Below are 55,668 nucleotides of genomic sequence, written 5' to 3' on the forward strand. Positions count from 1 at the left end.
CGCGAGCACGGTCATGCCGACCGACTTGTGCAACTGGTAGAGGGCGAAGCCGCGCGCGCCCAGATCCTCCAGCGCCCAGCCGACGGCGATCTGAAAGGCGAGCAGGGCGGCGATCGCCCAGTGCAGGAAGATGGCGGCCCGGCTATAGCGTTGCATGGTGGTTCCCTGGATCATGGCGGACCCGAAACTATGACGCCCTTGCGGCCAAGTCCATTGGTCGGGGGCGAAACGCTTCGTTGCCGCCGCATCGCCTTATGTGTCCCAAAGGACGCAGTTGCGGCATTTTTATGGGCGCGATTGCATCACCCGCCATCCGGGTTAAGAGACTTATCTGTTGGATTGACGCGATTTCCGGCGTCCGATCGGAAGTCGCTACGGCACGCTCATTATCAGGGAAATAGCAGGACATGGCCAAACCCGAATCCTGGCGTCTGAACCCGGAGGCTTATCGCTTTGTCACCAGCATCGACACGCGGTTCCAGGATCTCGACACCATGGGCCACATCAACAATGTGGCGATTTCCGGCATTTTCGAAACCGCGCGCATCCGGTTCCATCATCATATGGGTCGCCATCCGCAGGAACAGGGCGTGCGCTGGCTGGTCGCGAACGTGAACCTGAACTTCGTCGAGGAATCGCATTTCCCCTATCCGTTCGAGGTGCATTGCGCGATCGGCCATATCGGCCGCACCAGTTGGACGATCAGTTCGGCCGGCTTCCAGAAGGGCGTGTGCGTCGCCACCTGCGACACCACCGTCGTCACCCATGGGGCCGAAGGCCGGCGCGCGATCGACGAAACGCTGCGCGAGGCGATGGAGCTGAACTTCCTGCGCCAGCCGGAGTGATTTAAAGCGCCATTTAAGCGTTGCGTGTTCCCGCCTGCGCGGGAACGCGCAGGGCGTTAGTCAGCAGTCAAGGGACTGAATGTCGATCGGTCCTAGCGAAATCCCGCCATGCGCCGGCTCCATTGCACCGCGATCACCGCGCCCTTGACCGGCTGGATCATCGCCACGGCCAGCAGCACGGCGAGGCTGGGCCAGATCAGCGCCTGCCAGCCCAGCGGGATGGCGAGGGCGCTGTTCACCTCGATCATCAGTGGCACTAATATATGGCCCAACAGCAAGATGACGATATAGGCGGGGAAGTCGTCCGCCTGATGCGCGTCGAGCGCCAGGCCGCAGGACGGGCAATTGGGCGCGGTTTTCAGGAAGCGGGCGAACATGCGCCCCTCGCCGCAGGCCGGGCATCTTCCCCGCAGCCCATGGCCGATGGCGGCGCCTGTCGGGCGGTCGGACGGGGGCGCGGGATCGGTCACGTCCCGGCAGCTAGGGGCTTTGAATGCCGGGCGCAATGGCGCGTCGGTGGCTTACCGCCTTTCGCCGATTGTAAAGCCTGTTAAGAAGCGCCCATGCGTCTGCCCGGTCCCAACGAAGCCTATTGTTTGTTCGACGACGCGCGCGCGCGCAGCGTGGCGCCCGCGCGCCTCTACCGCGACCCGGTGGAGGTCGTCGTCGCCCGCCGCATGGCCGATGTGCAGCCTGCGCTCGACCGCATCGCCGAAGCGCAGGAGAGCGGCCTGCATGTCGCGGGCTATATGGCCTATGAGGCGGGACTGGCGCTGGAGGAGCGGCTGGCGCCGATCGCGCACCGGCAGGACGCGGGCGCTGCGCCTCTGTTGTGGTTCGGCCTGTTCGAAGGGGTGCGGCTGATCCCGCCCGGCACGCTGCCCGACCTGCTGCCCGACCCGGCGGGCGCGACCGTCGGCCCGCTGCGCCCCTTGGTGGACGAGGCCGCTTATGGCGTCGCCTTTGGCCGAGTGCAGGATTATATCCGCGCCGGCGACATTTATCAGGTCAATCTGACCTTCCCCTGCGACGTCGATGTCGCGGGCGATTCGCTCGCCCTCTATGCCGCCGTCCGGCCACGCGCGGCGGCGGGCTATGGCGGGGTGATCCGTACCGGCGATCGATCGATCCTGTCCTTCTCGCCCGAACTCTTCTTCACCCAGGTTCGTGGCCAGCTGACTGCGCGGCCGATGAAGGGCACCGCCACCCGCGCCGCCGACCCCACAGCGGATGCGGCGCAGGCCCGCTGGCTGGAAAGCGATCCCAAGCAACGCGCCGAAAATCTGATGATCGTGGACCTGCTGCGCAACGACCTGTCGCGCGTGTCGCGCGCAGGCAGCGTGACCGTGCCCGATCTGTTCAAGGTCGAAACCTATCCTACCGTGCATCAATTGGTGTCGACGGTGCGCGCGCGCATCCTGCCGGGCCTGTCGCCGGTCGATGTATTGCGCGTATTGTTCCCCTGCGGCTCCATCACCGGCGCGCCCAAGGTGCGGGCGATGGAGATTATCGACGCGGTCGAACCTCATGCGCGCGGCGTCTATACCGGCACGATGGGCTGGATCGACCCGGAGGGCGACGCCGCCTTCAATGTTGCCATCCGCACCATTTCCGTCGAAGAGGGCGCAGGAACGGGGCGGCTTGGCCTGGGGTCCGGCATCGTCGCGGATTCGGATTGCGCATCCGAATGGGCGGAGTGCCTGGCCAAGGGGCGCTTCCTCTCCCGCTCCCTCTCCTAACCTTGGGCTTGATCCTTAAGGGGTGGTTGACTTTTGGCGCGCAAGGGCTTGAAAAGTTTCAATGGCATTGGCTGACGGACGGTTCGACCTCATCGAAACCATGGCCTTCGACCCGCTCGAAGGCATCAGGTTGCTGGAACGGCATCTTGCCCGAATCAAGGCGAGCGCCGACGCGCTCGGCTTTCATATCGATCGCCATGACGTGCGCAACGAATTGCAGGCCGCGACCTTCCGCCTGCGCGACCGCAGCCGGGTGCGGCTGATGCTGTCGCGCGGCGGGGCGATCGCGATCGAGGTGCGCGGTCATCTGGGCTGGCCCGATCCGATCATGAAGGTCGCCGCCGTGCCGCGCCATGCGCCCGCGGATGACCTGCGCCTGCTGCACAAGACCAGCGATCGCAGCCTCTACAAGGACGCGCTGAAACGTGGCGGCACCTATGAAGTGCTGCTGATCGATGCGCAGGGCTATCTGACCGAAGGCTGCTTCTCCTCCATCTTCGTCGAACGGGGCGACAAGCTGGTGACGCCGCCTTTGTCGCGCGGCATCTTGCCCGGCATCTTGCGCCAGAGCCTGATCGACATGGGGGAGGCGATCGAAGGCGATCTGCGCCCCTACGACCTGGAGCGCGGTTTTTTCATCGGCAATGCGGCGCGGGGCATGGCCGCCGCGACATGGTCGCGATGACGGGGCGGCGATAGCCGGTCTATTCTGCCGTAAATTCAATAAGCGGCATCTGGCGGTTGCCCCTGTCCCAGTTGCGCATTAAGGGACGCCGCGTCCGCTTTATTGCGGACCTTGGGGATTTTTCAGAAAGATTGTTGCCATGAGCCAGACTTCCGCCGCCTTGGGCCGTATCCAGCCGTCCGCCACGCTCGCCATGAGCGCTCGTGTGAACGCGCTCAAAGCGCAAGGCGTGGACGTGATTGGCCTGTCGGCCGGCGAGCCGGATTTCGACACGCCCGATTTCGTCAAGGAAGCGGGCATTGCGGCGATCCGCAACAACCTGACCCGCTATACCGACGTGGACGGCACCGCCGACGTCAAGGAAGCGGTGATGTTCAAGTTCAAGCGCGACAACGGCCTGGATTACAAGCGCAGCCAGATCAGCGTCAATTCGGGCGGCAAGCACACGCTGTTCAACGCGCTGGTCGCCACGGTCGATGTGGGAGATGAAGTCATCATCCCGGCGCCTTACTGGGTCAGCTATCCCGATATCGTGAATTTCGCGGGCGGCACCCCGGTCTTCATCGAAGGCCCGGCGTCGCAGGGTTACAAGATCACCGCCGACCAGTTGGACGCCGCGATCACGCCGCGCACCAAATGGGTGATGCTGAACTCGCCGTCCAACCCGTCAGGCGCGGCCTATTCGGCCGATGAACTGAAGGCCTTGGCCGACGTGCTGCTGCGCCATCCCCATGTGCTGGTGATGACCGACGATATGTACGAGCATGTCTGGTACGCATCGACCCCCTTCGCCACCATCGCGCAGGTGTGCCCGGAGCTGTACGACCGCACGCTGACGGTCAATGGCTGCTCCAAGGCCTTTTCCATGACCGGATGGCGCATCGGTTTTGCCGGCGGTCCCGAATGGATCATCAAGGCGATGGGCAAGTTGCAGTCGCAATCGACCAGCAATCCCTGCTCGATCAGCCAGGCGGCCGCCGTTGCCGCGCTCACCGGCCCGCAGGATTTTCTGGAGGAGCGCAACGGTGTGTTCCGCAAGCGCCGGGACATGGTCGTCGCGATGCTGAACGACGCGCCGGGGCTGGATTGCCCGACGCCCGAAGGCGCCTTCTACGTCTATCCCGATGCCAGCGGCGTGATCGGCAAGGTGACGCCCAAGGGCGTGACCATCGACAGCGACGAAACGCTGATCGCCTATTTCCTGGACGAAGCGAAGGTCGCCGCCGTCCATGGCGCCGCCTTCGGCCTCTCGCCCGCCTTCCGCATCAGCTATGCGACGTCGGACGACGTGCTGAAAAAAGCCTGCACGCGGATTCAGGAAGCCTGCGCCGCGTTGAAATAAGGATGAGTTTGGTGCTCCCGCGAAGGCGGGAGCCCAGACCAGCCGTCTGAACTGGGCTCCCGATTTCGCGGGAGTACGGCGCGGGCTTTCCTCCCCGCGCGCTTTTTGTCACAAAATGGAAACGGTCCTTTTCCCGCCGTGCCGTCTTGCGATTGACGCGGCATGGCTTATATGCCCGTTGCATAGAGAAACTGATTTAAGGGCTGCCGCCTTTCGTCGTTCTATCCCTGGCACTGGTCGAAACCCGCTCCCGCGCGGCCGACCGTTCAGTCAGGGGCAAGGCGCATGGAGGTAGTCGACAGGTCGAGACGGCCTGAACCATATGTTAGAAAGGCGTTGGCCATGGTGGCATTCCTGAAATCCGATCTGTTCCTGCGCTTCCTGGGCGGGTTCGCGATTGGCGCGGTGGGCATGTTCATGCTCCAGCCGGAGGAGGCTCCGGTATTCGGATCGCCCGCGATCGCGGCGACCTCGACCAATGCGACGCTCTGACCGCCTCGCCCTGATGTTTCTGGCGGCGCTTGCCGTCGCCACCCCCCTGCGCGCCGAGCGCACCGTCCTCGCCCCCGTTCCGACCGTCGACGCCTCGCCCACGCGCAAGCTGGAGACAGCGGTGTTTGCGGGCGGCTGTTATTGGGGTGTGGAGGGCGTTTTCTCCCACGTCAAAGGTGTCCAACTCGTCGTCTCCGGCTTTGCCGGCGGGCCGCGCGGTCGCCGCGTCGATTATGACATGGTGAGCGGCGGCGACACCGGCTTTGCCGAGGCGGTGCGCGTCACCTACGATCCCGCCCAGGTCAGCTACGGCACCTTGCTGCGCATCTTCTTCTCGGTGATCGCCGATCCCACCACGCTCAACTATCAGGGGCCGGACCATGGCACCCAATATCGCAGCGCACTGTTCCCGCTGAACGGCGAGCAGGGCAAGGCGGCGACCGCCTATCTGGCGCAGATCGGCAAGGCCGGCCTGTGGCGCGATCCCATAGCGACGAAGGTCGAGCGCTTCACCGGCTTCCAGAACGCCGGGCAAGACCATCAGGATTTCATGCGCAAAAATCCGCGCCACCCCTATATCCTGCGCTGGGACGCGCCCAAGCTGGCCGCGTTCAAGGCGATGTTCCCGACGCTGTACCGGAATACGCCATCGGCTTGAACGGTTATTGACAGCAGGTTGCCATGACGTGACCATTCTCCCGCTCTAGTGGGGGATGGAGATGTGCGACATTCAAGATAATTCGCAGAAGAAGCCATCGATATCTGACATGCGCGAAGATGCCTGGCGCGAGTATGAGGCCGCTCGCGCAGGCATCGAAAAATATGACGAGCATCTATATCGTATTAGGCAGTGGAACATCGCGCTTACTGCGGCATCAATCGTTGCGATATTAGGGTTGGCGCAAACGGGGAATTTTAGGCCGTCGATGGCTTTGTTCGGTTACACTGCCATATGCTTCGTGTTCTGGTTGCTTGATGCGATGAACAAATCTCTACAAAATGTTCATATTCATGTGTCGCGCGACATTGAACGCTATCTGAGGAGAGAAACAAATATATATATTGGTCCAGCCATATCACTCCGTTTTAATAGGAAAACAAAAAGGCATCTTATTGAGACGATAAAGAATCTGACAGATCAGTCAGTGTTACTTTTCTATGTAATGCCGCTCGCGGTATTTTGGGGGGTGACGATATTTTCTAAATGGGAAAATTTGTGTTTCAGGATAGCATGTGATTTTCCGCTATACCGACTTATACCTTTGGTATCTTTATTGTTTGTCTTATTCACCATTAGCCTTTCCAGATTGTGGAAAAACGGGAAGCGACATGGCAATCCGATCGCGCCATTGAGCAGATATTTTCTCAGATCCCATGCTGCGGCACGCTGTCGATTGCGGGCGTCTGTGGCAAAACGGATAGATGAAGCAAAAAAGGAGGATCAATCGCTCTTTATTCAGCAGGATGTGCGAATTTGCCCGTTCAATATCGATTTCTTGAATCTCAAAACCGGCCGGGTTTTGCTGATCGATCGTTACCCTTTGTCTAAGAATATCGAATATATTGAAGAGCGGCGTCGCAGCCTCGATCGATTGAATTTACAAGTTTTGAGTTTCGAGTGGTCGCCTCCGAAATGGCATATGATGTTTTATTTCAGGACGCATCGCATAAAAAGACAAGCTCTTCGTAATATGCGATTTTTCTATCAGGATGATAATCCAATTAGCGGATATTGTGCTCAATCTTTGGGATTGTCCGCTAGTCCTCCGATAGCACGGAATGGTGAGAATGGCATTTCTACTGCCATCGCCGATCAATCTACTGCAACCAAAAAGGGCGGAGCCTGCATCCAGACTCCGCCCCTTTGAGGTTTATAAACGGCGCGGCATCGCTTATTTAGGCGAAAGAACCATCAGCATCTGGCGGCCTTCCATGCGCGGATAGGCTTCGACCTTCGCGACTTCCTGCACATTTTCGGCCACGCGCTGGAGCAGGGCCATGCCGAGCTGCTGGTGGCTGAGTTCGCGGCCGCGGAAGCGCAGGGTGATCTTCACCTTGTCGCCGTCGCCGATGAAATCATGGACCTTCTTCATCTTCGTATCATAGTCATGATCGTCGATGTTGGGACGCATCTTGATCTCTTTGAGTTCCTGCGTCTTCTGGGTCTTGCGGGCGATATTCGCCTTTTTCTGGGCTTCGTACTTGAACTTGCCGATGTCCAGAAATTTGCAGACCGGCGGGTCGGCATTGGGGGATACTTCGACCAGGTCGAGGCCGACATCGGCGGCCTGCTCGATGGCTTCCTGCGTAAACATCACGCCCAGATTTTCGCCTTCGTCGTCGATCACGCGCACCTTGGGCACGGTGATGAACTCGTTATACCGGGGGCCGGACTTCGGCGGCGGCGCCAGCGGGCGGCGCATCATCGGGGGACGTATAGCAGTATCTCCTATGGTCGTTTCAAAAACGAGTGGCTCTTAGCGGCTTTTTGGCAAAGCCGAAAGGGGTCCGTGTCCCCGCCGTAACGGAATCACGAACCCTTGTGGCATTGCCGCCTCACTGCATATCGGGTGCGCGGGCCTCGATTGCAAGACGCGAAATGACATCGTCCAGCGACAGGACGCTTTGTCCTTCCTTGCCCAGTTCGCGCAGCGCGACGGTACCTTCATCCGCTTCGCGCCGTCCGACGACCAGCAAATTGGGCACTTTGGCGAGGCTATGTTCGCGCACCTTGTAGTTGATCTTCTCGTTACGGACATCGATTTCTGCCCGGATTCCCGCAGCGCGCAGCTTCTCGACTGCCGCCTTCGCATAATCGTCCGCGTCCGACACGATGGTCGCGACCACGGCCTGCACCGGGGCCAGCCAGAGCGGGAAGCGGCCCGCATAATGTTCGATCAGGATGCCGATGAAGCGTTCATAGCTGCCGAAAATGGCGCGATGGAGCATGACCGGGCGGTGCCGCTCGCCATCCTCGCCGACATAACTGGCGTCGAGTCGGTCGGGCAGCACGCGGTCCGACTGGATCGTGCCGACCTGCCAGGTGCGGCCGATCGCGTCGGTCAGATGCCATTCCAGCTTGGGTGCGTAGAAGGCCCCTTCGCCGGGTAATTCCTCCCAGCCGAACTCCGGCGTGTTCAGGCCAGCGGCGGCGACTGCGTTGCGCAGTTCCTCTTCCGCCTTGTCCCACATCTCCTCGCTGCCGAAGCGCTTTTCGGGGCGCAGCGCCAGCTTGATCGAGTAGGTGAAACCGAAATCCTTGTAGATGCGGTCGGCCAGCGCGCAAAAGGCGCGGACCTCCTCCACGATCTGGTCCTCGCGGCAGAAGATATGCGCGTCGTCCTGCGTGAACTGGCGCACGCGCATCAGGCCGTGCAGCGCGCCATGCGGCTCGTTGCGGTGGCAGCAGCCATTTTCGTAGAAACGCAGCGGCAGGTCGCGATAGCTTTTGATCCCCTGCTTGAAGATCAGGATGTGCGCCGGGCAGTTCATCGGCTTGAGCGCCATCCAGTTGGCGTCGTCCGACACCAGCGGGCCTTCGTCCTCGACATTGGGCACTTCGTCGGGGATGACGAACATATTCTCGCGATATTTGCCCCAATGGCCCGACTGTTCCCACTGGCGCGCGTCCATCACCTGGGGCGTCTTCACCTCGCGATATCCGGTTTCATCGATCGCGCGGCGCATATAGGCTTCCAGTTGACGCCAGATCAGATAACCCTTGGGGTGCCAGAAGACGCTGCCATGCGCTTCCTGTTGCAGATGGAACAGGTCCATCTCCGCGCCCAGCTTGCGGTGGTCGCGCTTGCCCGCTTCTTCGAGGCGCGTGAGGTGCTCGGCCAACTGCTTCTTGTTGAGCCAGCCGGTGCCGTAGATGCGGGACAGCATCGCATTCTTCTGGTCGCCGCGCCAATAGGCGCCAGACACGCGCGTCAGCTTGAACGCGGCGGGGTCCAGACGCCCGGTGGAAGCCAGATGCGGGCCGCGGCACATGTCGTACCAGTCGCCTGAGCGATAGACGGTCAGTTCCTCGTCTTCGGGCAATTCGGCGGCCCATTGCGCCTTGAACGTCTCGCCGGCGGCTTCCCACTGGGCGATCAGTGTGTCGCGGGCGACAACCTCACGCACCAGCGGCTTGTTGGCGGCGATGATTTTGCGCATCTCCGCTTCGATCGCCGGCAGGTCTTCCTCGGTAAAGGGGCGGTCCTTGGGCGCGAAGTCATAATAAAAACCATCGTCGGTCGACGGGCCGAAGGTGATCTGCGTGCCGGGGAACAGCGCCTGCACCGCTTCGGCCAGCACATGGGCGAAGTCGTGCCGCGCCAGTTCCAGCGCATCGGACTCGTCCTTCGCCGTCACCAGTGCAAGGTGGGCGTCCTGCTCCAGCGGGCGCGTGATATCGCGCAACTCGCCATCCACGCGGGCGGCGATGGCGGCCTTGGCCAGCCCCGGCCCAATCGCCGCTGCAATGTCCGCCGGGGTAGTGCCGGGCGCGACGTCACGCACGGAACCATCGGGCAGGGTAATCTTGAGCATGGCGGACACGGACATGGCTTTCTGTGAAATGGGCGGGTTGCGCGGCCCCAATTGCCGCGCCTTCCCCTTAAATGGGCGGCCCGCACTGTCAATAGAAGGGTTCGGAGGCGGACTGGCGCCGCCGGCGGCTCGCGGAACGCGGCATCGCGAAAGCGCTCTTGCCAACGCCCGTCGCAAAGCGCATGTCTCATGTGTTGTTATAACATATTTCAACAGGAGGGTTTATGGCCTTGCACCTTGCACGCCCGGAGTGCGCAGACGCACCGATGGGCGAGATGAACACGACGCCGCTGATCGACGTCATGCTGGTCCTGCTCATCATGTTCATCATCACCATTCCGATGCAGACCCACAGCGTGGGCATCGACCTGCCGCAGGCGCCGGTTCAGCCGGCCCAATGCACGCCCGACCCGGTCAAGAACAAGGTGACGATCGACGCCGCCGGCGTGATCCGCTGGAACGGGGCGGCGATCGATCGGCTGACGCTGCGCCGCTATCTGGCGCGGTCGCTGGCGTTGCCGGTGGAGCCGGAACTGCAATTCCAACCGGATGCCGCGGCGCGCTACGTCACGGTGGATGAAGTGCTGGCCGACATCCGCCGGTCGGGCGTGACCAAGCTCGGCTTCGTCGGCAACGAACGCTATCGGGATTTCTGAAAAACGGCCTGCGCCTTGCCCCCGGCCTGCATCGCCGATAGCATCGGCGGGCGGAAGGGCAGGGCGCATGAAGACGGTTCGCTATGGTCTGATCGCCTGCTTCTGTCTCGGAGCGGCCTGGGGCGTTGCCCATCTCGCCACCTTGCCGAACGCGGATGCGCTGGCGACGCCGGGCCTGTCGATCGTTCCCGCAGCGCATGACCGGTCGCAGGAGCGATGGCGCTACCTGCCGATCCTGCGATAGCATCAGGCGAAGAGCAGCCGGGCCTGATCGTCGGTCGCTTGCAGGAAGCCGACCGGTCCGCCCGTTTCGACCCCTTCGGGAAGGTCCGTCGCCGTCATGCCGTACAGGGCAAGGCCGCTCTGGCAGGCGATCAGCGTCACGCCCAGCGCTCGTGCGTCGTCGAGCAATAGGGCAAGGTCGGGCAGGCCGGCGAGGCGATGGGCCGCATCGCGGGGCGCGACGATCGGCCCGCGTAGAAGCGCTACCGCATCCGTTTGCAGGAAGAGGGTCGCCGCGCCGCCCAAGGCGGCCTGCGCCGCCGCGAGCATCAGCGCGCCGCGCAGCCGCTCCGCATCGGCCGTCGCGACCAGGATGTTCAGGGCGCGCATAGCGCCACCGCGCAGGCCGGGCAGGCGGAGTCTTTCGGCACATCCAGCGTGCGGAAACGCATGGAGAGCAGATCGGCGATCAGCAATCGCCCGGCCATGTCCGTGCCGAACGGCACCAGCGCGCGAATGACTTCCAGCGCGGCCAGGCTGCCCATCGCGCCGGTCAGTGCGCCGATGACGCCGGTTTCGGCGCAATTGCGTTCCGGCGCATCCTGCGGCGCGCCGACCAAGCAGCGATAGCAGGGCTTGTCCGCTTCCCAGCCGCGATAGGTGGCGATCTGCCCCTCGAACGGGCCGACCGCCGCGGATACCAGCGGGATGCGCAGGCGCTGCGCGCTGTCCGCCACCGCCAGCCGGGTGTCGAAATTGTCGCAGCCGTCCAGAATTACGTCGGCGTCGCGCAGCATGATCGCGGCATTGTCCGCATCGATCCGGGCGTTGATAGGGATCAGCTTCACATCGGGGTTGAGCCGCGCGACGGCCGCCATCGCGGCCTCCGCCTTGGGCGCGCCGATATCGGCGGCGCCGAACAAAATCTGCCGCTGCAGGTTGGACAGGGCGACCGCGTCATCGTCGATTACCCGGATCGTGCCGACTCCGGCGGCGGCAAGGTAAAGGATCGCGGGGCTGCCGATGCCGCCCGCGCCGATCACCGCCACGTCCGCCGATAGCAGCCGGGCCTGCCCCGCGCCGCCAATTTCCTTCAGCACGATATGCCGGGCGTAGCGGTCCAGCTGCGCGTCGGTCAGGGTCATGGCGCGTCGGACCAGAGGAAGCGGACCTGCGAGCGCATCCAGACGGGCTGCGCTGCGCCGCTTTTGGGGAAGGAGCCGCTGAGTGTGCCCAGGATACGCTTGCTGACGAACGTCTCCACGTCCGGGCAGCGCGCATTGACCGGGGCGATCTTCATCGGCTTGCCGTCGCCTGACAACAGGAACAGCATGTCGATCTCCAGCAACCGCGACCCTTCATGATTGACCGCGCCGCTGCAGTCGCCGTGGCGATAGAGTTTCGCGACCGTTTCCGACCAGCGCGGCGATATCTTGCGCCCCAGCCAGCCGTCGATGACCGGCACGGCGGCCAGATCCTGCGGCATCGGCGGGGCGTCGCCCGGCATCGGGATGGCCGCCAGCATCAGCGAAAGCAGCATCGTCATCGCGTCACACTCCTGTCGAACCGAACCCGCCCTGTCCCCGAACGGTATCGTCCAGATTATCGACTTCTGTAAAGCTGGCAAGCTGCACCGGCGCCGCGACCAACTGTGCGATCCGGTCGCCACGCGCGATGGGGAAGGGGGCGTCGCCCAGATTGATGAGGATCACCTTCAATTCGCCGCGATAGTCCGCGTCGATCGTGCCGGGCGTGTTGAGCAGGCTGATGCCATGTTTCAGCGCCAGGCCGGATCGGGGGCGGACCTGCACTTCATAACCCTCAGGAATCGCCATGGCGAAACCGGTCGCCACCGCATGGCGGCCGCCGGGCGCGAGTATGAGGTCTTCGGCGGACACCACGTCCATGCCGGCGGCGTGGGCGGTGGCATAGGCGGGGACGGGCAGTCCCGCCCCATGGGGCAGGCGTTTGAGCTGTATGTCAATCGACGAGAGCGGCGAGGGCATGGGCGACCTTTTCGATGAGTTTGTCGGCGACCTTGCTTTTGGGCAGGGTCGACCAGGATTCGATGCCGGCGGCGGTGACGATCTGCACGGCGTTGGCGTCGCCGCCCATCACGTCGCCCGATACGTCGTTGGCGACGATCCAGTCCGCGCCCTTCTTCGCCAGCTTGGCCTGGGCATGGTCGGCGATATGCTGCGTTTCGGCCGCGAAGCCGACCAGCAGCGTGGGGCGGTTGGCGTGGTGGCCCAGCGTTGCGAGAATGTCGGGATTTTCGACCAAAGCGAGCGGGGCGGGCTGGCCCGTTCCGTCCTTCTTGATCTTCTGGTCGGGCGCGTCGGCGGTGCGCCAGTCGGCGACGGCCGCGACCATGATCGCGGCGTCGGCGGGCAAAGCGGCCTCGACGGCGGCGAGCATCTGCCGCGCGGTTTCGACATCGACACGGGTCACGCCAGGCGGCGTAGGCAGGTGCACCGGCCCTGCCACCAGCGTCACCCGCGCACCCGCCTGCGCCGCGGCGGCGGCGATGGCGAAGCCCTGCTTACCCGACGATCGGTTGGCGATATAGCGCACCGGATCGATCGGCTCATGCGTGGGGCCGGCGGTGATAAGGATATGCTTGCCCACCAACGCGCCGTCCGTTTCGAGCGAAGTCGAGAAAAGCCGCGCCTCACGCGCGAAATCGGGCTGGTCCGCCAGCGGATCGGGGGCCTTGGGCAAGGCCAGCAGCCGTTCGATCTCCGCCGCGATCGCCTCCGGTTCGGGCAGTCGTCCCTTGCCAAATTCGCCGCACGCCATCGCGCCATCGTCCGGCGTCATGATGTGGACGCCGTCGGCATGGAGGCGCTCCAGATTGCGCTGGGTCGCCTTGTGATGCCACATCCGCACGTTCATCGCGGGCACCGCCAGCACCGGCTTGTCAGTCGCGAGCAGCAGCGTGGTGGCGAGGTCGTCCGCGATGCCATTCGCCATCTTGGCCAGGATATTGGCGGTCGCGGGCGCCACTATGACCAGGTCGGCCTGGCGGCTCAACTGGATATGGCCGATCTCCTGCTCATCCTTCAGGTCGAATAATTGCGTAAACACATGATCCTCGGTCAGCACGCCCAGGGACAGCGGGGTCACGAATTGCTGCGCGCTCTGCGTCAATACCGCCCGCACCGCGATCCCGCGCTTGCGCAGCAGGCGGACCAGTTCGAGCGCCTTATAGGCGGCGATACCGCCCGAGATGATGAGGAGGACACGCTGCGTCATAGATGCAGATGTAGGAGGGCGGAGCCCAGCACGCCAGCCGCCGCCGCGATCGCGGCCACCAGCGCATAGCGCCAGCCGCCGCCCACGCGGATCAGCTTGATCTCGCTCAAGGGGGGCGGGGGCGGGGCGCCGCCCTTTTCGGGGAAGGCGTCCTCGATCCGCTTCACCAGCCCCGGCAGCCGTTGCAGCGTGCGCCAATTTTCGATCAGCGTGTCGGCGGCCTTCGCCTCCGGCCCCAGTTCGTCGCGCAGCCAGCCCTTCACGAAGGGGCCGCTGGTTTCCCACATGTTGATGTCGGGGTCGAGGCTGTGCGCCACGCCCTCCACCATCACCATCGTCTTTTGCAGCAGCAGCAGATGCGGCTGGGTTTGCATGTCGAAATCGCGGGTGATGGCGAACAGGCCGTCGAGCATCCCGCCGACCGACAATTCGCTGGCCGCCTTGCCGCGCATCGGTTCGCCCACGGCGCGCAGGGCGGTGGCGAATTCGTCGACATTATGATGGCCGGGCACATATTGCGCCTCGAAATGGATTTCCGCGACGCGCTTATAATTGCCGGTGATCAGGCCGTAGAGAATCTCCGCCAGCCACATGCGCGCGCGTCGGTCGATCCGGCCCATGATGCCGAAATCGATCGCGACGATGTCGCCATTGGCCCGGACGAACAGGTTTCCCTGATGCATGTCGGCGTGGAAGAAACCTTCGGAAATCGCCTGCCGCAGGAAGGCGTTGACCAGCCGCGCGGCCAAATCCTTGACGTTATGCCCCGCCGCGATCAGCGCATCGCGGTCGGAAATCTTGATGCCGTCGATCCACTCCATCGTCATGACCTTGCCGGTCGTGCGATCCCAGTCGATCGCGGGGATGCGATAGCCGGGCATCGCCTCCATGGCTTCGCTGAGTTCGGAGGCGGAGGCGGCTTCGCGGCGCAGATCCAGTTCGCGCACGGTCCAGCGCTTGAAGTTCGCGATGACCAGGCGCGGGCGCAGGCGCGCGATCTCGCCGCCCAGCATCTCGACATGGGCGGCGGCCCATTCATAGGTCGCGATGTCGCGATTGAACTTGTCGATCACGCCGGGGCGGATCACCTTGACCGCGACGTCGCGGCCGTCGGTCGTGACCGCGCGATGCACCTGCGCGATCGACGCGGCACCGACCGGCACCTCATCGAAGCTCTTGTAGACGGCGTCCAGCGGACGGCCGAAACTCTGCTCGATCTGTGCCCGGATCGTGTCGAACGGCACGGGGGGCAAGGCGTCCTGCAAGCGCAGAAGATCGTTCGCCGCATGATCGCCGACCAGATCGGGCCGAGTGGCGAGCGTCTGGCCCAGCTTGATCGCGGCCGGGCCGATCGACTGGAAGGCGTCGGCATAGCGCGGCTGCCTGGGCACGCGCGCGCCGAGCCGGGCGATGCGGACCAGCCGCCGGACGGGGCCGGGGGTCAGCGGATCGCGCTCGATGCCGGTCAGCGCGCCATGCCGCGCCAGGGTGCGGCCCCATTTCAGGAGGCGCCAGATGTGGGTGATGTGGGACGTCATGCGGGCTTCAAATCTTCCAGCCCGAATGGATCGCGACCAGCCCGCCCAATATCGGCTCGACCTTGGTGTTCACGAAACCGGCCTCGCGGATCATCCCTTCGAACTGGGGCATGGGCGGGAAACGGCGGATCGATTCGATCAGGTAGCGATAGCTGTCGGCGTCGTTGGCGAACAGCTTGCCGAGGTGCGGCACCAGCTTGTGCGAATAGACGTCATAAACGTCCGAAAAGCCCGGCCAGGTAGTGGTCGAAAATTCCAGGCAGAAGAAGCGTCCGCCGAACTTGAGAACACGGTGCGTCTCGGCCAGCGCCCGGTCGATATGGGTGACGTTGCGGATGCCGAAGGCGATCGTATAGGCGTCGAACGACCGGTCGTCGAATGTCAACTCTTCGGCATTTTGTTCGGACCAAATGAGGCCTTCATAGCCTTTTTTCTGCGCCCGCTCGACGCCCACGGCCAGCATTTCAGGATTGATGTCGGATACCGTGACCTGCGCGCCACGCTTATGCATCCGAAACGCGATGTCGCCGGTGCCGCCCGCCATGTCGAGTATCTGCTCGCCGGGCCGCGGCTTGACCCGGCGCACGAACTGGTCCTTCCACAGCCGATGCGCGCCGCCCGACATGGCGTCGTTCATCAGGTCATATTTCGCCGCGACGTTGGAAAAGACGTCGCGGACCATGCCCTGTTTGTCAGCGGCATCGACGTCGCGATAACCGAAGGATGCTGTGTCGTTCATGGGCCTCGCTCTAGACATTCTTGCGCCGTCATTCCAGCGCCAAGGCATGTCCTTTGGAACGCTTCGCGGCAATCATCCATTCCGTTGCATGATCGCCTGTTGAAAGGGGGGGAGTGATGACCGCGCACCGTTCCGTATTTTGCGCCTTCGCCGCGCTGTTGTGCAGCGCCCAGGGGGTCGCGTCGCCGCCCCCGCCGCCCAGCCCGCAGCAAATTTATGGCCCGTTGTTCGAAGCGGTGCAGCGCGAGAAGGTTTTCCCCGACGGCAAGACCTTCGTGGATGCGGTGCCCAGGGGCGATCCCGCTACAATCCTCGACCGCTATTCGCAGGAGAAGCCGCAAGGCCCGGCGCTTCGCAGCTTCGTGCTTCAATATTTCGATATGCCGGGCGAACCGGCGGCGATGGCGGCGCAGAGCCTGCGCGGCCATATCAAGGCGCTCTGGCCGCAATTGACGCGCCCGGCGCTCAGCCCGCCGGTCGGCTCCTCCGCACTGGCCCTGCCCGCGCGCTATGTTGTGCCGGGCGGGCGCTTTCGCGAGATTTATTATTGGGACAGCTATTTCACGATGCTGGGACTCAAGGCCGACGGGCAACAGCCTTTGATCGATTCGATGCTGGTCGATTTCGAAAGTCTGATCGACCGCTACGGCTTCATCCCCAACGGCACGCGGACCTATTATCTGGGCCGCTCGCAGCCGCCCTTCCTGGCGTTGATGGTGGATCTGGCGAGCAATCCCGACAATCCCCGGCACCTCAAAGCCCTCCGCGCCGAGCATGATTTCTGGATGCGCGGCGCGGAGGGGCTGGCGACGGGCGCGACCCACCGGCGCGTCGTGCGGATGCCCGATGGCGCGCTGCTCAACCGCTATTGGGACGACAGACCGGGGCCGCGCGACGAGAGCTGGGCGGAAGATGTCGCCACCGCCGGGGAAAGCAACCGTCCGGCAGCCGCCATCTATCGCCACCTGCGCGCGGGCGCGGAAAGCGGCTGGGACTTTTCCTCGCGCTGGCTGGACGACCCCAGGCGGCTGTCCACGATCCGCACGACCGACATCGTGCCGGTGGACCTTAACAGCCTGCTCTGGTCGCTGGAGCGGGCCATCGCTCGCCGCTGCGCCGCGGCGGGGGACGCCGCCTGCGCCCGGCAGTTCGAATCGCTGGCCACCGCGCGCGCCAAGGCGATCACCCGCTGGCTATGGCAGGCGCGTGATGGGCGTTATGCCGACTGGGACATGCTGAGCCGCAAGCCGACCGCCGTCGTCTCCGCCGCAACGCTCTTCCCGCTCTTCGTGGGCCTGGCCGATCGGCGTCAGGCGGACGCCCTCGCTCGCCTGACGCGCGACCAGTTGCTGGGGCAGGGCGGGCTGCGCACAACCCGCATCGCCAGCGGCCAGCAATGGGACAGCCCCAATGGCTGGGCGCCGCTCCAATGGGTGGCGGTGGAAGGACTGGCTCGCACGGGTCATGAAGCGTTGGCGAGGGATATCGCCCGTCGCTGGATCGGCACGGTCGATGCGGCCTGGCGCGAAACCGGCAAGATGCTGGAAAAATATGATGTCGAGGCGCGCAAGCCCGGCGGCGGCGGGGAATATGCATTGCAGGACGGGTTCGGCTGGACCAACGGCGTCACGAGCGCGCTGATCGAACGCTGGCCTGATCTCGATCCCGATACCCCTGTTGCCGCAGCCCGCTAACGCCTACATGCATCGCCATGCCTGAGCTTCCCGAAGTCGAAACAACCGTCGCTGGCCTGCGCGCCGTCCTTCAGGGGGCTGTGCTGACGCGGGTGGAGGCACGCCGCGCCGACCTGCGCTGGCCGATCCCGGTCGACCTGCGTCAGCGGATGACCGGGGCGACAGTGACGGGGCTGTCACGCCGCGCCAAATATGGCCTGATCGAAACCGATCGCGGCGACATGATGATCTTCCACCTCGGCATGTCGGGTCGCTGGCGAATCGATCCGACGGAGATCGGCGCGCACGACCATCTGCTGATTGAGACAGGGCATGGCCATGTGCTGTCGCTCAACGACCCGCGGCGATTCGGTTCGCTGGACCTGGTGCGATCGGACGCATGGCAGGCCTACACGCCCTTCACCCGCATGGGGCCGGAACCGCTGGGACCGGACTTCGACACCACCCGCCTGGCCGCCGCGCTCAAGGGCAAGGCGACCTCGATCAAGGCGGCCTTGCTCGACCAACGAATCGTCGCCGGGCTGGGCAATATCTATGTGTGCGAAGCGCTGAACATGGCGGGCATCGCCCCGACTCGCGCGGCGGGCAAGATCGGGCGCGTGCGCCTCGGCCTGCTGGTGGAGGCGATTCGCGACGTGCTGTCCGCCGCCATCGTCGCGGGCGGCTCGACCCTGCGCGATTATGCGCGGCCCGACGGGGAATTGGGCTATTTCTCCAAACAATGGCGCGTCTATGGGCGGGAAGGCGAATCCTGCCTGTGCGGCGGCACGGTACAGCGCCGGGTGGATGGCGGCCGATCGACCTTCTTCTGCCCCAAATGTCAGAAATAGCATGGCCGAATCCGTTGACGCCTACCCCGATATTCTGTAAGGGGCGCTCCTTCACGAGGCATGTCGGACATTCGGCGGGCCTCTTCCCGAGATTTGATGAGAACCGAGGAATAGAATGGCCAATACGCCGCAAGCCAAGAAGCGCATCCGTCGCAACGAGCGTCGCGCCGCAATCAATGGCGCCCGCATCAGCCGGATCCGCACCCTGGTGAAGAAGGTGGAAGCCGCCCTCGCCACTGGTGACAAGGATGTTGCTGCGACCGCCCTGCAGGCCGTCCAGCCTGAGCTGGCCCGTGGCGTCGCTCGCGGCGTGCTGCACAAGAACACCGCCGCGCGCAAGTTCGGCCGTCTGACCAAGGCGGTCAGCGCGCTCGCCTAAACCCCTTCGGGTTTTCGATGGATTATAAGGCCCGCCCCAGCGATGGGGCGGGCCTTTCGTCGTTCATTCATATATGAGTCATTTTTGACGATTGGCCAATTTCCCGCGATTCGACGCGATGCAGCATAAAACGATCTACTTAACTCACTAAAATTAAACGATAATTTCTTTGCTGCGCGATTTCCGGGACTTTGCCAAGTCAACGGCTTTATTTCACTTTTTTGAACCATGCCGCCCTTGATCCGGCGGTGCGCCCCTGTCTATTTTTGAAATCCGGCCGCTGTCGAATCACCTTGATGCGGCCGTCATGTGAGATTGCATGTCGTAAGGAACTCGGGATGGCGGGGGCTTTTCCGATCGAGAATCCTTGCGTCTTTTTTCCTGCCCGAACCAGGGGGCACAGTTGGTGGGGTCGTTGAAGTCTATGAAGGATGTTGTGGGCGTGGTTGGTTGGCAGGACGGACAGATTAGCCAGGCCGATGCGGGCCTGGAATCCGCCTGGACCAGCATCCGCGCCGGTATGCGCCGCGATGTCGGCGCACGGATGTTCGACCAGTGGCTGAAACCCGTCCGTCTTGGCGACTATTGCGCCGAATCGCAGACGCTCGACCTGCTGGTCGCCAGCGACTTTAGCGCCAATTTCGTGTCCGGCCAGTTTGGCGACCGGCTGCGTATGGCTTGGCGCGGCGCAGGGGCCGGCGTGCGCGAGGTGCGGTTGCGCCGCGCCCCTGACGCCACCGGCCCGCGCCTGCTGGAAGCGGCGCCTGTCGAACAAGCCATGCCGACCGAAGACGCCGCGCCCGTCGCCATCGCCTCCAATTTTCTGCCGCGCCACGGTTTTGCCGATTTCGTGGTGGGCGACACCAACCGTCTGGCCAATTCGGCGGCCCAGGCGATGGCCGCCGAAGCCACGCCGCGTTTCAGCCCGTTGTTCATCCATGGCGGCACTGGCCAGGGTAAGACCCACCTGCTCCACGCCATCGCCCGCGCCTTTTCCGCCCATTCCCCCGCGGCGCCGGTGCTCTACATGTCGGCGGAACGCTTCATGATGGAGTTCGTGAACGCGATGCGCGCCAATGAGACGATGGCGTTCAAAGGCCGGCTGCGCGCCGCCCACCTGCTGCTGATCGACGATATCCAGTTCATCGCCGGCAAGGGATCGACGCAGGAGGAGTTTCTCCACACGATCAACGACCTGATCGACAGCGGCGCGCGCATCGTCGTGACCGCCGACCGGCCGCCGCAGATGCTCGAATCGATCGATCCGCGCATCCTGTCGCGCCTCGCCGGTGGTCTGGTCGCCGACATCCAGCCGGCCGGGCTCGACCTGCGCCTCGCCATCCTCGAATCGAAGCGTGCGGTGGCGGGCGATCCGCCGGTCCCCGACGCGGTGATCGATTTCCTCGCCCGCGCGATCCGGTCGAACGTGCGCGAACTGGAGGGGGCGTTCAACAAGCTGGTCGCTTATGGCCAACTGACCGGCCGCTCGATTGACCTCGATTTCGCGCAGGGCATGTTGGCCGACGCGGTGCGCGCCAATGCCCGGCGGATCACGGTGGACGAAATCCAGAAGGCATGTGCCGCCCATTTCAAAATCGATCCGTCGGAAATGCGGTCCAAGCGCCGCGCTCGCGCCGTCGCCCGGCCGCGCCAGGTGGCGATGTATCTGGCCAAGAAGATGACGCCGCGCTCGCTGCCCGAAATTGGCCGCATCTTCGGCGGGCGCGATCACAGCACGGTGATCCACGCCGTGCGCACGATCGAAGCGCTGCGCGAAAGCAACCCGGATATGGACGCCGACGTCCGCGCGCTCCAGCGCCTGCTGGAAGGCTGACGCAGCCCTCTGGCGTCCAGCAGCGGAGGAGTTAGGGTGGGCGCATGATTCGCACGCTTCTGCTTCTCCTCGCCGCCCTGCTGGGCTTCTCGCCTGCGATGGCGCAGACTCCGCCACCTGCATCGGCCGACATTCGCGTCGCGCTCGACACCGATGCCGGGCGGATCGTCGTCGCCGTCCATCCCGACAAGGCACCGGTCACAGCCGCCAATTTCCTGAAATATGTCGACCAGCAGCGGTTCGACGGCGCGTTTTTCTATCGCGGCGTGGGCGCGGCCGACTATGGCTTCGTCCAGGGTGGGGCGCAAAATGATCCGAAGCGGATATTGCCGCCGATCAAGCATGAACCCACGACCCAGACCGGCCTCACCCATGACGATGGCGCGCTGTCGATGGCGCGCTATGCGCCGGGCAGCGCGACCGGGGACTTCTTCATCGTGCTGGGCAAGATGCCCGCCATGGACGCCCATCCCGATGCACCAGGCGACAATCAGGGCTTCGCCGTCTTCGCCCATGTGGTCGAGGGGATGGAGGTGGTGAAGGCGATCCTGGTCGCGCCCAAATCCGCCACGGCCGGGGAGGGCGTGATGAAGGGCCAGATGCTAGCCGCACCGGTGAAAATCCTTACGGCGCGGCGGGCGCCGTAAGGCTGGGAACGGCCTTGTCCTCCGTGCGCCCTGAGCCTGTCGAAGGGCGTTGCGCGCGCCCTTCGACAGGCTCAGGGCGAACGGGATTTAGGCTGCGAGCGTTTCCCGCCGATCCAACATCCGCGCCGCCGCCATATCCGCGGTGACATTGCCCACCGTGCGGAAAATATCCGGCACCGTCTCCACCGCCAGCAACAGCGGCAGCGCCTCCACCGGCGCGCCCATGGCCAGGCAAATGGGACCGGTGGTGGTGAAGAAGGTGATCTGGCTGGGCAGGCCGACCGCTGCCAGGCTGACGATCGCGGCCACCAGCACGCCCATCACGAGTTGCGCCGGGCCGAGCGGCACGCCATTCATCGCCGCCACATAGAGGGCGACGCCCAGATTGGCGGGCGGGCTGGTGATGCGGAACAGCGATATGGCAAGCGGCAGGACGATGCTGCGCGTGGTTTCGCGCACGTCCAGCGGCCCGTCGCTCGCCTGGATCATCGCAGGCAGGGAGGCGATCGAGCTTTGCGTCGAAAAGGCGATGGCCTGGGCGGGCAGGGCGGCGCGCGCGAAGCGGCCCAGCCCGATTCGCCCGGCGACCACCACCATTGGATAGACGAGCAGCGTCACCGCGACGCAGATCAGCACGATGAAGCCAATATAATGGAGCAGCGCGCCCGCCGTCGCCAGCCCCGACCGCGCGCCCGCGACCAGCGCCAGCGCGAACACGCCGATCGGCGCCAGCCACAGCACCCAGCCGACCACGACCAGCAGCGCGTCTGCCAGCGCCTGGAAGAAGCCGGTCAGTTGCGCACGCCGATCCGGTGCGATGCGCGCGACGGCGAACCCGAAGATAAGCGCGAACAGCACCACGGCCACGACCTGTCCTTCGCTCGCGGACTTGATCGGATTGATCGGGATGAAGCCCAGCAGCCATTCGGCCGACGGGCGCACGTCCGGCACCTCCGATAGGCCGTCCGCGCCCGCCAGCGCCCCGACCGCACCAGGCGGCACCGGCCACAGATGCAGCATCAGCGGCCCAATCAGTGCGGCGACCGCGGCCGCCACCGTCAGCAGGATCGCGAACAGCGCGATCGCGCGACCCGCCATGAAGTTGGTCCGCGCGCTGGTCGCCGCCTGCGCGATACCCGTCACCAGCAGAGCGAAGATCAGGGGGATCAGCGGCATCTGCAACCCGCCCAGCCACGCCTTCCCGATCGGCTGCGCCACCGCGACGATGTCACCAGCCCAGCCGCCCGCCACGCCGCCACCCCATTCGGCCAGCGCAATGCCGCTGCCCAGGCCCAGCACGAGCGCGATCAGGATGCGGACGGTCAAGGACATAGGCGTGGTTTCCCCGGTGGCGATGCCGATGGCAACGGAACGGGGCACGCTATCCGCTATGCCGGGGCAGGGGACAGCGGAAAATGGCGCAACGCGGGTTTGTGCGCGTGGTCAGGGGTGGATCAACGCGAAAAGCCCGGCGCTTCGTCGAAAGCGCCGGGCTTTTCAAAACCGTTATGCCTGATGTCAGCCCTTCTTTTCGGGCGGCAGGGTGATCTTCACATCTTCCCCATTCTGACCGGGGAAGTTGGTGAACATCGCGTCGATCAGGTTGGGCACCAGATAGGTCAGCTTGTTCGACAGCGACTGGGCGCTCGCCTTGCCTTCGAACAGGCGGCGATTGTCGGCCGCGCGGTCAATCTTCATGCTCAGGTCGCTGGTGTAGACGGTATAGCTCGACACGTCGTTGAAACCGCCGCCGCCAAACAGCCACGGATCATAGAAGCCATAGCCCCATGGGCGACCCCAGCGGCCACCGAAACCACCGCCCCAGGGGCCAAAGCCGCCATAGCCGCCGCCAAAGCCGGTCGAGCGCACCTTTTCGCGGCCATTGTCGACATCATAGGCGACGCGCACGATCAGGTCGGCGCGGGCGGGGTCGTTGGCTTGGACATAGCCGGTCTGCGCCAGCCGCTGCCCGACCATGTCGGCATAATGGGCGAATTCCAGTCCGCCGGCGAGCTGAGGATTGTCGGCGACGACGACATAGCTTTGCCCGGCGGGGGCGGGGAGCTGCTGGAAACGCGCGACATCGGCCTTGAAGCCAGTGGTGCAGCCCGACAGCGCCACCAGCGCCAGAGCGGGCGCCGCAATCAGGCCGAACTTCTTGAAACGGGTCATTTTTCTGCGTCCTGTATCAGGCGTGAGCCTTTGAGCATCATTGCGCGTTGCTCTAGCAAAACGCAACTGAACATCGTTTGAACGCGCGAACCGACCGAACGGGCGCAAACCATGTCCCTGTCAAAGCAGGGACGACGCCCGCCCCGACGTCCCGTAACAGCTATGCCCAGCGGCAGGCCATTTAAGCCGACCCTGTGACATTATCGCATCAGCGCATTAAACCCCCAGCGCGTCAGCGCATCAATCCCATCGCGTCATAGGCAGCGCGCAACGTCGGCTCCGCCGCCGCCGCCGCCTTCGCCGCGCCCTTGTCGAGGATCGCGTCGAGCGCGTCGTCGTCGGTGCGCAATTGCAGGAAGCGCTCGCGAATCGGGCGCAGCGCCTCGACCAGCACCTCGCCCAGCGCCGGCTTGAAGGCGCCGAATCCCTTGCCGGCAAAGTCCGCGCAGACCGCATCGGTCGTCGTGCCCGACAGGGTGGCGTAGATGCCGATCAGATTGTTGGCTTCGGGGCGTCCCACCAGCCCGGCGGCCGTTTCGGGCAGCGGTTCGGGATCGGTTTTGGCCTTCTTCACTTTGTTCATGATGGCGTCGTCATTGTCGGTCAGGTTGATGCGGCTCATGTCCGAAGGATCGGACTTGGACATTTTCGCACTGCCATCGCGCAGAGACATGATCCGCGCCGATTCCTTGGGGATGATCGGATCGGGCAGAGTGAATAGCTCCAGGCCGAAATCGCTGTTGAATTTCGCCGCAATGTCGCGCGCCAGCTCCAGATGCTGTTTCTGGTCCTCGCCCACCGGCACATGGGTGGCGTTGTAGAGCAATATGTCGGCGGCCTGGAGCACCGGATAGACGAAAAGGCCGATTGATGCGCCCTCTCGGTCCTTGCCGACCTTGTCCTTGAACTGGGTCATGCGGTTGAGCCAGCCGATGCGCGCGGTGCCGTTCAGCAACCAGGCGAGTTCGGCATGGGCGGGCACCCGCGCCTGATTGAACAACACGCTGCGGTCCGGGTCGATTCCGGCGGCGACCAGTGCGGCCGCCATGTCGCGCACGTTGCGGATACGCTGCTCGCGCCCTTCATGCACGGTGATCGAATGCATATCGGCCAGGAAGAAGAAACACTGACTCTGGCTGTCCATCTCATCCTGCATCCGCACCCAGTTGCGGATCGCGCCAAGGTAATTGCCAAGGTGCAGATTGCCGGTCGGCTGGATGCCGGAAAGGACGCGCATGTCTGAATCCGTTCTTACTTAGGTTGCACTTTTGCGGCGCATCAGCGCCTTGATGTCGGAGAGCCGATAGGCCCCCGTGACGAAGGAGGCCAGCCCGTACAGCGCCACGCCCGCGCCCACAAGCAGGGCCAGCGCGACATAGCGCTGCACCATCGCGCCAGTCAGCCAGGGATCGAGCAGATCCTCGCCCGCCCAGAGCGCGACGCCCATGATGAGCGCGGCGAGCGCCAGGCGGGGCAGGCGACGGCGCAGCCCCGCATCGGCGGCGAAATGGCCGCGCCTGACCAATGTCCGATAGAGCATCGCGACATTGACGGTGGAGGACAGGGCAGTCGCCAGCGGCGGCCCGATATGGCCCAGGGTCGGGATCATCGCCAGATTGCCGATGATGTTGATCAGGATCGACAGCATCGCATAGCGCACCGGCGTCTTCGTGTCGCCGCGCGCATAATAGCCAGGCGTCAGCACCTTGACGAGAACATAGGAGGGCAGGCCGATCGAGAAGGCCGACAACGCCCAGCCGCACCGCATCGCATCGTCCGCGGTGAAGCGGCCATATTGGAACAGCCCGCGCACGATCGGTTCCGCCACGATCAGGAAGGCGACGGTGGCGGGCAGGGTCAGGAACAGGGCAAGCTCTATGCCCCTGTTCTGCGTCTCCATCGCAGCAGCGTCCTCCCCTTTGGACAACATGCGCGAAATGGTGGGCAGCAGGATAGTGCCCAGGCCAATGCCGATCAGGCCCAGCGGCAACTGGTTCAGCCGGTCGGCATAATAGATATAGGTGATAGACCCCGACGCGAGCAGCCAGCCTGACAAAGCGGTGGAGATCAGCAGGTTGATCTGCGACGCGCCCGCGCCCGCCGCTGCCGGAACGATCAGGCGCAGCAGTTCGCGCACATCCTTGTCGAGGCGGGGGCGTTTCAGCGTCATCGACACGCCGGCGCGCCTGCACGCCCAGATCAGCCAGAGCAGTTGCAGCGCGCCGCCGATCGTGACCGACATGGCCTGCACCCGCGCCGTCTGATATTCGTCGGCGCCATGGAAGAACCACAGGCCCGCGATCATCGCGACGTTCAGCAGGATCGGCGCGGCCGCGTTGACCCAGAATCTGTCGAGCGAATTGAGGATGCCGCCCAGCAGCGAGGCAAGGCTGATCAGCGCCAGATAGGGAATGGTGATGCGCGAGAGCGTGACGGCGAAGGCGAATTGCTCCGCGCTCGGATTCTGCCGGGCAAAGCCGCCCGACAGCGCCCAGGTGACGGGCCAGGCGGCGGCGATCAGGATGAGTGTGAAGAGAATGAGGACCGGGAGCAGCACCGCCAGCGCGCGCTCGGCAAAATCATAACCGGCCGGTAATCCGCCCTCGCCCGCCGCCTTTTTATTGAACAGCGGAATGAAGGCTGCGGAAAAGGCGCCCTCGGCAAACAGCGCGCGAAACATGTTGGGCAGGCGGAAGGCGACGCCGTTGAACGCGTCCGACGCGAAACCCGCGCCGACATAACGCGCGGCGAGCGAATCGCGCACCAGCGCCAGCACCCGGCTGACCAGCGTAAGCCCGCCCACCGAGCCAAGGGCTTTGACCAGCTTCATGGTCCAATCCCTCCAACGAGCAAAAGCCGTTCGTCCTGAGTAGCCACTGAGCGAAGTCGAAGTGGCATATCGAAGGATGGTTGCGCGGATGCTTCGATACGGGCCTTCGACAAGCTCAGTCCCTACTCAGCACGAACGGTTGTCTAAATGAATCAGGCGTGACCGGCCGGTTCGCCGCTCGTCACTTCCATCTGCTGCGCCTGTTGCAGGTACAGCGCGCCGAAATCGATCGGGTCGAGCAGCAGCGGTGGGAAACCGCCGTCGCGGATAGCGTCGGCCAGCACGCGCCGGGCGAAGGGGAAGATCAGGCGCGGCGCTTCGGCCAGCATGAAGGGCTGAATCTGGTCTTCGGGCACGTTGCGCATTCCGAAAATGGCGGCGTAGAGCAGTTCGACGGCAAAGGCGGTGCCCTGCGGCGCGACCGCCTTCACTTCGATTTTCAGCGCGATTTCGAGCACTTCATCGCCGACCTTTTCGGCGCCGATGTTGAACTGGACGTCGATCTGCGGCTGGTCCTGCCACTGATAGACCGCAGGCGCGTTCGGATTTTCGAACGACAGATCCTTCACATATTGGCTGATCAGCGCAATCTGCGGCGCGGTGTCGGCGCCATTGCCCAGATTTGTGGTGATGTGATCCGTTTCGTCGGCCATGCTCTTCCCTAGACTTTCGCTGTTGGCGGCGGCCTCAGGCCCCCGGACAATGATGACCCGCGCGCTTAGCAGGGGCTTGGGATCAGGGCAATGGCGCACCCTGGCGAAACGCCGTGCGATGCGCCATTTGAAGTTGGGTGCAAACATGCCTATGTTGGCTGGAACATTGTCCCACGCAAAAGGGTATAGCCTTCCGTGTATGTGATCGTCATCCTCGCCATGATCGCCGGTTTTCTGGCGCTGCGGCTCTATTCGGTGCTCGGCAAGCGTACGGGCCACGAACAGGAGCCCGCGCTGCGTCCTGCCGATGAACGCGCCAAGGTGACTGTGCTGCAACCCGGTCCGGTCGCGCAGAATAGCGGCGACTCAATCCGCCTGGCCGAAGGTCTGATCGCCCCTGGCGCGGAAAATGGCGTTCGCGCCCTGATCGCCGCCGACCGCAGCTTCGATGTTCCCCAGTTCGTGGATGGCGCCAAGAGCGCCTACAGGATGGTGCTGGAAGCGTTTTGGCGCGGTGACCGCGATGAACTGGCCTGGCTGTGCGACGATGACGTCCGCGCCTCTTTCGAGGAAGCGATCGCCGCGCGCGAGGCTGACGGCCATGTCCTCGACAACCGTCTGGTCCGCATAGAAAAGGCGCAGATCGTCGAAGCGTCGCTCAACGGCCGCATCGCCGAAGTCGCGCTGCGGTTCGAGGGCGACATCGCCGCCGTCACCCGTGACAAGGACGGCCATGTCGTCGCTGGGTCGATGACCGACGCGGTCGGCACCAAGGATGTGTGGACCTTCACCCGCGATATTCGTAGCGCGGACCCCAATTGGAAGCTCAGCGAAACCGACGACGTCGCATGATCGCGCGCCATTCGGGGGGGGCGCTGCTTGCGGCGCTGATGCTGTCCGCCTGCGCGGGCGGTATGATTCCGCCCTCTGCCGATGGTCCCGCACCTGTGCGCCCGATCCCGTCGGGCGAAGCCGCGACCCGTCCCGTTCCCGCCACGCCGCGTCCGACGCTGCCGGTTGAACTGCCGACTAACCCTGCGCTGGACAGGGCAACGGCAGCAGGGCTGGGCGTCACCCGCGGTCCCGACATCGCCAGCCTGATACCGTCGGGCGAACGCGCCCGTCTCGCGCTTCAGGCGTTCCGCATTTCCTGTCCGACGCTGATGAAGCGCACCGACGCCAGCGGCCTGACCAAGGGGTCCGACTGGAACAATGCCTGCGCCGCCGCATCCAGTTGGCCCGAAGCCTCGGCCAGCGAATTTTTCTCCCGCTATTTCGAAGCGGTGCAGGTCGGCGACGGCGCGGCCTTCGTCACCGGCTATTATGAACCCGAAATCGCCGGATCACGCACCCGCCAGCCTGGCTATGAGGTGCCGATCTACCGTCGCCCGACCGACCTGATCGACGTCGATCTCGGCCAGTTCAGCGACAGCCTGAAAGAGCGGACGATCCGGGGCAAGGTGAACGGGACGAAATTCGTTCCCTATGACGATCGTAGCCAGATCGTATCCGGCGTGCTTGCCGGGCGCGGGCTGGAACTGGCCTATGCCGCCGATCCGGTGGAATTCTTTTTCCTTCAGGTGCAGGGCAGCGGCCGGCTGAACCTGCCCGACGGCGGTGTCATGCGCATCGGCTATGACGGGCAGAACGGCCGCGACTATACCGGTATCGGCAAGCTGATGAAGGATCGCGGCCTGATCCAGGCCGGGTCGATGCAGGACATCATGCAATATTTGCGCGCCCATCCGGCCGAAGGCGCGGCTATCATGAACGAGAATAAGAGCTTCGTCTTCTTCCGCGAACTGACCGGGGCGGGGCCGATCGGCGCGCTCGGCGTGCCGGTGACGGAGGAAGCCACGGTGGCGGCCGATCCCAAATTCATCCCGTTGGGCGCGCCGGTGCTGCTCTCGCTCGACCGGGCCGAACCGGCCGGCGTGTGGATCGCGCAGGATACCGGCGGCGCGATCAAGGGCGCCAACCGGTTCGACAGTTTCTGGGGCGCAGGCGCGCGGGCGCGGGGCATAGCGGGCGGCATGTCGGCGCGGGGCAGCGCGCTGGTGCTGCTGCCGATCGGGTCGGCGGCGCGTCTCGTCCGACCCTGATCCGCGCCATGGCCCGGCGTCGCCTGTCCAGCGAGGAGGAAGCGCTCTGGTCGGCGCTCGCGCGCACCGTCCGCCCGATCCGACACAGCCCCCGCGCGCTCCCCGTCACCCCGACGACGGCGCCGCTGCCGATCGAACCGTCGATCAAGACAAGGTTAACGTCGCCACCGGCCCGGACCCTGAAAACGCCCCCTGTCGCCCCGCCCGCACGGTCCCCCGCAGCGGTGCTCGACACTGGCTGGGAGCGCCGAATCCGTAGCGGCAATGTCACCCCCGACACCAGCATCGACTTGCACGGACACACGCTGTCTTCTGCACATGCGCGCCTTAACCAGGCGATCGCCGCCGCCCTGTCGCGCGACGCTCGCGTGCTGCTGGTCGTCACCGGCAAACCCCCGAAAAGCGCGGAGAGCGAGGGAAAGGGGCGCAGGGGCGCGATCCGTGGCGAAATCGGCCATTGGCTCGAAACCAGCCCCTATGCCGATCGTATCGCCAGCGTGCGTGTCGCCCATCCGCGCCACGGCGGCGACGGCGCGCTCTACCTGATATTGCGCCGCAAAAAGTGACGTTTTCAGGACGTTTTGCTGACCCTTTCTTAACCACTGTCCTTCATATCCGACTGATCGGGGGCCTCGCGTCGGGGCCGGTATCGGGCTGGGAGGCACATGCAGGGCGTGACGTTGAAAAGCCGCGCTGCCGCCTTCGCTTGTGCCGCGGGGGCGCTGGTGTTCATCCTCTCGCTGGTGCTGGGCTATACGCCGGGCCAGGCAGATGACCTGATCCAGATCGGCCGTTCGCTCATCATCGCCATATTGTGCGGCACGATGAGCTGGGCGTCGGCCCGGCGCACCATCGCCACCGCCGCCACCGCCATCGATGCCGCCACCGAACGCCTGCTGTCCGCCGCCCATGGCGACCTGCAATCGCGGGTGCCGGCCGAAATCGGGCAGGAATTGCCCGATCTGTCGGTCGCGATGGAAAGCCTGTTCAGCCAGGTCCGCACCAATCTCGACCATGTCCAGACACTGGCGCTGTTCGACCAGATCACCGGCCTCGCCAACCGCACCAGCTTCTGCCGCCAGGTGGAGCGGCTGTTGGCCGAGCGCGACGATAACGGCCTCGCCACCCTCTTCTTCATCGATCTTGACGGGTTCAAGGCGGTCAACGACACGCTAGGCCATGCGGCCGGCGACCAGTTGCTCGCGCGCGTCGCGGGCCGCCTGCGCGAAGTTGTGATGGCGCAGGTCAGCGCGGGGGGCGGCGACGCCGTCATCGGGCGCCTGGCCGGCGACGAATTCGTGATGTTCTTCCCCCATCTGTCCGGCCCGGCCGCGGCGCAGCGGATCGCGCGCGCCATCCAGTTCGCGCTGGGCGAGCGGTTCGACCTTGGCAGCCAGCATGTGGACCTTGGCGCATCGATCGGCATCGCCTGCTATCCCGATCATGGCGCGACGCTGGCGGACCTTTTGCGCGCCGCCGACATCGCCATGTATCACGCCAAGCATCAGGGGCGCGGCAGGGCGGAAATCTACACCGACGCGCTCGCGCTGGAGGCGGAGGACCGGGCCGAGTTGGAGCGCGACCTGCTGCGCGGGCTGGAACGGGACGAATTTCTGCTGGAATTCCAGCCGCAGATCGACGTCGCCAGCGGCCGCGCGGTGTCGGCCGAAGCGCTGGTGCGCTGGGCGCATCCGCAGCGCGCGCTCGTCATGCCCGGCGCCTTCGTGCCGGTGGCGGAGGAAAGCGGCGCCATCGTCGCGCTGGGCGACTGGGTGATGAGCCGGGTGTGCCAGACCGCCGCGCGCTGGGCGCAAACCGGCGTGCATCAGCGGATCGCGGTCAACATCTCCACCCGCGAACTGGCGCAGGCCGACTTCTTCCTGCGCCTGCGCCACGCCATCGCCACCCACGGCACCCCGCCGGCCATGCTGGAGCTGGAGATCACCGAATCGCTGGCGATGGAGATGGACCCGCGCGTGCTGGACCAGTTGCGGGCGTTGCGCCGCGACGGCGTGCGCGTCGCCATCGACGATTTCGGCACCGGCTACTCCAACCTGTCGCGCCTGAAGGAACTGCCGGTCGACCGGGTCAAGATCGACCGCAGCCTGGTCCGCGACATCGCCACTTCCGCCGAAGCCCGCACCATCTGCTCCGCCGTCGTCGGCCTCATTCAGGGGTTGGGCATGGAAGTGGTGGTCGAGGGGATCGAAAGCGAAGCGCAAATGGACGTGCTGCGCGTCATCGGCTGCACCCTGTTCCAGGGCTATCACCTCGCGCGCCCGACCGGCGAGCAGGATTATCTCGCGCAATTCGGTGCGCAGCCGAGGGGCCAGGTCCGCGACGCGGGGTAATGTTTTTATCCCTCTCCCCATCGGGGGAGAGGGCTGCGCAGACTTGGCAGCTTGCTGCCTAGTCGATGCTGGGAGAGGGGACAGCGACCGGGCGTGGACGCGCCAGCCTCGCGCCAATCCCGCTCATCCAACTGCCTGTTCTCACCCCAGCGCCCGCTCCACCACCAGCGCATAAATTCGCACCAAATCGCGCAAATCCTGCACCGCGACCGCCTCGTCCAGCTTGTGCATGGTCGCATTGTTCAGGCCGAACTCCACCACCGGGCAAATCCGTGACAGGAATCGCGCGTCGGACGTGCCGCCGGTCGTGGACAGTTCCGTCTCCACCCCCGTCACGTCGCGGATCGCGCCGCTGACCAGATCGCTGAACGCGCCCGGCGCGGTCAGGAAGGATTCGCCGCTGATCTTGGCCTCCACAGTGCCGCCCTCGACGGCCGCGATACCCTTGATCCGTTCGATCAGCGCCGCCCCGCTATGCTGGTCGTTGAAGCGGATGGAGATGCGCGCGGTCGCGGCAGCAGGGATCACATTATGCGCGACATTGCCGACCTCCAGGTCGGTGATCTCGATATTGCTGGGCTGGAACCAGTCGGTCCCCTCGTCCAGTACCTCCGCTTCGATCGCCGTCAGGATACGCACCAGCTTGGGGATCGGATTGTCGGCCAGATGCGGATAGGCGACATGGCCCTGGCTACCGGTCACGCGAATCCACATATTCACCGACCCGCGCCGGCCGATCTTCACCACGTCGCCCAGCCGCTTAGCCGATGTCGGCTCCCCCACCAGGCACAGGTTCGGGCGCAGGTCGCGCGCCTGCATCCGGTCCATCAGCGCCATCGTGCCATAGGTGGCCGGCCCTTCCTCGTCCCCGGTGATGATCAGGCTGATCGTGCCGGGCAAATCGTCGGGCAGCGCGTCCAGCGCCGCGACGAAGGCGGCGATCGACCCCTTCATGTCCACCGCGCCCCGGCCGTAGAGCAGGTCGCCGCGAATCTCCGGCGCGAACGGGTCGCTGGTCCAGCCTGCGCCGGGCGGCACCACGTCCAGATGGCCGGCAAAGGCGAAATGCGGTCCCGGCCCGGTGGTGCGCCAGGCAAGGAGATTTTCCACCGGCCCGTCGGGCGCCTCGCCCACGGTGAACCGATCCACGGTAAAGCCGCGCGGGACCAGCATCGCCTCCAATGCGGCGAAGACTTCGCCGGTGGCGGGGGTTACGGACGGGCAGGCCAGCAGGCGCCGGGCCAGTGCCACCACATCGTCATTGGTGCTGGTCATGCTCATCCTGCCGCGTTAGCGAAAGCCATGCGGGTTGGCCAGCTTTTGGGGGCCAGCCCCAAGAGGACAGGCCACAGGAGGACCGGCCATGCCACGGATCGACCTGGACAGCATCGCGCAGACGAACAGCACCGGCTATCCCGCCGGCCATGCGGCTATCGTCGATGGGCGATGGGTGCGACGGCTCGGCCCCGCCCACGGCCTCAGCGATTTCGGCGTCAGCCATGTCGTGCTGAAACCCGGCGCTGCCTCTTCCCAGCGCCACTGGCATGAGGATGAGGACGAATTCGTGCTGATGCTGGCGGGAGAGGCCGTGCTGGTGGAGGAGGGCAAGCGCACGCCGATAACGGCCGGCGACATGGCGGCTTTTCCGAAAGGCGATCCGAACGGCCATCATCTGGTCAATGAAAGCGCGGCCGATTGCGTGTTCGTCGCGTTCGGCCGGGTGCCGACGGGGGATTGCCATTATCCCGATATCGATCTTCTCTGGTCGGGCGGGGCCTACCGCCACAAGGATGGGAGCAGCTATTGACGATGCGGATGGACCGGCGCGGCGCGCTGACCGGAATGGGCGCGATGCTCGCGGCGATGAGTATATCGGCGCGCGCCGCGCCTGCTCCCCTGGTGAAGCCGCCGCGGCTGCGCGCGGGCGACATGGTGGGCCTGATCGAGCCGGCGGGGTTCAGCGACGACGCGTTCGACCTCGATCTGGTCAAGGACACGATCCTAGCCATGGGCCTGAAGCCCAAGGCCGCGCCGCATCTGGCGGGCCGCTATGGCTATCTGGCCGGGACAGACGCGGATCGCGCGGCGGACGTCAATGCGATGTTCGCCGACCCGCAAGTGCGTGCGGTCTTCGCCGTGCGTGGCGGCTGGGGCTGCGCGCGCATCCTGCCCCGGCTCGATTTCGCGACGATCCGCAAAAATCCCAAGCTGCTGGTCGGCTTTTCGGACATCACCGCGCTCCATCTGGCCTTCGCCGCCAAGGCGGGTTTCACCACCATTCACGGCCCCAATGCCGCGAGCAGCTGGGGCGCATTTAGCTGGGACGCCTTCCGCGCCGTCGCGTTCGACGCGGCGACGCCGACCTTCACCACCCCGGTCGGGCAGGAGGATCGGCTGGCGCAGCGCAGCGGCCGCATCCGCACCTTCCGCCCCGGCGTGGCGCGCGGGCGGCTGCTGGGCGGCAACCTCACCGTTCTGGCCGCGCTGATGGGGACGGCTTATCTGCCCGATTTCACCGGCGCGATCCTGTTTATCGAGGATATTGGAGAGCAGCCCTATCGCATCGACCGGATGCTGACGCAGCTGTCGCTGGCGGGCGTGCTGGGCAAGCTGGCGGGCGTCGCCTTCGGCCAATGCACCGACTGCGGGCCGGGCGGTACAAGCTATGGCGGCTTCACCTTGTCGGAGGTGCTGCAACAGCATCTCGAACCGCTCGCTATCCCCGCCTTCCAGGGCGGCCAGTTCGGCCATGTCGCCAACCAATATAGCCTGCCGCTGGGCGTGGAGGCGGAAATGGACGCGAGTGCGGGCACGATCCGACTGTTAGAGCCGGCGGTCAGTTAAGGGGAACACTCTCAGCGTGGTGCGAACCATAGGCCCCTCCTTTGAAAGGGAGAGGATTAGAATTCACCCCTTGCCATCCAACCCGGCCACGGTCCCGCTCCCCGCTGGCTCCCCCTGCATCCCGGCCGCGACTTTCTCCGCCGCCGCCATCACCCGCAGCACATTCTCGCCGGCGAGCTTCGCGATATCCTTGTCGCTCCAGCCCCGCCGCATCAGTTCGGCCAGCAACGCCGGATAGGTCTGCACGCCGCTCAACCCCTGCGGCAGCGACCCCACGCCATCGAAATCGCTGCCGATGCCGACATGGTCGACCCCGGCCACCTTGGCGATATGGTCGATATGGTCCGCGACCTGCGACAAGGTCACCACCGGCTCTGGATTGGCCTTTTCCCACCCCGCCAGCGCCCTCTTCGCGCCTTCCGGATCGCCGATATAGAGGCCGCCAAAGGGCGGCGCATTATAGCGCGCCACTTCGGCGCTGCGGGCCGCGCCCCAGATGCGGCGCGCCTCCGACACATATTGCGGCGCATAATTCACCATCACCACGCCGCCATTGGCCGCGACCTTCTGCAACAGCGAGTCAGACACGTTGCGCGGCGTGTTGCAGATCGCCCGCGCGCTGGAATGGGAGAAGATCACCGGCGCTTTGCTGACCCGCAGCGCGTCCAGCATCGTGCCCTCGCTGACATGGCTCAAATCCACCAGCATTCCCAGCCGGTTCAATTCATGCACCACCGCTTCGCCGAACGGGGTCAGCCCGTCATGCTGGGGATTGTCGGTCGCGCTGTCGGCCCAGGCGATGGTGCGGGCGTGCGTCAGCGTCAGATAGGATGCGCCAAGCTGACGATAATTGCGCAGCACGGCCAGGCTGCCGTCGATCTGGCCGCCGCCCTCCACGCCCAGGAGGGACGCGACCCGTCCCGCCTTGTGCGCCGCGCGCAATTCCGCCGCGGTGTTCACGAAGGCGAAGTCCCGCGGATAACGGCGCGCGAAACTGTGGGCCAGATCGATCTGCTCCAGCGTATCCTTCACCTGCTGCAATTCGGGCAGGTCGGCCGATACCCAGACCGACCAGAATTGCCCGCCCACGCCGCCGGCCCGCAGCCGCGCGATGTCAGTGTGGAAGGTCGCCGGGTCCAGCCGGTCCAGCGCCATCGTCCAGCGCTGATCCTTCGCCTTGTCGGCCAGCGCTTCGGGCCAGTCATTATGCCCGTCGATCAGCGGCGTCGCCTTCAGCACCCGCGCCACGCGGGCGGCATAGGGATCGGCGGCGGCATGAACGGCGGGGGCGGCGAGGAGGAGGGGCAACAAGGCCAGAGCCAGGGAAAGAGATGGCGTTTTCATGGGGCGCGAAGCTAGGGCCGCGCGGTATCAAGTCAATAAGGGGCAATCACAGAACGGGGCTTCCCCCCTTCGCCTGGTCTGCTACGCCTTGGCCAGAATGATGATCGATCCGCTCGTCCTGCTTCAGGCCTATTCCATCGGCGTCTTTCCCATGGCCGACGACCGTGATGCGAAGGAGGTTTATTGGGTCGAACCCAAGCGGCGGGCGATCCTGCCGCTCGACGGCTTTCACCTGTCGCACTCGCTGTCCAAGCGGATCCGCCGAGACCGTTTCCGCGTCACCGCGAACCGCGCCTTTGCGCAGATTTTGGCGCTCTGCGCCCAGGCTGCGCCCGATCGCCCATCGACCTGGATCAACCATCAGATCGAAGCCGCCTATCGCGACCTGCACGCAGCCGGCTTCGCTCATTCGGTCGAGATATGGGAGGGCGACGAGCTGGTCGGCGGCCTCTACGGCGTCGCGATCGGCCGCGCCTTTTTCGGCGAATCCATGGTGTCGCGCCGCACCGATGCGTCGAAAGTGGCGCTGGCCTGGCTGGTCGCGCGGCTACGCTTTGGCGGCTTCACCCTGCTCGACTGCCAGTTCATGACCGATCATCTGCGCACCATGGGCGCCGTCGAAATCAGCCAGCGTGATTATCTTCAGTTGCTGGGCGCGGCGACCGGCGGCGTGGCGCTGGGGGCCGGGGCGGGCGCACTGGCGGCGGGTTCAGGCGCGGCGGCGGAACTGGCGTTCGCGCCGCTGGCGGGCGACGCCGCGGCGATGGGTTCGCCTTTGGCGCCCAGCTTGACCGTCTCCGGCCCGGTTTCGGGCCAGGCCATCGCACAGCTTCTGACCCACACGTCATAGATCGGATGCTGCACGACATTGCGGTCGGGCCGTTCGCGGAACAGCCAGCCGGAAAAAGTGCGTCGCCACTTGCCATCGGCGCTACTGCGCACGTCCAACTGGATGAAAGCGCCGGTTTCCTGCACATTTTCCCATGGCGCGCTGGTTTCGCACGCTTGCAACCGCACGATCGCATCGCCCACGCGCAACGCTTCGCCCGGCTTCATGGTGAGGTCGCGGGTCAGGCCGTTGCGCTTGTTGAGCAAGCCGATGACGGCGTTGCGCTCCGCCATCGGCGTGGTGCCGGGCAACGCGCCGCCGGCGGCCGACCGGATCGGCGATCCTTCGACCTTGACCGGTCCGGTCTGGTTACCCGCGGGCACGTCATTCTTGCCGCACGCGGCCAGCGCCAGCGCACAGGATAGCAGAGGCAAGTGCAACAGGATCGGCGGGATGCCCCCCGCCGCACGCCGGGTCATGCCGCGTCGGGGCTCCACGCCTCATAATCGCCGGTCGCCTTCTGGCGCTGGCCGCCCTTTTCGAGCGCGCCGGACGGGCGATAGGCGTTGATCGTGCCGGTGGCGTTGGGGGTCGATTCCCGTTCCCATATGCGCGGCGGCGGCAGGAAGCTTTCTGGCGCGCCCTCGATCGAATGATGCAGCCAGCCATGCCATTCGGCCGGCACGCGGCTGGCATCGTTGGCGCCATTATAAATGACCCAGCGGCGCGTCAGGCCATTGGGGTCGACGCCGCCCTGATAATAGATATTGCCCTGATGGTCTTCACCGACCTTGCTGCCCTTGCGGGAGGTGAAGAGCGCGGTGCCGATGGTCGCGCCATCCCACCAGGTGAAGATCTTGCCGAGGATTCCCATGGGCCAAGCGCTTAGCCGCTGCGACGGGCGTGGGCAAGGAGGATATGGGCTATCGCGGCGCGGCCGGACAGAAATTGCGGTCGGTCGTCACCTTCCCGCCCGGCACCGCGCAACCGCCCCAGTTGACGACATCGCCTTCCGCGATGCCCAACGCCGCCGCGCGCCCGCCGGCCAGTTCCAGCACGGCGGCGACGGGCACGCCGGCGGACACCGGGATGCGCGAATAGGGCTGTGCGTTGCTCTTGAGGAAAGCGATTGTCCCGTCGGTATGGATGAACAGCATGTCGAGCGGGATCAGCGTGTCCTTCATCCAGAAACTTGCCGTGCGCGGCGGGTCCATCGGGAAGAGCATTCCGCCGTCAGGGGCGAGTTCCTTGCGGAACATCAGCCCCTTTTCCTGCGCCTGCGGCGTTGCGGCCACTTCGACGTCGAACCGATGTCCGCCCTTGGCGGTGCGGATCACCACCGGCAGCATGGCATCGGCGGCTTGCGCCTGCGCGCTGTTGTCGGGCGCGGGCTGGCGGCTGGAACAGGCGGCCAGCAGGCAAAGGGCGAGAAGGGCGGGAAAGCGGATCATGCCGACTGCCTAATGCGATTCGCGGCCGATGGGGAGGGGAATGGCAGTTCACCAGCCCTTTTCGCCATTCCGCGACCCAAAGGGCGACCGCGGGGCGAGCGCTGGAACCTATGTCCTGATCTCAACCGCGCCCGCCTGTGCGGGGATGAGGGGTTTGATGTCAGGCGATTGGCCTTTCGAACAATCCCTTCAACCAATCCCGCACACCGTCCAAATCGCCATCCAGCTTGACCGCCGCGCCCAGGTCCGGTTGTCCCGGCCAGCCTGCATCCGCCACCGTCACGCCGCCGCCGGTCCGCTCGCCTTCATAGCGGGGGATGACGTGGAAATGGACGTTGGGGTCGATCATCATCAGCATCAGATAGTTGATCTTCGCATAGTCCACCGCGCCGCGCAGCGCCGTCTCGATCGTGGCGGTGACGTTTTTCAGCTCCGCATGGGCCTCTGCCGGCAGGTCGCCGAAGGCGGTCGCGTCGCTCTTTGCCGCCAATATCAGCGATCCCAGCGTCGGCTGGGCGGGACGCAGGAGGACCAGCCAATGATCGAACTCCGCGATCAGGGTCGTGGGGTAGCCGAATTTTGCGATGGTGGCGTTCACAGGGCTGCCTCCGCTTCATCCATCCAGCTGACGATCGGCCGGCCGTTGCGCTTGATGCCATAGGCTTGGCCCAGGCGGATGGCGTGGACGACCAGCGAGATGACGATCCACCAGGCCAGCGCGATCAGGCCGATGTCGGGGCGGGCGAAGAGCAGCGAGACGAACAGGATGACCATGTTCGGGTTGCGGCGCGCGGTGACCAGGCGGAACTGGCTGTCGAAGGGGCGCCAGACATGGATGTCCATCTTGAAATCCTTGAGGAACATCCCCTCGATCAGCCGTTGCAGGATATAGCCCGCAATCACTGCGGCCATCACCAGCGCAAAGGCCTGGGTCGAGAGCGAGAGGCCCCAATAGGCGAGGCCCGTGCCCCAGAAATACCACCAGAAGGGCGGGTGGACGAGGTCGACGCCATGGTCGATCACATTGCCCCATTTGGACGATGTGATGGTGCAGCGGGCGAGTTTGCCGTCCACCGTATCCAGCACCATGAAGATGAAGCCGGAGAGGAACCCGGTCCAGAACATGCCCTGCGCGAACAGATAGGTCGCGACGAGGCAGAGGGTGACGCCGATCACCGACACCATATTGGGCGTCATCTTCAACTGCGCGGCGATGCGGGTCAGGACCAGCGCCAGTTCGGGCCAGAGATATTTGGTGAGGATGTCGGTGACGCCCTTATAGGCGCCGAAATAGCTTTGCCGCTCGATTGCGCGCCGGGTCGCGGGGGTCAGTTCGCGCACCATCGGCTGCTCCAGCTTGCGCAACTGGCGGTTGTAGAGCTTGCGGCCGTCCGACAGGTCTATGACGTTGGGCGCGGCCAGCGGATCGCTGCCCTGCGGTATCTGGCCCACGATCGGCGTGTTGCGCCAGGCGAAGAGCGTGCCCGGCGTTTCGAGCGCCAGCCGCAGCAGCAGCGGGTCGAAGGCATAGGTCAGGTTGAAGACCAGTTCATGCCTCGGCGCGAGGGTGCTGCCGTTCTTGGCTGCGCTTTCCGCCATGCGGCGATTGCGTTCGGCATTGGTCATGCCCCAGATCGGCGTAGCGTTGTCGCCCAGAAGGCGCACGGGGCCGAGGGTGGTGGTGAGGGTCTGGGTCATGCTCTAGCTCTTCGCGGGATGAGAGGTTTGGGCGAAATTCAGGATGAGGTCGGCCTGGCGTTGCGAGGCGGGGACCGGGGACAGATTGATCGATTCCTGCATCGCTGCTTCCTGCGCAGCAACGAAGCCGGGTTGCAAGCCGGTTGCGCGGGCGAGGGCTTGCGGAAGGGCGTCGGCGCTGTCGATCACCTGGCCCAAGCGCCAATGGGCGAAGGCGTCGCCCGCGCCGTCGCGATGGTCGAGGTTGAGGAAGATGCAGGGCCGGGGGTGGAGCAGGAACTCGTATACCTGGCTCGATACGTCGCCCAGATAGACGTCCGCGCTCATCGTATAGCTCATGTCGATCGAGTGGCGGCTGCCCATATCGACGCGGATATGGGGCGCGTGGCTGACGATCGGGGCGGCGGCGCGCGCCAGCTTGGTATGCGGCGCGATGATGACGTTCCAGCCAGTGAGCGACTCCAGTGACGCCAGTATCGCCGGCCCGTGATTGACCCAGGAAGACAGCGCCGGGTCGAAATGCGGATTATAGAGCAGCACCGGATCGTCATTGTAGAAATAGCGTTGGCGCGGCGCCTTCAGTTCGAATTTGGCATAGCCGCCGACCGCGATCGCTTCGGGCGTGCACAGGCCCCGGTCGATCATGCGGCGGCGGTCCTTTTCGCCCGCGACCAGGGTCAGGTCGAAATCGGCGTGGCGCTTCTTGTAGCCGCCTTCCCGGTCGCCCGCGCCATGTTTGATAAGGATCAGATGCGATGTGAAACCCGGCACGCGCCGCAGCCAGGCGCTGCTGATCTCCGTCGTCACCAGAGTCGGGAAGCGGGCGATGGTGGCATAGTTGAGGAGCAGCGTCGCGAGCCGGGAAGGCTGGCGGAACAGCGAGTCGGCGCGCGAGGGTGGACGGCGCAGGCGGACGGGGCGCAAAATCCCTTGCGGATCATAGCTGGCGACGAGCGCCAATAGCTGGTCCGAGGGCGACAGCACACTGACCCGCACGCCGGGCCGCCGCGCCAGTTCCAGCGCGGCGGGCAGCCAGTGATAGAGCTGTTGCGCTTCGGCGATGGCGAGAAAGGCGATGTCGGTCGGCAAGACTATATCCTTGGAGATGTGCCGCCCTAACGTGGATGGTGGAGGAAGCAAGCGGCCGTCCGACCCGTTGCAATCCGTTTGCAACAAGTGGCCTGGGACAGAAACATGGTCCGCGGCGCTGGACCTTTGCTTATTTTTTGTTATGCGGACCCCCAACTGATAGACATCTTTCGAAGAGGCTCGACGAGCGATGGCCGAATTTGCGTTGCCCAAGAACAGCAAGATCAGCGGCAAGGGCGTGACCCACCCCGCGCCCGCCGGCGCGTCCAATGTGCGCAGCTTCAAAGTCTATCGCTACGATCCTGACTCCGGGCAGAACCCGCGTTACGATACGTTCGAGATCGACCTCGACACCTGCGGGCCGATGGTTCTGGACGCGCTGCTGAAGATCAAGAATGAATATGATCCCACACTGACCTTCCGCCGGTCGTGTCGCGAGGGTATTTGCGGCAGCTGTTCGATGAACATGAACGGCAAGAACGGCCTGGCCTGCACCACCGCGATCGACGAGTGCAGCGGCAAGGATGTGCGCATTACGCCGTTGCCGCATATGGACGTGATCAAGGATCTGGTGCCCGACTTCACTCATTTCTACGCGCAATATAACTCGATCCAGCCCTGGCTGAAGACCGTGTCGCCGCCGCCGTCGGGCAAGGAGCGGCTCCAGTCGCCCGCCGACCGCGAGAAGCTGGACGGCCTGTACGAGTGCATCCTGTGCGCCTGCTGCTCGACCAGCTGCCCGTCCTACTGGTGGAATAGCGACAAGTTTCTTGGCCCGGCGATCCTGCTCCAGGCCTATCGCTGGCTGGCCGACAGCCGCGACGAATATACCGGCGAGCGGCTGGACGAACTGGAAGATCCCTTCCGCCTCTATCGCTGCCACACCATCATGAACTGCGCCAATGTCTGCCCCAAGGGGCTTTCGCCGGCCAAGGCGATCGCCGAAACCAAGAAGATGATGGTCGAACGGCAGCTCTGATCACCGTGGAGGCGGGTGAAAAGGCGATAGCGCGGCGCGTCACCGACGGGCCGCGTGCCGGCTGGCTGCAATGGATGGAGCCGGTGCCGGACACGTTCCTCACCCTGCTCGGTCCGATCTATTCGCAGCCCGATGGCGCCGTGCGCGCGATCGTCGAGCTGGAACCGCGCGTCCATCATCGCAACCGCCTGGGCTCGCTGCATGGCGGCTTTCTCGCGGCTTTTGCCGATCATGCCTATTTTTCCGCGATGGTGGCCGTCGGCCGTCCGGCGCAGGCCAGCGCGGTCACGGTCGAACTCTCGATGCAATATATGGCGGCGGGCCGGGCCGATCATATTCTGCGCGCGCAGGTCGAACTGCTGGGGGAAACCGGGCGGCTGCTGTTCCTGCGCCTGACATTGGCGCAGGATGGGCGGACGATCGCCGCGTCCACCGCCACATTGCGCAAGGCGCCGGAAGCATGACGAGCCATGTGATGGACCGTTACCGCGCGCTGGTGGCGGCGGGCGAGTTGCGCGCTGACCCCGACCAGCAAGCCGGGGCGGAACGGCTCGATGCCCTGCAACGCGAATTGGAGGCGGCCCCCGCGCGCGGATCGACGCTGTGGAAGCTGCTGCGCAAGGCGCCGGAGCCGCCCCGCGGCCTCTATATGTGGGGCGGCGTCGGGCGCGGCAAATCCATGCTGATGGACCTGTTTTTCGACACGGTGCAGATCGCGCGCAAGAAACGCGCGCATTTCCATGAGTTCATGCTCGACGTTCATGCGCGGCTGGCCGAAGCGCGCAAGTCGGAAACGGGTGATCCGATCCCGCCGGTGGTCGAGTCGCTGGCCGACGAGGCGCGCCTGCTCTGCTTCGACGAGATGGTCGTCAACAATATGGCCGATGCGGCGATCATGTCGCGGCTGTTCACCGGCCTGCTGGAAAAGCGGGTGACGATCGTCACTACGTCCAACCGCGAGCCGGACGAACTCTACAAGAACGGCCTCAACCGCCAGCTCTTCCTGCCCTTCATCGACCTGATCAAGGTGAAGCTGGATGTGATGACGCTGAACGGGCCGGTCGATTATCGACGCGACCGGCTGGGTGACGCGACGCTGTGGCATTGCCCCAATGGCGACGAAGCCACACAGGCGTTGAGCACCGCTTTCTTCCGTCTGACAGACTATCCGCCGTCAGACCGCGCCCATGTGCCCTCGGAAGATATCGTCGTGCAGGGCGGCCGGACGCTGCATGTGCCCAAAAGCCTCAAAGGCGTCGCGGTCTTCTCGTTCAAGCGGCTGTGCGCCGAAGCGCGTGGCGCGCCCGACTATCTGGCGATCGCGCGTAAATATCATACGGTCATCATCGTCGGCATTCCCGTGCTGGGGCCGGAAAACCGGAACGAAGCCGCGCGCTTCGTGACTCTGATCGACTCGCTCTACGAATATAAGGTGAAATTGCTGGCGTCGGCCGATGCCGAGCCGGCGCGCCTGTATCCACAAGGGGACGGCGCGTTCGAGTTCGAACGCACCGTGTCGCGGCTGATGGAAATGCAGTCGGACGATTATCTCGAATTGGGCCACGGGCCTAAATAGTCTTCCTGACGGTTGGTCTGTTCATCGCCGGGCGAAATCCGTCCGTCCGATGGCGCGCGCCCCGTTCATCAGGCCGCAATCTTAAGGTGGGAAACAGGCCGGGCGCCTCCGAGGAGAAAGGCGCCCGGCAGGATACCGCTGCAGGGAAGGCTGAGGACCAGGGTAGAAGTCCGCAGCGACAGGGTGTGAATCGCATTTAATGCAATTGCGAATGAATTGCAAAGATAATTTGCCTTCCTGAGATTTCGGCGGTTGAAACCCCTGTTCGAAGGGCGTAGGCGGGCCAGCAATTCCAGTAGTCAAGACTTGGAGGATGATTGCATATGGCCCGGAACAAGATCGCGCTCATCGGCGCAGGCAATATCGGCGGCACATTGGCGCACCTGGCGGCGCTCAAGAGTCTGGGCGATATCGTTCTGTTCGACGTCGTCGAAGGCGTGCCGCAGGGCAAAGCGCTTGATCTCTCGCAGTGCGCATCAGTCGAAGGTTTCGACGCGAAGATCACCGGTTCGAACGATTATGCCGACATCGCGGGCGCGGACGTCATCATCGTCACCGCCGGCGTGGCGCGCAAGCCGGGCATGAGCCGCGATGACCTGCTGGGCATCAACCTCAAGGTCATGAAGGCCGTGGGCGAAGGCATCGCCGCCAACGCACCCGACGCCTTCGTCATCTGCATCACCAACCCGCTTGATGCGATGGTGTGGGCGCTGCGCGAATTTTCGGGCCTGCCCCACAACAAGGTCGTCGGCATGGCCGGCGTGCTCGACTCGTCGCGCTTCAACCATTTCCTCGCCGAGGAATTCCAGGTTTCGGCCAAGGACGTCACCAGCTTCGTGCTGGGCGGCCATGGCGACACGATGGTCCCGGTGATCGAATATTCGACCGTCGCCGGCATCCCTGTCCCTGACCTCATCAAGCAGGGCCGTTCGACGCAGGAGCGCATCGACGCCATCGTCGCGCGCACCCGTTCGGGCGGCGGCGAAATCGTCGCGCTGCTCAAGACCGGTTCGGCCTTCTATGCGCCCGCCACCAGCGCGATCGCCATGGCCGAAGCCTATCTGGGCGACAAGAAGCGCCTGCTGCCCTGCGCCGCGAACCTGACCGGCCAATATGGCGTCGACAATCTCTATGTCGGCGTGCCGGTCATCATCGGCAAGGATGGCGTGGAGCAGATCATCGAGATCGAACTGAACGAGGAAGCCAAGGCGAACCTTCAGGTGTCGGTCGATGCCGTCAAGGAATTGCTGGAAGCGTGCAAGGGCATCGACCCCTCGCTCGCCTGACTTTAGAGCTGCACCGTCCCGTTCCAGGTAAGTGCGCAGCCTGGGACGGGGCGCTTTAGATCCCAAGTGCCACTTCCACAGAAGAAAAGGGACACGCATGTCCATTCTGGTGAACAAGAACACCAAGGTCATCACCCAGGGTATGACCGGTGCCACCGGCACATTCCACACCGAACAGGCCCTGGCCTACGGCACCCAGATGGTTGCCGGCGTGACCCCCGGCAAGGGCGGCTCCAGCCATATCGGCCTGCCCATGTACGACACCGTTGCGGAAGCCAAGAGCAAGACCGGCGCCGACGCATCGGTCATCTATGTGCCGCCGCCATTCGCGGCCGATTCTATCCTGGAAGCGATCGACGCGGAAATCCCGCTGATCGTCGCGATCACCGAAGGCATCCCGGTCCTCGACATGGTCCGCGTGAAGCGCGCTTTGTCGGGCAGCAAATCGCGCCTGATCGGTCCGAATTGCCCCGGCGTTCTGACGCCGGGCGAATGCAAGATCGGCATCATGCCCGGTTCGATCTTCTCCAAGGGTTCGGTCGGCGTCGTGTCGCGCTCCGGCACGCTGACCTATGAAGCCGTGTTCCAGACCACCAATGCGGGCCTGGGCCAGACCACGGCCGTCGGCATCGGCGGCGATCCGGTCAACGGCACCAACTTCATCGACGTTCTGGAACTGTTCCTGGCCGACGACGCCACCGAATCGATCATCATGATCGGTGAAATCGGCGGCGACGCAGAGGAGCAGGCCGCCCAGTTCCTGATCGACGAAGCCAAGCGTGGCCGCAAGAAGCCGATGGCTGGCTTTATCGCCGGTCGTACCGCCCCTCCGGGCCGTCGCATGGGCCATGCCGGCGCGATCGTGTCGGGCGGCAAGGGCGACGCGGAAAGCAAGATCGCGGCGATGGAAGCGGCCGGTATCAAGGTCGCCGCCAGCCCGTCCGAGCTTGGCTCGACGCTGGTCGAAGTGCTCAAGGGCTGATCAGCCGATAGAAAAAGCGGCCGGGCTGCACCTTGGCCGCTATTTTCCCGCATCCGCGACTGCACGCGGCTGGGATGGGACGTAGGAACATGGGTTACGAGAACCAGGAATTCGAGTTTGAGCGCGGGCCAAGCTGGCAGCGCGACAACTGGCCGCTGAGCGATACCGACGATCTGACCGGGGCGATGGACCCCACGCAGATGCAGGTCGCCGTGAAGGTCGCCGCCAAGTCCGCCGGCAAGGCCGTGTCGGATGCCGACGCCGTCGCCGCCGCCGATGACGCCATTCGCGCGCAGATGCTGATTCGCACCTATCGGGTGCGCGGGCATCTGGCCGCCAATCTCGATCCGCTGGGCCTGACCAAGCGTGATCTGCCAGCTGATTTGACGCCGGAATATCACGGCCTGACCGACCCCGCGAAAAAAATCTATCTGGGCGGCACGCTGGGCCTGCAATATGCGACCGTGGCGGAGATCGTCGCGATCCTGCGCGCCAATTATTGCGGCAATGTCGGCCTGGAATATATGCACATCGCGGATGTGGAGGAGCGCCGCTTCCTGCAGGACCGGCTGGAGGGCAAGGACAAGGAAATCCAGTTCACGCCCGAAGGCAAGAAAGCGATCCTGGCGAAGGTCATCCAGGGCGAGCAATATGAGAAGTTCCTGGGCCGCAAATATGTCGGCACCAAGCGTTTCGGCCTGGACGGCGGCGAATCCATGATCCCTGCGCTGGAAGCGGTCATTAAATATGGTGGCCAGTCCGGGGTTCGCGAGATCGTGTTCGGCATGGCCCATCGCGGCCGACTCAACGTGCTGGCCAATGTGATGGCCAAGGGCTTCCGCGTCATCTTCCACGAATTTTCGGGTGGCACCGCCAATCCCGAAGATGTCGGCGGTTCGGGCGACGTGAAATATCACCTCGGCACCTCGACCGATCGCGAGTTCGATGGCGTCAAGGTCCATATGTCGCTGGTGCCGAACCCCTCGCACCTCGAAACCGTCGACCCGGTGGTGTTGGGCAAGGTGCGCGCGCAGCAGACCTTCCGCGATGACCTGGGCAAGCATGAGCAGGTATTGCCCGTGCTGATACACGGCGACGCGGCGTTCGCGGGTCAGGGCATCGTGTGGGAATGCCTCGGCTTCTCCGGCGTGCATGGTTACAATACCGGCGGCTGCGTCCACTTCATCATCAACAACCAGATCGGCTTCACCACCAGCCCGCAATTCTCGCGCGGCTCGCCCTATCCGTCCGACGTGGCGAAGGGGGTTCAGGCGCCGATCCTGCACGTCAATGGCGACGATCCCGAAGCCGTGACCTTCGCGTGCAAGCTGGCGATGGAATATCGCCAGACCTTCCACCGCGACATCGTGATCGACATGTGGTGCTATCGCCGCTTCGGTCATAATGAAGGCGACGAGCCGGGCTTCACTCAGCCCCTGATGTACAAGGAAATCCGCCAGCATCCGCCGGTCAGCGACGTCTATTCGGCGCGGTTGAAGAGCGAAGGCGTGGTCGATGACGACTATGTCAGCAAGGTGACGGGCGATTTCGTCAATCATCTGGAGGAAGAGTTCGAGGCGGCCAAGAGCTACAAGGCCAACAAGGCCGACTGGTTCGCCGGCCGCTGGTCGGGGCTGCACAAGCCGGCCGACGCCGAAACATCGCGCCAAAGCGTGGATTCGGCGATCAGCACCAAGCTGTTCGACAGCCTGGGCAAGACGCTGACCACCGTTCCCGAAGGGCTGAACGTCCACAAGACGCTGACCCGCGTGCTCGCGGCCAAGGCGGAGATGTTCAAGTCCGGCGAGAATTTCGACTGGGCGACTGGCGAGGCTTTGGCTTTCGGCTCGCTCCTGTCCGAAGGCTATGGCGTCCGCCTGTCGGGTCAGGATTCTGGACGCGGCACGTTCAGCCAGCGTCACGCGGTCTGGACCGATCAGGACAGCGAGAATAAATATATCCCGCTGTCGACCGTGCCGCATGGCCGGTTCGAGGTGCTGGATTCGCCGCTGTCCGAATATGGCGTGCTGGGCTTCGAATATGGTTTCGCGCTGGCCGACCCGAAGAGCCTGGTGCTGTGGGAAGCGCAGTTCGGCGATTTCGCCAATGGCGCGCAGATCATCTTCGACCAGTATATCGCTTCGTCCGAAACCAAGTGGCTGCGCTCCAACGGCCTCGTCTGCCTGTTGCCGCACGGCTATGAAGGGCAGGGGCCGGAACATAGTTCGGCGCGTCTGGAACGCTTCCTGCAACTATGTGCGGAAGGCAATATCCAGGTCGCCAACATCACGACCCCGGCGAACTATTTCCACGCGCTGCGTCGCCAGATGCTGCGGCCCTTCCGCAAGCCGCTCATCATCATGGCGCCCAAGTCGCTGCTCCGGCACAAGCTGGCGGTCAGCAAGGCGGAGGATTTCCTGGGCGAAACCCAGTTCAAGCGCATCCTGTCCGATCCCAATGGGTCGGCGGACAAGGATACCAAGCGCCTGGTCCTGTGTTCCGGCAAGGTGTTCTACGACCTGATGGAAGCGCGCGACGCCGCCGGGGACAAAGATGTGCAGATCGTTCGCATCGAACAAATCTATCCGTTCGCGACCGACGCATTGGCCACGCGCATCGAGCGTATGACCAATTTGGAAGATATCGTGTGGTGTCAGGAGGAGCCGCGCAACAATGGCGCATGGTTCTTCGTCGAACCCTATATCGAGGAAGCCCTGGTCAAGGCTGGCAAGGCGCCCAAGCGCGCCCGTTATGCCGGCCGCAAGGCGTCCGCCTCGCCCGCGACGGGTCTGGCGTCGCGTCATGTGTCCGAACAGGGCGCACTCGTCGCCGATGCGCTGGGTCACAGCGTCCGCACCGAAATCCGTCGCCAGAAGAAAGGCTGATCAAGCTCATGGCTACCGAAGTCAAAGTCCCCACTCTGGGCGAATCCGTTACCGAAGCAACCGTGGGCCAGTGGCTCAAGAAGCCCGGTGAAGCCGTCAAGGTCGACGAGCCGATCGTGTCCCTCGAAACCGACAAGGTCGCGGTCGATGTGCCCTCGACCGTGGCCGGCGTCATGGGCGACATCATCGCCAAGGAAGGCGACACGGTTGAGGTCGGCGCGCTGCTGGCCTATGTGAACGAAGGCGGTTCGGTTGCCGCTGCTCCGGCGCCTGCCGCCGCTGCGCCCGCCGCGAAGGCGGAAGCCGCCGCCCCGGCCCCGGCCGCTTCTGCGCCGGCGCCCGCTGCTTCGGATGATGAAGAGGGTGGCAACCTGACCCTGTCGCCGGCGGTCCGCCGCCTTGTGCTGGAACATGGCCTTGACCCCAGCAAGATCAAGGGCACCGGCAAGGACGGTCGCCTGACCAAGGACGACGTCACCGCCGCCGCCGCCGCCGGCACCGCCAAGGCCGCCGCCGGTGCGGCTGCTGCCGCTGCTTCCGCCGCCGAAGCGCCTGCCGCTGGTCCCAGCCGCGCACAGGAACGGGTGAAGATGACCCGCCTGCGCCAGACGGTCGCCAAGCGGCTGAAGGAAGCGCAGAACACCGCCGCGCTGCTGACCACCTACAACGACGTCGACATGACCAACATCATCGAGGCGCGGGCCAAGTATAAGGATCTGTTCGAGAAGAAGCATGGCGTCCGTCTGGGCTTCATGGGCTTTTTCACCAAGGCCGTCTGCATGGCGCTGCGCGACATTCCGGGCGTCAATGCGCAGATCGAGGGCGACGAGATCGTCTATAATAATTTCTGCGACATCTCGGTCGCGGTGTCGGCGCCCACCGGCCTGGTGGTTCCGGTCATCCGCAACGCCGAATCGCTGAGCGTCGCGGACATCGAAAAGACCATCGGCGGCTTTGGCAAGAAGGCCAAGGAAGGCAAGCTGACGATGGAAGATATGAAGGGCGGCACCTTCACCATCTCCAATGGCGGCGTGTTCGGCTCGCTGCTGTCCAGCCCGATCATCAACCCGCCCCAGTCGGGGGTTCTTGGCCTGCACCGCATCGAGGACCGCCCGGTCGTTCGTGACGGTCAGATTGTGATCCGTCCAATGATGTATCTGGCGCTCAGCTACGACCATCGCATGGTCGATGGTCGCGAAGCGGTCACCTTCCTCGTCGCGGTCAAGAACGCGATCGAAGACCCAACCCGCCTGCTGATCGACCTGTAAAGGTCGCGACCAGACATCCTATCCGTTCGGGCTGAGCCTGTCGAAGCCCCGTCCTTCCCGAAGGACAAAAGAAGAAGTAATGCCCTTCGACAGGCTCAGGGCGAACGGAGATTGTTATGGCTGACTTCGACTACGACGTCCTGGTAATCGGCGCTGGCCCCGGCGGCTATGTCGCGGCGATCCGCGCGGCGCAGCTGGGCCTCAAGACCGCCTGCGCCGAAAGCCGCGAGACGCTGGGCGGCACCTGCCTCAATGTGGGCTGTATCCCGTCCAAGGCGATGCTGCACGCATCGGAACTCTATGACGAGGCGGCCAATGGCGCGCTCGCCAAACTGGGCGTCAAGATCGACAAGATGAGCCTGGACCTGCCCACCCTGCAGGGCCAGCGCATCGACGCGGTCAAGGGCCTGACCGGCGGCATCGAATTTCTGTTCAAGAAGAACAAGGTGACCTGGCTCAAGGGTCTGGCCAGCTTCACTGGCGCGAACAGCGTCGAGATCAACGGCGAGAAGGTGACGGCGAAGAATATCGTCATCGCCACCGGATCGTCGGTCACGCCGCTGCCCGGCGTTGAAGTTGATAACGCAGGCGGCAAGATCGTGGATTCCACCGGCGCGCTGGAACTGGACAAGGTGCCGGGTCATCTGGTCGTGGTTGGCGGCGGCGTCATCGGCCTGGAACTGGGTTCGGTCTGGAAGCGCCTGGGCGCCAAGGTGACCGTGGTCGAATATCTCGACCAGATCCTGCCCGGCATGGACGGCGAAATCCGCAAGGAAGCTAACAAGATCTTCAAGAAGCAGGGCTTCGAGTACAAGCTCGGTACGAAGGTGACGGGCGCGCAAGTCGGCAAGAAGGGTGTGACCCTGACCGTCGAGCCGGCCGCCGGTGGCGACGCGGAGACGATCGAGGCGGATGTCGTCCTCGTGTCGATCGGCCGTCGTCCCAATACCGAAGGGCTGGGCCTCGACAAGATCGGCCTGGAGCTGAACGCGCGCAGCCAGATCGAGACGGATCATGATTTCGCGACCAAGGCGCCCGGCGTGTGGGCGATCGGCGACGTCATCCCCGGTCCGATGCTGGCGCACAAGGCCGAGGACGAAGGCATTGCGGTGGCCGAGAATATCGCGGGCCTGACCGGCATTGTGAACCATGCCATCATCCCGTCGGTCGTCTATACCAAGCCGGAAATCGCGGGCGTGGGCCTGACCGAAGAGGCCGCCAAGGAAAAGGGCGCGATCAAGGTCGGCAAATTCCCGATGATGGCTAACAGCCGCGCCAAGACCAATCATGAGCCGGACGGTTTCGTGAAGATCATCGCCGACGCCGAAACCGACAAGGTGCTAGGCGTGTGGATCATCGCCGTGCCCGCAGGCACGATGATCGCGCAGGCGGCGCAAGCGATGGAATTCGGCGCGTCGAGCGAAGACATCGCCTATACCTGCCATGCGCATCCCACGCATAGCGAGGCGATCAAGGAAGCGGCGATGGCCGTGACCGGCAAGCCGATCCATATGTGATCGCGCGGCGGACCAAGCTTTGAAGGAAGGGGCCTCCGTATTGCGGGGGCCTTTTCTTTAAGGAAAGGGCGCGCAAACAATCGGCTGCGGATGCAAACCTTCCCTTTCAAGGCAGGGGAATCGCATATGAAAATGGTGACGGCAAAGGTTTCTATATGCGTCTGCTGATATGGTGGGCGTATTGGGGAGGAGTTTTCGGATTGTTTTGGTAGGATGGAGGATTATCGGGCAGGGAAGGCGCGGTACGACTTGTTGGTCGATGCTTTCAGCACCGACCCCGCCCGACCCGTGACCCGGCAGGCGCGTCGCTGATGCGTCGGCGGTGCGTTGGCATGACCCAAATGGTCGACGGCCGGGAAGCCGTGGGCGCGTCGCTGGCGCTTCGCGGGTGCATAGCCGACGCTTCGCCCTGTCTTGCGCCCGCAAAATCATTCCATCTACGGTGTGAACTTCGCACGGGTGACCCGGTCATGACCCAGCCATGACCTTGGGCCTATTCGTCTTCCGCCGCCATCGGCTCCCCCGGCGGCGCATCGACCCAGCGCCGCGCCACCGCATAGGCATGGCCCGCGCGCAAAAACGCCGCGATCGCCTTCTCCCGCTGCTTGGGGTCGATCGGCCCGGTCGCATAGGGGCCGATCCGTTTGCGCCGGGCGAAGCGGTCCGCCGCCGCCCAGGCTTCGGACGCAATCTGCGCGTCCGCCTGTTCGCGATCCTCTTCGCCGATCCCCGCCGCGCGCAATTCCTCGCCGATGCGCCTTGCGCCATAACCGCGCCGGGCCAGCGCCCCGCTCTTCATCACCGCATAGCCCGCATCATCGATATAGCCCAGATCCACGAAGCGGTCCGCCAGCCCGTCGGGGTCCGCTGGCGCCTCGCCGCCCCATCCGCGCTCCTTGATCTTGCGCTTGAGATAGGCGAGCAGCTTTCCCCGGCTGGTGGCGAAGCGGGCGACATGGCGCAGCGCCATGTCGCGCAGCGCGCTTTCATCAAGCGGTGGGGGGAGGCGTTTGCCGGTCATCATGATGCAACATGCGACATGCGCCATCTTTATGCCACAGTCGGGCCGGAATTTCACCGCGCCTTGTCGGCTATGAGTGCATATTGGAATGCAATATCCGGTGCAAATGGCGGTCAAAGCTGCTAGCGGCCCCGGTTTCAAGATTTTCAAGACATTGGGTCAACCAATATGACGGGTTCGCAAGAGATGATGGCACCGACGCCGACCACCGACGATCTGCCGCGCCGCTTCTCCGATTTCGGGACGCTGGGCGCAGCGCTGGACTATGCGGCGCAGGGCAAGCGCGGGCTCAATTTTCATGATGCGCGCGGCAATCTGGCGCGGCCCTATCCGTTCAGCGAATTGCGCGCCGACGCGCTGGCCTGCGCCCATCGCCTGATCGGCCATGGCGTGAAACCGGCCGACCGCGTCGCTCTGGTCGCCGAAACCGGCGCGGACTTCGCCATGCTCTTCTTTGGCATCATCTATGCCGGTGCCTGGCCGGTGCCGCTGCCGCTGCCGACCAGCTTCGGCGGCAAGGACAGCTATATCGACCAGCTGAATGTCCAGCTGTCCAGCTGCGATCCGATGCTGTTCCTCTTCCCCAAGGAGCTGGAAGAGATGGCGGGCGAATCCGGCCGCCAGAAGAATGTCGAAAGCATCGCGTTCGAAGATTTCATCGCCCGCGACGCCGTCCCCGCCGCTCTGCCGGAGGCGCAGCCGGAAGACGTCGCCTATCTCCAATATAGCAGCGGCTCGACCCGCTTCCCCCATGGCGTCGCGGTGACGCATCATGCGCTCCTGTCCAACCTGTCGGCGCACAGCCACGGGATGCAGGTGCAGGACAGCGATCGCTGCATCAGCTGGCTGCCCTGGTATCATGACATGGGGCTGGTCGGCTGCTTCCTGTCGGTCGTCGCCAACCAGGTATCGACCGATTATATGAAGACCGAGGATTTCGCCCGCCGTCCGCTGGCCTGGCTCGACCTCATCAGCCGGAATGACGGCACATCGATCAGCTATTCGCCGACCTTCGGCTATGACATCTGCGCCCGCCGCATTTCCAGCCAGACCAAGGCGGAGGATCGGTTCGACCTGTCCCGCTGGCGCCTGGCCGGCAATGGCGCGGACATGATTCGCCCCGACGTGATGCAGAGCTTCGTGGACGCCTTCGCCGATGCAGGGTTCAGCCCCAAGGCTTTCCTGCCCAGCTATGGCCTCGCCGAAGCGACACTGGCCGTCACCATCATGCCGCCGGGCGAGGGGATCATCGTCGAACTGGTCGAGGAAACCGACCTGTCGGGCGGTCACGCGACCGAGGGGCGTCCCCAGCGTTTCCGCTCGATCGTCAATTGCGGCAAGCCGGCCAAGGACATGGTCGTGGAAATCCGCGACGAGGATGGCGGCCTGATGAACGAGCGCCAGATCGGCAAGGTGTGGACCACCGGCCCGTCGCTGATGGTCGGCTATTTCCGCGATGAAGTCGCGACCAAGGCGTGCATGGCCTCCGATGCATCTGGCCGCGTCTGGCTCGACACCGGCGACATGGGCTATCTGTCCGATGGTTATCTCTACATCGTTGGTCGCGCCAAGGACATGATCATCATCAACGGCAAGAATCATTGGCCCCAGGATATCGAATGGGCGGTGGAGCAACTGCCCGGCTTCAAGCAGGGCGACATCGCAGCCTTCGCCATCACCACCCCAGGCGGCGAGGAAGCGCCCGCCGTGCTGGTCCATTGTCGCACGTCGGACAATGAAGAGCGTTCGCGCCTGCGCGACCAGATCCGCGAACGGGTCCGCGCCATCACCGGCATGAACTGCGTCGTGGAACTGGTGCCGCCGCGCACCTTGCCGCGCACCAGTTCGGGCAAGTTGAGCCGGTCGAAGGCGCGCAACCTCTATCTGACCGGCGAAATTCGGCCCTACGACATCGCCGCCTGACGCCCCGGTCAGATCGTAACATCCTTCAAGGCCAAGGTTACTGATTGATAACCCATGACTGCTAACCCAGTCCCGTGGGTAGCAAGCAGGAACAAGCCGAAGAACCGGACCGCCAGGAACGCGCATCGCTGCGCGCGATCATGGGTCTTTGTACCATCCTGGAGGATGGCGGGATCCGCGTGCTGGAAGCCCAGCTGCGATCCGCCGACAGCGTCGCCATACTGCGCCATGGCATGAATATTTGCGGGATGCTGTTCCTGTGGCAGGTCTTTTCCCATTGCTGTTCACCGTTCCTGCTCGGCGGATGGAGCCTGGCGCTGATCGCCGCGACCAGCATTACTCTGCTGCTCGACCGACAGCGGCGCGCCAACGATATCGGCCTGTCACCGGCCGACCTGCGCCGCCATGCGCTGGGCGGATTGCTGCACGGGCTGGTCTGGGCGGCCTGCATGGTGCTGGTGTCCCAATCCGGGCAGACCGAAGAACTAGTGGCGCTGTGGACGCTCATCAGTTGCATCATGGTCTGCGGCGCGATCAGCTATGCGGCGACGCCGTTGTCCGCCACCGCCTATCTTCTGCCCTGCATCCTCGGCCTGTTCGCCATGTTCGACGAAGGCGGCCAGTTGCCGCTAAGGGCGCTGGCGACCAGCTATGCGCTGTCGCTGCTGTGCGGCTGCTTCATCTACGCCCGCACCTTCGCCCGTCAGCACAGCACCACCGTGCAATTGGCGGAAAAGAGCGAGGTCGTCAGCCTGTTGCTGCGCGAATATGAGGGAGGCGGGTCCGACTGGCTGTGGCAGACCGACGCGCTGCGCCGGATCAATGGCGTGTCCAGCCGCTTCGCCGAGACGATGGGCATGGAGCCGGGCCAGCTGGAGGGCGCGCCGCTGGTGCAGATATTGGCCGGTAGCGGCTGGGATGACGGCCGATTCGCCGCTGGCCTGCACAGCCTGGCCGACCATCTCAAGCGGCGTGAGAGTTTCAGCAATCTGGTCCTGCCAGTCGAGATACAGGGGCAATGGCGCTGGTGGGAGCTGTCGGCGTCGCCCCGTCATGACGAAAATGGCATTTTCCAAGGTTTTCGCGGTGTCGGATCGGACGTGACGGCGCAGCGCGAATCGGCCGACAAGATCGCGCAGCTCGCCCGCTTCGACCCGCTCACCGGCCTGCCCAACCGCAGCCACCTGCGCGAAGTGCTGGACCAGGCGATGGACGCTTCGAAAGGGCGCTCGCCCGGCTGTGGGTTCCTGATGATCGATCTCGACCGGTTCAAATCGATCAACGACACGCTGGGCCATCAGACCGGCGACAAGCTGTTGAGCCAGGTGGCGCGGCGGCTGCGGCAGGTCTGTGTTGCGGACATATTCTGCGGCCGGATCGGCGGCGACGAATTTGCGGTGATCATCCCGCATGTCGCCGATAGCGCCGCCATTCC

General features: G+C 64.5%; 55 protein-coding genes and 1 pseudogene (2 of these 56 only partly in view). 31 read left to right on the top strand and 25 right to left on the bottom strand.

Annotated elements, in window-relative coordinates:
• Nucleotides 1-156, bottom strand: the 5' portion of a protein-coding gene (locus tag sphantq_RS13045) for a YceI family protein (RefSeq protein WP_272798697.1). 1,080 nt of this gene lie to the left of the window's left edge; 156 of the gene's 1,236 nt are visible here — the first part of the coding sequence; its start codon is at nt 154-156; its stop codon lies off the left edge, out of view.
• Between the two features lie 251 nt (nt 157-407).
• Between sphantq_RS13045 and sphantq_RS13050 the strand changes: the two genes are divergently transcribed.
• Nucleotides 408-845 carry an acyl-CoA thioesterase gene (locus tag sphantq_RS13050; RefSeq protein ID WP_066600184.1) on the top strand — a complete coding sequence of 146 codons (438 nt, stop codon included), beginning with the start codon at nt 408-410 and terminating at the stop codon, nt 843-845.
• 92 nt (nt 846-937) lie between these two features.
• On the opposite strand, the gene sphantq_RS13055 is transcribed toward sphantq_RS13050, so the two are convergent.
• Nucleotides 938-1,315 carry a DUF983 domain-containing protein gene (locus sphantq_RS13055; RefSeq protein ID WP_066600185.1) on the bottom strand — a complete coding sequence of 126 codons (378 nt, stop codon included), beginning with the start codon at nt 1,313-1,315 and terminating at the stop codon, nt 938-940.
• 93 nt (nt 1,316-1,408) lie between these two features.
• On the opposite strand from sphantq_RS13055, the gene pabB reads away from it, so the two are divergent.
• The 6 genes from pabB to sphantq_RS13085 all read left to right on the top strand — a co-directional run bounded on the left by pabB (nt 1,409) and on the right by sphantq_RS13085 (nt 6,971).
• Nucleotides 1,409-2,584: an aminodeoxychorismate synthase component I gene (pabB, locus tag sphantq_RS13060; protein ID WP_066600186.1), complete on the top strand. Its 1,176-nt coding sequence runs from the start codon at nt 1,409-1,411 to the stop codon at nt 2,582-2,584.
• A 61-nt stretch (nt 2,585-2,645) separates the two neighbouring features.
• On the top strand, nt 2,646-3,269 hold the full coding sequence (locus tag sphantq_RS13065; protein ID WP_272798698.1) for an aminotransferase class IV: 624 nt from the start codon (nt 2,646-2,648) through the stop codon (nt 3,267-3,269).
• Nucleotides 3,270-3,408: 139 nt separating this feature from the next.
• Nucleotides 3,409-4,611: a pyridoxal phosphate-dependent aminotransferase gene (locus tag sphantq_RS13070; protein ID WP_066600191.1), complete on the top strand. Its 1,203-nt coding sequence runs from the start codon at nt 3,409-3,411 to the stop codon at nt 4,609-4,611.
• Nucleotides 4,612-4,953: 342 nt separating this feature from the next.
• A complete protein-coding gene (locus tag sphantq_RS13075; RefSeq protein WP_165363628.1) occupies nt 4,954-5,103 on the top strand; it encodes a hypothetical protein in 150 nt (49 codons plus the stop codon).
• Nucleotides 5,090-5,761, top strand: a complete 672-nt coding sequence (gene msrA / locus sphantq_RS13080; RefSeq protein WP_129926917.1) for a peptide-methionine (S)-S-oxide reductase MsrA — start codon at nt 5,090-5,092, stop codon at nt 5,759-5,761. Before sphantq_RS13075 ends, msrA begins: the two co-directional genes overlap by 14 nt.
• Nucleotides 5,762-5,870: 109 nt before the next feature.
• Complete coding sequence (locus tag sphantq_RS13085; RefSeq protein WP_272798699.1) at nt 5,871-6,971, top strand: hypothetical protein; 1,101 nt, start codon at nt 5,871-5,873, stop codon at nt 6,969-6,971.
• A 24-nt stretch (nt 6,972-6,995) separates the two neighbouring features.
• On the opposite strand, the gene infC is transcribed toward sphantq_RS13085, so the two are convergent.
• Both infC and thrS read right to left on the bottom strand, forming a co-directional pair.
• Nucleotides 6,996-7,529: a translation initiation factor IF-3 gene (gene infC, locus sphantq_RS13090; RefSeq protein WP_066600201.1), complete on the bottom strand. Its 534-nt coding sequence runs from the start codon at nt 7,527-7,529 to the stop codon at nt 6,996-6,998.
• Nucleotides 7,530-7,659: 130 nt separating this feature from the next.
• Nucleotides 7,660-9,639: a threonine--tRNA ligase gene (gene thrS, locus sphantq_RS13095; protein WP_066604905.1), complete on the bottom strand. Its 1,980-nt coding sequence runs from the start codon at nt 9,637-9,639 to the stop codon at nt 7,660-7,662.
• A gap of 224 nt (nt 9,640-9,863) precedes the next feature.
• Between thrS and sphantq_RS13100 the strand changes: the two genes are divergently transcribed.
• Entirely contained in the window at nt 9,864-10,295 is a 432-nt protein-coding gene (locus sphantq_RS13100) for an ExbD/TolR family protein (RefSeq protein ID WP_272798700.1), read from the top strand.
• A 67-nt stretch (nt 10,296-10,362) separates the two neighbouring features.
• Complete coding sequence (locus sphantq_RS13105; protein WP_165363629.1) at nt 10,363-10,539, top strand: hypothetical protein; 177 nt, start codon at nt 10,363-10,365, stop codon at nt 10,537-10,539.
• 2 nt (nt 10,540-10,541) lie between these two features.
• On the opposite strand, the gene sphantq_RS13110 is transcribed toward sphantq_RS13105, so the two are convergent.
• The 7 genes from sphantq_RS13110 to sphantq_RS13140 are packed head-to-tail and all read right to left on the bottom strand — an operon-like array spanning nt 10,542 to nt 16,049.
• Nucleotides 10,542-10,907 carry a DsrE family protein gene (locus sphantq_RS13110; protein ID WP_272798701.1) on the bottom strand — a complete coding sequence of 122 codons (366 nt, stop codon included), beginning with the start codon at nt 10,905-10,907 and terminating at the stop codon, nt 10,542-10,544.
• A complete protein-coding gene (locus tag sphantq_RS13115) occupies nt 10,895-11,662 on the bottom strand; it encodes a HesA/MoeB/ThiF family protein (protein WP_066600217.1) in 768 nt (255 codons plus the stop codon). The genes sphantq_RS13110 and sphantq_RS13115 overlap by 13 nt, the downstream gene beginning before the upstream one ends.
• Complete coding sequence (locus tag sphantq_RS13120; protein ID WP_066600220.1) at nt 11,659-12,063, bottom strand: hypothetical protein; 405 nt, start codon at nt 12,061-12,063, stop codon at nt 11,659-11,661. Before sphantq_RS13120 ends, sphantq_RS13115 begins: the two co-directional genes overlap by 4 nt.
• 4 nt (nt 12,064-12,067) lie before the next feature.
• Complete coding sequence (dut, locus tag sphantq_RS13125) at nt 12,068-12,523, bottom strand: dUTP diphosphatase (RefSeq protein WP_272798702.1); 456 nt, start codon at nt 12,521-12,523, stop codon at nt 12,068-12,070.
• On the bottom strand, nt 12,498-13,772 hold the full coding sequence (locus sphantq_RS13130) for a bifunctional phosphopantothenoylcysteine decarboxylase/phosphopantothenate synthase (RefSeq protein WP_272798703.1): 1,275 nt from the start codon (nt 13,770-13,772) through the stop codon (nt 12,498-12,500). Before sphantq_RS13130 ends, dut begins: the two co-directional genes overlap by 26 nt.
• Nucleotides 13,769-15,310, bottom strand: a complete 1,542-nt coding sequence (gene ubiB, locus sphantq_RS13135; protein WP_272798704.1) for a 2-polyprenylphenol 6-hydroxylase — start codon at nt 15,308-15,310, stop codon at nt 13,769-13,771. The genes sphantq_RS13130 and ubiB overlap by 4 nt, the downstream gene beginning before the upstream one ends.
• Before the next feature lie 7 nt (nt 15,311-15,317).
• Entirely contained in the window at nt 15,318-16,049 is a 732-nt protein-coding gene (locus sphantq_RS13140; protein ID WP_066600232.1) for a class I SAM-dependent methyltransferase, read from the bottom strand.
• Between the two features lie 116 nt (nt 16,050-16,165).
• Between sphantq_RS13140 and treA the strand changes: the two genes are divergently transcribed.
• From treA to sphantq_RS13165, 5 genes are all read left to right on the top strand, one after another.
• Nucleotides 16,166-17,743 (top strand): alpha,alpha-trehalase TreA, encoded by a 1,578-nt coding sequence (gene treA / locus sphantq_RS13145; protein ID WP_272798705.1) that lies wholly within the window; start codon nt 16,166-16,168, stop codon nt 17,741-17,743.
• A gap of 17 nt (nt 17,744-17,760) precedes the next feature.
• Entirely contained in the window at nt 17,761-18,573 is an 813-nt protein-coding gene (mutM, locus tag sphantq_RS13150; RefSeq protein WP_272798706.1) for a bifunctional DNA-formamidopyrimidine glycosylase/DNA-(apurinic or apyrimidinic site) lyase, read from the top strand.
• A 115-nt stretch (nt 18,574-18,688) separates the two neighbouring features.
• On the top strand, nt 18,689-18,952 hold the full coding sequence (gene rpsT, locus sphantq_RS13155; protein WP_066600238.1) for a 30S ribosomal protein S20: 264 nt from the start codon (nt 18,689-18,691) through the stop codon (nt 18,950-18,952).
• Nucleotides 18,953-19,376: 424 nt separating this feature from the next.
• Nucleotides 19,377-20,786: a chromosomal replication initiator protein DnaA gene (gene dnaA / locus sphantq_RS13160; protein WP_129926926.1), complete on the top strand. Its 1,410-nt coding sequence runs from the start codon at nt 19,377-19,379 to the stop codon at nt 20,784-20,786.
• Nucleotides 20,787-20,830: 44 nt separating this feature from the next.
• Nucleotides 20,831-21,433, top strand: a complete 603-nt coding sequence (locus sphantq_RS13165; protein WP_066600246.1) for a peptidylprolyl isomerase — start codon at nt 20,831-20,833, stop codon at nt 21,431-21,433.
• Between the two features lie 87 nt (nt 21,434-21,520).
• On the opposite strand, the gene sphantq_RS13170 is transcribed toward sphantq_RS13165, so the two are convergent.
• The 5 genes from sphantq_RS13170 to secB all read right to left on the bottom strand — a co-directional run bounded on the left by sphantq_RS13170 (nt 21,521) and on the right by secB (nt 27,088).
• Nucleotides 21,521-22,765, bottom strand: a complete 1,245-nt coding sequence (locus tag sphantq_RS13170; RefSeq protein ID WP_272800233.1) for a dicarboxylate/amino acid:cation symporter — start codon at nt 22,763-22,765, stop codon at nt 21,521-21,523.
• Nucleotides 22,766-22,951: 186 nt separating this feature from the next.
• A complete protein-coding gene (locus sphantq_RS13175) occupies nt 22,952-23,605 on the bottom strand; it encodes a DUF4136 domain-containing protein (RefSeq protein ID WP_066600251.1) in 654 nt (217 codons plus the stop codon).
• A 232-nt stretch (nt 23,606-23,837) separates the two neighbouring features.
• Nucleotides 23,838-24,842, bottom strand: a complete 1,005-nt coding sequence (trpS, locus tag sphantq_RS13180; RefSeq protein WP_066600253.1) for a tryptophan--tRNA ligase — start codon at nt 24,840-24,842, stop codon at nt 23,838-23,840.
• Nucleotides 24,843-24,860: 18 nt separating this feature from the next.
• Nucleotides 24,861-26,435 (bottom strand): murein biosynthesis integral membrane protein MurJ, encoded by a 1,575-nt coding sequence (murJ, locus tag sphantq_RS13185; RefSeq protein WP_272798707.1) that lies wholly within the window; start codon nt 26,433-26,435, stop codon nt 24,861-24,863.
• Nucleotides 26,436-26,587: 152 nt separating this feature from the next.
• The gene (secB, locus tag sphantq_RS13190) at nt 26,588-27,088 is read right to left on the bottom strand and encodes a protein-export chaperone SecB (protein WP_066604907.1); all 501 of its coding nucleotides are present in this window, start codon (nt 27,086-27,088) and stop codon (nt 26,588-26,590) included.
• A 195-nt stretch (nt 27,089-27,283) separates the two neighbouring features.
• On the opposite strand from secB, the gene sphantq_RS13195 reads away from it, so the two are divergent.
• The 4 genes from sphantq_RS13195 to sphantq_RS13210 all read left to right on the top strand — a co-directional run bounded on the left by sphantq_RS13195 (nt 27,284) and on the right by sphantq_RS13210 (nt 31,541).
• On the top strand, nt 27,284-27,940 hold the full coding sequence (locus sphantq_RS13195; RefSeq protein WP_066600258.1) for a Tim44/TimA family putative adaptor protein: 657 nt from the start codon (nt 27,284-27,286) through the stop codon (nt 27,938-27,940).
• Nucleotides 27,937-29,190, top strand: coding sequence for a murein transglycosylase A (gene mltA / locus sphantq_RS13200; RefSeq protein WP_272798708.1), 1,254 nt, complete (start codon nt 27,937-27,939; stop codon nt 29,188-29,190). Before sphantq_RS13195 ends, mltA begins: the two co-directional genes overlap by 4 nt.
• A gap of 8 nt (nt 29,191-29,198) precedes the next feature.
• Entirely contained in the window at nt 29,199-29,756 is a 558-nt protein-coding gene (locus tag sphantq_RS13205) for a Smr/MutS family protein (RefSeq protein ID WP_272798709.1), read from the top strand.
• Nucleotides 29,757-29,855: 99 nt separating this feature from the next.
• Nucleotides 29,856-31,541 carry a putative bifunctional diguanylate cyclase/phosphodiesterase gene (locus sphantq_RS13210; RefSeq protein ID WP_272798710.1) on the top strand — a complete coding sequence of 562 codons (1,686 nt, stop codon included), beginning with the start codon at nt 29,856-29,858 and terminating at the stop codon, nt 31,539-31,541.
• 141 nt (nt 31,542-31,682) lie between these two features.
• Here the strand turns inward: sphantq_RS13210 and dapE are convergent, their stop codons facing one another.
• Nucleotides 31,683-32,822 carry a succinyl-diaminopimelate desuccinylase gene (dapE, locus tag sphantq_RS13215; RefSeq protein ID WP_272798711.1) on the bottom strand — a complete coding sequence of 380 codons (1,140 nt, stop codon included), beginning with the start codon at nt 32,820-32,822 and terminating at the stop codon, nt 31,683-31,685.
• Nucleotides 32,823-32,904: 82 nt separating this feature from the next.
• Here dapE and sphantq_RS13220 point away from each other — a divergent pair, with 82 nt between their 5' ends.
• A complete protein-coding gene (locus tag sphantq_RS13220) occupies nt 32,905-33,348 on the top strand; it encodes a cupin domain-containing protein (RefSeq protein ID WP_066600272.1) in 444 nt (147 codons plus the stop codon).
• 2 nt (nt 33,349-33,350) lie between these two features.
• A complete protein-coding gene (locus sphantq_RS13225; RefSeq protein WP_201785504.1) occupies nt 33,351-34,385 on the top strand; it encodes a S66 peptidase family protein in 1,035 nt (344 codons plus the stop codon).
• Nucleotides 34,386-34,448: 63 nt separating this feature from the next.
• Here the strand turns inward: sphantq_RS13225 and sphantq_RS13230 are convergent, their stop codons facing one another.
• Nucleotides 34,449-35,729: a dipeptidase gene (locus tag sphantq_RS13230; RefSeq protein WP_066600275.1), complete on the bottom strand. Its 1,281-nt coding sequence runs from the start codon at nt 35,727-35,729 to the stop codon at nt 34,449-34,451.
• Nucleotides 35,730-35,826: 97 nt separating this feature from the next.
• On the opposite strand from sphantq_RS13230, the gene aat reads away from it, so the two are divergent.
• On the top strand, nt 35,827-36,579 hold the full coding sequence (aat, locus tag sphantq_RS24310) for a leucyl/phenylalanyl-tRNA--protein transferase (RefSeq protein WP_129927177.1): 753 nt from the start codon (nt 35,827-35,829) through the stop codon (nt 36,577-36,579).
• 35 nt (nt 36,580-36,614) lie between these two features.
• Here aat and sphantq_RS24315 read toward each other — a convergent pair.
• The 6 genes and pseudogenes from sphantq_RS24315 to sphantq_RS13265 form a co-directional block, all read right to left on the bottom strand.
• Nucleotides 36,615-37,037, bottom strand: a pseudogene (locus tag sphantq_RS24315) (DUF2155 domain-containing protein); the annotation flags it as partial.
• The gene (locus tag sphantq_RS13245) at nt 37,034-37,432 is read right to left on the bottom strand and encodes an NADH:ubiquinone oxidoreductase subunit NDUFA12 (protein WP_272798712.1); all 399 of its coding nucleotides are present in this window, start codon (nt 37,430-37,432) and stop codon (nt 37,034-37,036) included. The pseudogene sphantq_RS24315 and the gene sphantq_RS13245, both read right to left, overlap by 4 nt.
• Nucleotides 37,433-37,481: 49 nt before the next feature.
• Nucleotides 37,482-38,009 (bottom strand): DUF192 domain-containing protein, encoded by a 528-nt coding sequence (locus tag sphantq_RS13250; protein ID WP_066600281.1) that lies wholly within the window; start codon nt 38,007-38,009, stop codon nt 37,482-37,484.
• Between the two features lie 160 nt (nt 38,010-38,169).
• A complete protein-coding gene (locus sphantq_RS13255; protein WP_066600283.1) occupies nt 38,170-38,607 on the bottom strand; it encodes an HIT family protein in 438 nt (145 codons plus the stop codon).
• Entirely contained in the window at nt 38,604-39,707 is a 1,104-nt protein-coding gene (locus sphantq_RS13260; RefSeq protein ID WP_066600286.1) for a CDP-alcohol phosphatidyltransferase family protein, read from the bottom strand. Before sphantq_RS13260 ends, sphantq_RS13255 begins: the two co-directional genes overlap by 4 nt.
• 3 nt (nt 39,708-39,710) lie before the next feature.
• A complete protein-coding gene (locus sphantq_RS13265; protein WP_272798713.1) occupies nt 39,711-40,796 on the bottom strand; it encodes a glycosyl transferase in 1,086 nt (361 codons plus the stop codon).
• Nucleotides 40,797-40,986: 190 nt separating this feature from the next.
• Between sphantq_RS13265 and sphantq_RS13270 the strand changes: the two genes are divergently transcribed.
• From sphantq_RS13270 to lpdA, 8 genes are all read left to right on the top strand, one after another.
• A complete protein-coding gene (locus sphantq_RS13270; protein ID WP_066600291.1) occupies nt 40,987-41,775 on the top strand; it encodes a succinate dehydrogenase iron-sulfur subunit in 789 nt (262 codons plus the stop codon).
• Between the two features lie 5 nt (nt 41,776-41,780).
• A complete protein-coding gene (locus sphantq_RS13275; RefSeq protein WP_066600294.1) occupies nt 41,781-42,239 on the top strand; it encodes a PaaI family thioesterase in 459 nt (152 codons plus the stop codon).
• Nucleotides 42,236-43,351: a cell division protein ZapE gene (zapE, locus tag sphantq_RS13280; protein ID WP_066600297.1), complete on the top strand. Its 1,116-nt coding sequence runs from the start codon at nt 42,236-42,238 to the stop codon at nt 43,349-43,351. Before sphantq_RS13275 ends, zapE begins: the two co-directional genes overlap by 4 nt.
• A gap of 323 nt (nt 43,352-43,674) precedes the next feature.
• The gene (gene mdh, locus sphantq_RS13285) at nt 43,675-44,637 is read left to right on the top strand and encodes a malate dehydrogenase (RefSeq protein WP_066600301.1); all 963 of its coding nucleotides are present in this window, start codon (nt 43,675-43,677) and stop codon (nt 44,635-44,637) included.
• Nucleotides 44,638-44,734: 97 nt separating this feature from the next.
• Nucleotides 44,735-45,619, top strand: a complete 885-nt coding sequence (gene sucD / locus sphantq_RS13290; RefSeq protein WP_066600303.1) for a succinate--CoA ligase subunit alpha — start codon at nt 44,735-44,737, stop codon at nt 45,617-45,619.
• Nucleotides 45,620-45,708: 89 nt separating this feature from the next.
• Nucleotides 45,709-48,504, top strand: coding sequence for a 2-oxoglutarate dehydrogenase E1 component (locus sphantq_RS13295; RefSeq protein ID WP_272798714.1), 2,796 nt, complete (start codon nt 45,709-45,711; stop codon nt 48,502-48,504).
• 8 nt (nt 48,505-48,512) lie between these two features.
• Nucleotides 48,513-49,772 (top strand): 2-oxoglutarate dehydrogenase complex dihydrolipoyllysine-residue succinyltransferase, encoded by a 1,260-nt coding sequence (gene odhB, locus sphantq_RS13300; RefSeq protein WP_129927171.1) that lies wholly within the window; start codon nt 48,513-48,515, stop codon nt 49,770-49,772.
• A gap of 116 nt (nt 49,773-49,888) precedes the next feature.
• A complete protein-coding gene (lpdA, locus tag sphantq_RS13305; protein ID WP_066600309.1) occupies nt 49,889-51,289 on the top strand; it encodes a dihydrolipoyl dehydrogenase in 1,401 nt (466 codons plus the stop codon).
• Nucleotides 51,290-51,782: 493 nt separating this feature from the next.
• On the opposite strand, the gene sphantq_RS13310 is transcribed toward lpdA, so the two are convergent.
• The gene (locus tag sphantq_RS13310; protein WP_066604913.1) at nt 51,783-52,310 is read right to left on the bottom strand and encodes a regulatory protein RecX; all 528 of its coding nucleotides are present in this window, start codon (nt 52,308-52,310) and stop codon (nt 51,783-51,785) included.
• Nucleotides 52,311-52,496: 186 nt separating this feature from the next.
• Here sphantq_RS13310 and sphantq_RS13315 point away from each other — a divergent pair, with 186 nt between their 5' ends.
• A complete protein-coding gene (locus tag sphantq_RS13315) occupies nt 52,497-54,233 on the top strand; it encodes a fatty acyl-AMP ligase (protein WP_272800234.1) in 1,737 nt (578 codons plus the stop codon).
• Between the two features lie 140 nt (nt 54,234-54,373).
• Nucleotides 54,374-55,668, top strand: partial view of a putative bifunctional diguanylate cyclase/phosphodiesterase gene (locus sphantq_RS13320; protein WP_336314455.1) — the 5' portion only. 997 nt of this gene lie beyond the right edge of the window; only the first 1,295 of its 2,292 coding nucleotides appear in the window; its start codon is at nt 54,374-54,376; the stop codon falls past the right edge of the window.

Origin of the sequence: Sphingobium sp. AntQ-1 (genome assembly GCF_028538045.1) — a bacterium.
GTDB classification, from domain to species: Bacteria; Pseudomonadota; Alphaproteobacteria; order Sphingomonadales; family Sphingomonadaceae; genus Sphingobium; species Sphingobium cupriresistens.

Excerpts from the sequence above, each read along its gene's own strand:
- sphantq_RS13075 (WP_165363628.1), top strand. The coding sequence starts at position 4,954 with ATGGTGGCATTCCTGAAATCCGATCTGTTCCTGCGCTTCCTGGGCGGG.
- rpsT (WP_066600238.1), top strand. The coding sequence starts at position 18,689 with ATGGCCAATACGCCGCAAGCCAAGAAGCGCATCCGTCGCAACGAGCGT.
- sphantq_RS13100 (WP_272798700.1), top strand. The coding sequence starts at position 9,864 with ATGGCCTTGCACCTTGCACGCCCGGAGTGCGCAGACGCACCGATGGGC.
- sphantq_RS13110 (WP_272798701.1), bottom strand. The coding sequence starts at position 10,907 with ATGCGCGCCCTGAACATCCTGGTCGCGACGGCCGATGCGGAGCGGCTG.
- sphantq_RS13140 (WP_066600232.1), bottom strand. The coding sequence starts at position 16,049 with ATGAACGACACAGCATCCTTCGGTTATCGCGACGTCGATGCCGCTGAC.
- sphantq_RS13230 (WP_066600275.1), bottom strand. The coding sequence starts at position 35,729 with ATGAAAACGCCATCTCTTTCCCTGGCTCTGGCCTTGTTGCCCCTCCTC.
- ubiB (WP_272798704.1), bottom strand. The coding sequence starts at position 15,310 with ATGACGTCCCACATCACCCACATCTGGCGCCTCCTGAAATGGGGCCGC.
- dut (WP_272798702.1), bottom strand. The coding sequence starts at position 12,523 with ATGCCCTCGCCGCTCTCGTCGATTGACATACAGCTCAAACGCCTGCCC.
- sphantq_RS13270 (WP_066600291.1), top strand. The coding sequence starts at position 40,987 with ATGGCCGAATTTGCGTTGCCCAAGAACAGCAAGATCAGCGGCAAGGGC.
- mltA (WP_272798708.1), top strand. The coding sequence starts at position 27,937 with ATGATCGCGCGCCATTCGGGGGGGGCGCTGCTTGCGGCGCTGATGCTG.
- dapE (WP_272798711.1), bottom strand. The coding sequence starts at position 32,822 with ATGAGCATGACCAGCACCAATGACGATGTGGTGGCACTGGCCCGGCGC.
- zapE (WP_066600297.1), top strand. The coding sequence starts at position 42,236 with ATGACGAGCCATGTGATGGACCGTTACCGCGCGCTGGTGGCGGCGGGC.
- dnaA (WP_129926926.1), top strand. The coding sequence starts at position 19,377 with ATGAAGGATGTTGTGGGCGTGGTTGGTTGGCAGGACGGACAGATTAGC.
- pabB (WP_066600186.1), top strand. The coding sequence starts at position 1,409 with ATGCGTCTGCCCGGTCCCAACGAAGCCTATTGTTTGTTCGACGACGCG.
- sphantq_RS13085 (WP_272798699.1), top strand. The coding sequence starts at position 5,871 with ATGCGCGAAGATGCCTGGCGCGAGTATGAGGCCGCTCGCGCAGGCATC.
- mdh (WP_066600301.1), top strand. The coding sequence starts at position 43,675 with ATGGCCCGGAACAAGATCGCGCTCATCGGCGCAGGCAATATCGGCGGC.
- sphantq_RS13120 (WP_066600220.1), bottom strand. The coding sequence starts at position 12,063 with ATGACGATGCTGCTTTCGCTGATGCTGGCGGCCATCCCGATGCCGGGC.
- sphantq_RS13225 (WP_201785504.1), top strand. The coding sequence starts at position 33,351 with ATGCGGATGGACCGGCGCGGCGCGCTGACCGGAATGGGCGCGATGCTC.
- sphantq_RS13165 (WP_066600246.1), top strand. The coding sequence starts at position 20,831 with ATGATTCGCACGCTTCTGCTTCTCCTCGCCGCCCTGCTGGGCTTCTCG.
- treA (WP_272798705.1), top strand. The coding sequence starts at position 16,166 with ATGACCGCGCACCGTTCCGTATTTTGCGCCTTCGCCGCGCTGTTGTGC.
- sphantq_RS13245 (WP_272798712.1), bottom strand. The coding sequence starts at position 37,432 with ATGGGAATCCTCGGCAAGATCTTCACCTGGTGGGATGGCGCGACCATC.
- sphantq_RS13250 (WP_066600281.1), bottom strand. The coding sequence starts at position 38,009 with ATGATCCGCTTTCCCGCCCTTCTCGCCCTTTGCCTGCTGGCCGCCTGT.
- sphantq_RS13070 (WP_066600191.1), top strand. The coding sequence starts at position 3,409 with ATGAGCCAGACTTCCGCCGCCTTGGGCCGTATCCAGCCGTCCGCCACG.
- sphantq_RS13065 (WP_272798698.1), top strand. The coding sequence starts at position 2,646 with ATGGCATTGGCTGACGGACGGTTCGACCTCATCGAAACCATGGCCTTC.
- murJ (WP_272798707.1), bottom strand. The coding sequence starts at position 26,435 with ATGAAGCTGGTCAAAGCCCTTGGCTCGGTGGGCGGGCTTACGCTGGTC.
- sphantq_RS13130 (WP_272798703.1), bottom strand. The coding sequence starts at position 13,772 with ATGACGCAGCGTGTCCTCCTCATCATCTCGGGCGGTATCGCCGCCTAT.
- sphantq_RS13205 (WP_272798709.1), top strand. The coding sequence starts at position 29,199 with ATGGCCCGGCGTCGCCTGTCCAGCGAGGAGGAAGCGCTCTGGTCGGCG.
- aat (WP_129927177.1), top strand. The coding sequence starts at position 35,827 with ATGATGATCGATCCGCTCGTCCTGCTTCAGGCCTATTCCATCGGCGTC.
- sphantq_RS13310 (WP_066604913.1), bottom strand. The coding sequence starts at position 52,310 with ATGACCGGCAAACGCCTCCCCCCACCGCTTGATGAAAGCGCGCTGCGC.
- sphantq_RS13210 (WP_272798710.1), top strand. The coding sequence starts at position 29,856 with ATGCAGGGCGTGACGTTGAAAAGCCGCGCTGCCGCCTTCGCTTGTGCC.
- trpS (WP_066600253.1), bottom strand. The coding sequence starts at position 24,842 with ATGCGCGTCCTTTCCGGCATCCAGCCGACCGGCAATCTGCACCTTGGC.
- sphantq_RS13170 (WP_272800233.1), bottom strand. The coding sequence starts at position 22,765 with ATGTCCTTGACCGTCCGCATCCTGATCGCGCTCGTGCTGGGCCTGGGC.
- secB (WP_066604907.1), bottom strand. The coding sequence starts at position 27,088 with ATGGCCGACGAAACGGATCACATCACCACAAATCTGGGCAATGGCGCC.
- sphantq_RS13260 (WP_066600286.1), bottom strand. The coding sequence starts at position 39,707 with ATGACCCAGACCCTCACCACCACCCTCGGCCCCGTGCGCCTTCTGGGC.
- sucD (WP_066600303.1), top strand. The coding sequence starts at position 44,735 with ATGTCCATTCTGGTGAACAAGAACACCAAGGTCATCACCCAGGGTATG.
- lpdA (WP_066600309.1), top strand. The coding sequence starts at position 49,889 with ATGGCTGACTTCGACTACGACGTCCTGGTAATCGGCGCTGGCCCCGGC.
- sphantq_RS13175 (WP_066600251.1), bottom strand. The coding sequence starts at position 23,605 with ATGACCCGTTTCAAGAAGTTCGGCCTGATTGCGGCGCCCGCTCTGGCG.
- sphantq_RS13105 (WP_165363629.1), top strand. The coding sequence starts at position 10,363 with ATGAAGACGGTTCGCTATGGTCTGATCGCCTGCTTCTGTCTCGGAGCG.
- sphantq_RS13220 (WP_066600272.1), top strand. The coding sequence starts at position 32,905 with ATGCCACGGATCGACCTGGACAGCATCGCGCAGACGAACAGCACCGGC.
- sphantq_RS13315 (WP_272800234.1), top strand. The coding sequence starts at position 52,497 with ATGATGGCACCGACGCCGACCACCGACGATCTGCCGCGCCGCTTCTCC.
- sphantq_RS13295 (WP_272798714.1), top strand. The coding sequence starts at position 45,709 with ATGGGTTACGAGAACCAGGAATTCGAGTTTGAGCGCGGGCCAAGCTGG.
- mutM (WP_272798706.1), top strand. The coding sequence starts at position 17,761 with ATGCCTGAGCTTCCCGAAGTCGAAACAACCGTCGCTGGCCTGCGCGCC.
- sphantq_RS13050 (WP_066600184.1), top strand. The coding sequence starts at position 408 with ATGGCCAAACCCGAATCCTGGCGTCTGAACCCGGAGGCTTATCGCTTT.
- msrA (WP_129926917.1), top strand. The coding sequence starts at position 5,090 with ATGCGACGCTCTGACCGCCTCGCCCTGATGTTTCTGGCGGCGCTTGCC.
- infC (WP_066600201.1), bottom strand. The coding sequence starts at position 7,529 with ATGATGCGCCGCCCGCTGGCGCCGCCGCCGAAGTCCGGCCCCCGGTAT.
- sphantq_RS13115 (WP_066600217.1), bottom strand. The coding sequence starts at position 11,662 with ATGACCCTGACCGACGCGCAGCTGGACCGCTACGCCCGGCATATCGTG.
- thrS (WP_066604905.1), bottom strand. The coding sequence starts at position 9,639 with ATGCTCAAGATTACCCTGCCCGATGGTTCCGTGCGTGACGTCGCGCCC.
- odhB (WP_129927171.1), top strand. The coding sequence starts at position 48,513 with ATGGCTACCGAAGTCAAAGTCCCCACTCTGGGCGAATCCGTTACCGAA.